This window comes from Mesorhizobium sp. P2_C4, from assembly GCF_056404575.1.
Genome location: NZ_JBFUDT010000005.1, coordinates 1 through 55,116, shown reverse-complemented (window position 1 = coordinate 55,116; position 55,116 = coordinate 1). Strand labels below are relative to the sequence as shown.

At 62.8% G+C, this 55,116-nt stretch carries 56 protein-coding genes, 1 pseudogene and 1 riboswitch (1 of these 58 only partly in view); of the genes and pseudogenes, 21 read left to right on the top strand and 36 right to left on the bottom strand.

Going from position 1 to position 55,116, the window contains the following annotated elements:
- The 6 genes and pseudogenes from AC1DX6_RS20395 to AC1DX6_RS20370 all read left to right on the top strand — a co-directional run.
- Positions 1-526, top strand: the final stretch of a protein-coding gene (locus AC1DX6_RS20395) for a branched-chain amino acid ABC transporter permease (RefSeq protein WP_477316609.1). The gene continues 563 nt to the left of window position 1, outside the view; only the last 526 of its 1,089 coding nucleotides appear in the window; its start codon lies off the left edge, out of view; it ends in the stop codon at positions 524-526.
- Complete coding sequence (locus AC1DX6_RS20390) at positions 519-2,273, top strand: FAD-dependent oxidoreductase (protein ID WP_477316607.1); 1,755 nt, start codon at positions 519-521, stop codon at positions 2,271-2,273. The genes AC1DX6_RS20395 and AC1DX6_RS20390 overlap by 8 nt, the downstream gene beginning before the upstream one ends.
- Before the next feature lie 5 nt (positions 2,274-2,278).
- Positions 2,279-3,157 (top strand): intradiol ring-cleavage dioxygenase, encoded by an 879-nt coding sequence (locus AC1DX6_RS20385; protein ID WP_477316605.1) that lies wholly within the window; start codon positions 2,279-2,281, stop codon positions 3,155-3,157.
- Positions 3,158-3,393: 236 nt separating this feature from the next.
- Positions 3,394-3,627, top strand: coding sequence for a hypothetical protein (locus AC1DX6_RS20380; RefSeq protein WP_477316603.1), 234 nt, complete (start codon positions 3,394-3,396; stop codon positions 3,625-3,627).
- A gap of 958 nt (positions 3,628-4,585) precedes the next feature.
- A pseudogene (locus AC1DX6_RS20375) lies at positions 4,586-5,123 on the top strand (IS1 family transposase); the annotation flags it as partial.
- 17 nt (positions 5,124-5,140) lie between these two features.
- Positions 5,141-5,509: a cupin domain-containing protein gene (locus tag AC1DX6_RS20370; RefSeq protein ID WP_477316601.1), complete on the top strand. Its 369-nt coding sequence runs from the start codon at positions 5,141-5,143 to the stop codon at positions 5,507-5,509.
- A gap of 169 nt (positions 5,510-5,678) precedes the next feature.
- Here AC1DX6_RS20370 and AC1DX6_RS20365 read toward each other — a convergent pair whose 3' ends face one another.
- Complete coding sequence (locus tag AC1DX6_RS20365) at positions 5,679-7,667, bottom strand: AI-2E family transporter (protein WP_477316599.1); 1,989 nt, start codon at positions 7,665-7,667, stop codon at positions 5,679-5,681.
- A 247-nt stretch (positions 7,668-7,914) separates the two neighbouring features.
- Between AC1DX6_RS20365 and AC1DX6_RS20360 the strand changes: the two genes are divergently transcribed.
- Together AC1DX6_RS20360 and AC1DX6_RS20355 are read left to right on the top strand one after the other, a co-directional pair.
- Positions 7,915-8,136 (top strand): alkylphosphonate utilization protein, encoded by a 222-nt coding sequence (locus tag AC1DX6_RS20360; RefSeq protein ID WP_477242115.1) that lies wholly within the window; start codon positions 7,915-7,917, stop codon positions 8,134-8,136.
- Positions 8,137-8,419: 283 nt separating this feature from the next.
- A complete protein-coding gene (locus AC1DX6_RS20355) occupies positions 8,420-10,360 on the top strand; it encodes an acyltransferase family protein (RefSeq protein WP_477316597.1) in 1,941 nt (646 codons plus the stop codon).
- Positions 10,361-10,659: 299 nt separating this feature from the next.
- Here AC1DX6_RS20355 and AC1DX6_RS20350 read toward each other — a convergent pair whose 3' ends face one another.
- Positions 10,660-12,030, bottom strand: a complete 1,371-nt coding sequence (locus AC1DX6_RS20350; RefSeq protein WP_477316595.1) for a glycosyl hydrolase — start codon at positions 12,028-12,030, stop codon at positions 10,660-10,662.
- A gap of 318 nt (positions 12,031-12,348) precedes the next feature.
- Between AC1DX6_RS20350 and AC1DX6_RS20345 the strand changes: the two genes are divergently transcribed.
- Positions 12,349-12,939, top strand: coding sequence for an ankyrin repeat domain-containing protein (locus tag AC1DX6_RS20345; protein ID WP_477317138.1), 591 nt, complete (start codon positions 12,349-12,351; stop codon positions 12,937-12,939).
- Between the two features lie 12 nt (positions 12,940-12,951).
- A complete protein-coding gene (locus AC1DX6_RS20340; RefSeq protein ID WP_477316593.1) occupies positions 12,952-13,455 on the top strand; it encodes a YHS domain-containing (seleno)protein in 504 nt (167 codons plus the stop codon).
- Positions 13,456-13,467: 12 nt separating this feature from the next.
- Here AC1DX6_RS20340 and AC1DX6_RS20335 read toward each other — a convergent pair whose 3' ends face one another.
- From AC1DX6_RS20335 to AC1DX6_RS20325, 3 genes are all read right to left on the bottom strand, one after another.
- Positions 13,468-15,648: an adenylate/guanylate cyclase domain-containing protein gene (locus tag AC1DX6_RS20335; protein ID WP_477316591.1), complete on the bottom strand. Its 2,181-nt coding sequence runs from the start codon at positions 15,646-15,648 to the stop codon at positions 13,468-13,470.
- A 126-nt stretch (positions 15,649-15,774) separates the two neighbouring features.
- Positions 15,775-17,952: a tetratricopeptide repeat protein gene (locus tag AC1DX6_RS20330; RefSeq protein ID WP_477316589.1), complete on the bottom strand. Its 2,178-nt coding sequence runs from the start codon at positions 17,950-17,952 to the stop codon at positions 15,775-15,777.
- Positions 17,953-18,353: 401 nt separating this feature from the next.
- Positions 18,354-19,223, bottom strand: coding sequence for an ATP-grasp domain-containing protein (locus tag AC1DX6_RS20325; protein WP_477316587.1), 870 nt, complete (start codon positions 19,221-19,223; stop codon positions 18,354-18,356).
- A 99-nt stretch (positions 19,224-19,322) separates the two neighbouring features.
- On the opposite strand from AC1DX6_RS20325, the gene AC1DX6_RS20320 reads away from it, so the two are divergent.
- The gene (locus AC1DX6_RS20320; RefSeq protein ID WP_477316585.1) at positions 19,323-19,643 is read left to right on the top strand and encodes a hypothetical protein; all 321 of its coding nucleotides are present in this window, start codon (positions 19,323-19,325) and stop codon (positions 19,641-19,643) included.
- 45 nt (positions 19,644-19,688) lie between these two features.
- Here the strand turns inward: AC1DX6_RS20320 and AC1DX6_RS20315 are convergent, their stop codons facing one another.
- From AC1DX6_RS20315 to AC1DX6_RS20305, 3 genes are all read right to left on the bottom strand, one after another.
- Complete coding sequence (locus AC1DX6_RS20315) at positions 19,689-20,294, bottom strand: DUF6456 domain-containing protein (RefSeq protein WP_477316583.1); 606 nt, start codon at positions 20,292-20,294, stop codon at positions 19,689-19,691.
- Between the two features lie 163 nt (positions 20,295-20,457).
- Positions 20,458-21,135: a GcrA cell cycle regulator gene (locus AC1DX6_RS20310; protein ID WP_477316581.1), complete on the bottom strand. Its 678-nt coding sequence runs from the start codon at positions 21,133-21,135 to the stop codon at positions 20,458-20,460.
- 100 nt (positions 21,136-21,235) lie between these two features.
- Positions 21,236-21,397, bottom strand: coding sequence for a hypothetical protein (locus AC1DX6_RS20305; protein ID WP_477316579.1), 162 nt, complete (start codon positions 21,395-21,397; stop codon positions 21,236-21,238).
- A 258-nt stretch (positions 21,398-21,655) separates the two neighbouring features.
- Between AC1DX6_RS20305 and AC1DX6_RS20300 the strand changes: the two genes are divergently transcribed.
- From AC1DX6_RS20300 to AC1DX6_RS20290, 3 genes are all read left to right on the top strand, one after another.
- Positions 21,656-22,315: a LexA family transcriptional regulator gene (locus AC1DX6_RS20300; RefSeq protein ID WP_477316577.1), complete on the top strand. Its 660-nt coding sequence runs from the start codon at positions 21,656-21,658 to the stop codon at positions 22,313-22,315.
- Between the two features lie 221 nt (positions 22,316-22,536).
- Positions 22,537-25,980, top strand: coding sequence for a tetratricopeptide repeat protein (locus AC1DX6_RS20295; RefSeq protein WP_477316575.1), 3,444 nt, complete (start codon positions 22,537-22,539; stop codon positions 25,978-25,980).
- Positions 25,981-26,005: 25 nt separating this feature from the next.
- Entirely contained in the window at positions 26,006-26,788 is a 783-nt protein-coding gene (locus tag AC1DX6_RS20290; protein WP_477316573.1) for a hypothetical protein, read from the top strand.
- 49 nt (positions 26,789-26,837) lie between these two features.
- Here the strand turns inward: AC1DX6_RS20290 and AC1DX6_RS20285 are convergent, their stop codons facing one another.
- The 4 genes from AC1DX6_RS20285 to AC1DX6_RS20270 form a co-directional block, all read right to left on the bottom strand.
- Complete coding sequence (locus tag AC1DX6_RS20285) at positions 26,838-27,836, bottom strand: ABC transporter substrate-binding protein (protein ID WP_477316571.1); 999 nt, start codon at positions 27,834-27,836, stop codon at positions 26,838-26,840.
- A gap of 2 nt (positions 27,837-27,838) precedes the next feature.
- Positions 27,839-28,573, bottom strand: coding sequence for an ABC transporter ATP-binding protein (locus AC1DX6_RS20280; protein ID WP_477316569.1), 735 nt, complete (start codon positions 28,571-28,573; stop codon positions 27,839-27,841).
- Entirely contained in the window at positions 28,570-29,394 is an 825-nt protein-coding gene (locus tag AC1DX6_RS20275) for an ABC transporter permease (protein ID WP_477316567.1), read from the bottom strand. Before AC1DX6_RS20275 ends, AC1DX6_RS20280 begins: the two co-directional genes overlap by 4 nt.
- Positions 29,395-29,428: 34 nt before the next feature.
- Complete coding sequence (locus AC1DX6_RS20270) at positions 29,429-30,037, bottom strand: YkoF family thiamine/hydroxymethylpyrimidine-binding protein (RefSeq protein ID WP_477316565.1); 609 nt, start codon at positions 30,035-30,037, stop codon at positions 29,429-29,431.
- Positions 30,028-30,141, bottom strand: a riboswitch (TPP riboswitch). Its footprint overlaps the gene before it by 10 nt.
- 159 nt (positions 30,142-30,300) lie before the next feature.
- Between AC1DX6_RS20270 and AC1DX6_RS20265 the strand changes: the two genes are divergently transcribed.
- Positions 30,301-30,651 (top strand): hypothetical protein, encoded by a 351-nt coding sequence (locus AC1DX6_RS20265; RefSeq protein ID WP_477316563.1) that lies wholly within the window; start codon positions 30,301-30,303, stop codon positions 30,649-30,651.
- A gap of 19 nt (positions 30,652-30,670) precedes the next feature.
- On the opposite strand, the gene AC1DX6_RS20260 is transcribed toward AC1DX6_RS20265, so the two are convergent.
- The 5 genes from AC1DX6_RS20260 to AC1DX6_RS20240 all read right to left on the bottom strand — a co-directional run bounded on the left by AC1DX6_RS20260 (position 30,671) and on the right by AC1DX6_RS20240 (position 32,968).
- The gene (locus AC1DX6_RS20260; RefSeq protein ID WP_477316561.1) at positions 30,671-31,159 is read right to left on the bottom strand and encodes a porin; all 489 of its coding nucleotides are present in this window, start codon (positions 31,157-31,159) and stop codon (positions 30,671-30,673) included.
- A 21-nt stretch (positions 31,160-31,180) separates the two neighbouring features.
- Positions 31,181-31,678: a porin gene (locus AC1DX6_RS20255; protein WP_477316559.1), complete on the bottom strand. Its 498-nt coding sequence runs from the start codon at positions 31,676-31,678 to the stop codon at positions 31,181-31,183.
- A 342-nt stretch (positions 31,679-32,020) separates the two neighbouring features.
- Positions 32,021-32,269: a DUF2934 domain-containing protein gene (locus AC1DX6_RS20250; protein ID WP_477316557.1), complete on the bottom strand. Its 249-nt coding sequence runs from the start codon at positions 32,267-32,269 to the stop codon at positions 32,021-32,023.
- Between the two features lie 106 nt (positions 32,270-32,375).
- On the bottom strand, positions 32,376-32,582 hold the full coding sequence (locus AC1DX6_RS20245; protein WP_477316555.1) for a hypothetical protein: 207 nt from the start codon (positions 32,580-32,582) through the stop codon (positions 32,376-32,378).
- Between the two features lie 77 nt (positions 32,583-32,659).
- The gene (locus tag AC1DX6_RS20240) at positions 32,660-32,968 is read right to left on the bottom strand and encodes a DUF1236 domain-containing protein (RefSeq protein WP_477316553.1); all 309 of its coding nucleotides are present in this window, start codon (positions 32,966-32,968) and stop codon (positions 32,660-32,662) included.
- A 210-nt stretch (positions 32,969-33,178) separates the two neighbouring features.
- Between AC1DX6_RS20240 and AC1DX6_RS20235 the strand changes: the two genes are divergently transcribed.
- Together AC1DX6_RS20235 and AC1DX6_RS20230 are read left to right on the top strand one after the other, a co-directional pair.
- Positions 33,179-33,502 (top strand): DUF982 domain-containing protein, encoded by a 324-nt coding sequence (locus tag AC1DX6_RS20235; RefSeq protein ID WP_477316551.1) that lies wholly within the window; start codon positions 33,179-33,181, stop codon positions 33,500-33,502.
- 154 nt (positions 33,503-33,656) lie between these two features.
- Positions 33,657-34,646 carry a glycosyltransferase gene (locus tag AC1DX6_RS20230; protein WP_477316549.1) on the top strand — a complete coding sequence of 330 codons (990 nt, stop codon included), beginning with the start codon at positions 33,657-33,659 and terminating at the stop codon, positions 34,644-34,646.
- Positions 34,647-34,979: 333 nt separating this feature from the next.
- Here the strand turns inward: AC1DX6_RS20230 and AC1DX6_RS20225 are convergent, their stop codons facing one another.
- The 7 genes from AC1DX6_RS20225 to AC1DX6_RS20195 all read right to left on the bottom strand — a co-directional run bounded on the left by AC1DX6_RS20225 (position 34,980) and on the right by AC1DX6_RS20195 (position 38,457).
- Positions 34,980-35,078 (bottom strand): putative RiPP precursor, encoded by a 99-nt coding sequence (locus tag AC1DX6_RS20225; protein WP_477316547.1) that lies wholly within the window; start codon positions 35,076-35,078, stop codon positions 34,980-34,982.
- A 105-nt stretch (positions 35,079-35,183) separates the two neighbouring features.
- On the bottom strand, positions 35,184-35,276 hold the full coding sequence (locus tag AC1DX6_RS20220) for a putative RiPP precursor (RefSeq protein ID WP_477316545.1): 93 nt from the start codon (positions 35,274-35,276) through the stop codon (positions 35,184-35,186).
- Positions 35,277-35,469: 193 nt separating this feature from the next.
- Complete coding sequence (locus AC1DX6_RS20215) at positions 35,470-35,691, bottom strand: hypothetical protein (RefSeq protein ID WP_477316543.1); 222 nt, start codon at positions 35,689-35,691, stop codon at positions 35,470-35,472.
- 327 nt (positions 35,692-36,018) lie between these two features.
- A complete protein-coding gene (locus AC1DX6_RS20210) occupies positions 36,019-36,237 on the bottom strand; it encodes a hypothetical protein (protein WP_477316541.1) in 219 nt (72 codons plus the stop codon).
- Positions 36,238-36,470: 233 nt separating this feature from the next.
- Entirely contained in the window at positions 36,471-36,878 is a 408-nt protein-coding gene (locus AC1DX6_RS20205; protein ID WP_477316539.1) for a hypothetical protein, read from the bottom strand.
- 258 nt (positions 36,879-37,136) lie between these two features.
- Positions 37,137-37,955 carry a hypothetical protein gene (locus AC1DX6_RS20200; RefSeq protein ID WP_477316537.1) on the bottom strand — a complete coding sequence of 273 codons (819 nt, stop codon included), beginning with the start codon at positions 37,953-37,955 and terminating at the stop codon, positions 37,137-37,139.
- Between the two features lie 250 nt (positions 37,956-38,205).
- The gene (locus AC1DX6_RS20195; protein ID WP_477316535.1) at positions 38,206-38,457 is read right to left on the bottom strand and encodes a hypothetical protein; all 252 of its coding nucleotides are present in this window, start codon (positions 38,455-38,457) and stop codon (positions 38,206-38,208) included.
- Positions 38,458-38,748: 291 nt separating this feature from the next.
- Between AC1DX6_RS20195 and dinB the strand changes: the two genes are divergently transcribed.
- Both dinB and AC1DX6_RS20185 read left to right on the top strand, forming a co-directional pair.
- Positions 38,749-39,990 carry a DNA polymerase IV gene (gene dinB / locus AC1DX6_RS20190; protein WP_477316533.1) on the top strand — a complete coding sequence of 414 codons (1,242 nt, stop codon included), beginning with the start codon at positions 38,749-38,751 and terminating at the stop codon, positions 39,988-39,990.
- A gap of 89 nt (positions 39,991-40,079) precedes the next feature.
- Positions 40,080-40,169 (top strand): putative RiPP precursor, encoded by a 90-nt coding sequence (locus AC1DX6_RS20185; protein ID WP_477316531.1) that lies wholly within the window; start codon positions 40,080-40,082, stop codon positions 40,167-40,169.
- A 199-nt stretch (positions 40,170-40,368) separates the two neighbouring features.
- Here AC1DX6_RS20185 and AC1DX6_RS20180 read toward each other — a convergent pair whose 3' ends face one another.
- Complete coding sequence (locus AC1DX6_RS20180) at positions 40,369-41,559, bottom strand: hypothetical protein (RefSeq protein ID WP_477316529.1); 1,191 nt, start codon at positions 41,557-41,559, stop codon at positions 40,369-40,371.
- 237 nt (positions 41,560-41,796) lie between these two features.
- Between AC1DX6_RS20180 and AC1DX6_RS20175 the strand changes: the two genes are divergently transcribed.
- Together AC1DX6_RS20175 and AC1DX6_RS20170 are read left to right on the top strand one after the other, a co-directional pair.
- On the top strand, positions 41,797-43,155 hold the full coding sequence (locus tag AC1DX6_RS20175; protein ID WP_477317136.1) for a sensor histidine kinase: 1,359 nt from the start codon (positions 41,797-41,799) through the stop codon (positions 43,153-43,155).
- Positions 43,152-43,799, top strand: coding sequence for a LuxR C-terminal-related transcriptional regulator (locus AC1DX6_RS20170; RefSeq protein ID WP_477316527.1), 648 nt, complete (start codon positions 43,152-43,154; stop codon positions 43,797-43,799). Before AC1DX6_RS20175 ends, AC1DX6_RS20170 begins: the two co-directional genes overlap by 4 nt.
- Positions 43,800-43,892: 93 nt before the next feature.
- On the opposite strand, the gene AC1DX6_RS20165 is transcribed toward AC1DX6_RS20170, so the two are convergent.
- The 11 genes from AC1DX6_RS20165 to dgoD all read right to left on the bottom strand — a co-directional run bounded on the left by AC1DX6_RS20165 (position 43,893) and on the right by dgoD (position 54,791).
- Positions 43,893-44,393: a hypothetical protein gene (locus tag AC1DX6_RS20165; RefSeq protein WP_477316525.1), complete on the bottom strand. Its 501-nt coding sequence runs from the start codon at positions 44,391-44,393 to the stop codon at positions 43,893-43,895.
- 392 nt (positions 44,394-44,785) lie between these two features.
- The gene (locus AC1DX6_RS20160) at positions 44,786-45,715 is read right to left on the bottom strand and encodes a sugar-transfer associated ATP-grasp domain-containing protein (protein WP_477316523.1); all 930 of its coding nucleotides are present in this window, start codon (positions 45,713-45,715) and stop codon (positions 44,786-44,788) included.
- Between the two features lie 242 nt (positions 45,716-45,957).
- A complete protein-coding gene (locus AC1DX6_RS20155) occupies positions 45,958-46,839 on the bottom strand; it encodes an EamA family transporter (RefSeq protein WP_477316521.1) in 882 nt (293 codons plus the stop codon).
- 131 nt (positions 46,840-46,970) lie between these two features.
- A complete protein-coding gene (locus AC1DX6_RS20150) occupies positions 46,971-47,252 on the bottom strand; it encodes a hypothetical protein (RefSeq protein ID WP_477316519.1) in 282 nt (93 codons plus the stop codon).
- Between the two features lie 294 nt (positions 47,253-47,546).
- The gene (locus tag AC1DX6_RS20145; protein WP_477316517.1) at positions 47,547-48,422 is read right to left on the bottom strand and encodes an aldose 1-epimerase; all 876 of its coding nucleotides are present in this window, start codon (positions 48,420-48,422) and stop codon (positions 47,547-47,549) included.
- A 5-nt stretch (positions 48,423-48,427) separates the two neighbouring features.
- Positions 48,428-49,228 carry a FadR/GntR family transcriptional regulator gene (locus AC1DX6_RS20140; RefSeq protein WP_477316515.1) on the bottom strand — a complete coding sequence of 267 codons (801 nt, stop codon included), beginning with the start codon at positions 49,226-49,228 and terminating at the stop codon, positions 48,428-48,430.
- Between the two features lie 2 nt (positions 49,229-49,230).
- A complete protein-coding gene (locus AC1DX6_RS20135) occupies positions 49,231-50,232 on the bottom strand; it encodes an ABC transporter permease (protein ID WP_477316513.1) in 1,002 nt (333 codons plus the stop codon).
- Complete coding sequence (locus AC1DX6_RS20130; RefSeq protein WP_477316511.1) at positions 50,229-51,752, bottom strand: sugar ABC transporter ATP-binding protein; 1,524 nt, start codon at positions 51,750-51,752, stop codon at positions 50,229-50,231. The genes AC1DX6_RS20135 and AC1DX6_RS20130 overlap by 4 nt, the downstream gene beginning before the upstream one ends.
- Before the next feature lie 75 nt (positions 51,753-51,827).
- Positions 51,828-52,811, bottom strand: coding sequence for a substrate-binding domain-containing protein (locus AC1DX6_RS20125; protein ID WP_477316509.1), 984 nt, complete (start codon positions 52,809-52,811; stop codon positions 51,828-51,830).
- A gap of 25 nt (positions 52,812-52,836) precedes the next feature.
- Positions 52,837-53,613, bottom strand: coding sequence for an SDR family oxidoreductase (locus AC1DX6_RS20120; protein WP_477316507.1), 777 nt, complete (start codon positions 53,611-53,613; stop codon positions 52,837-52,839).
- 5 nt (positions 53,614-53,618) lie between these two features.
- The gene (gene dgoD / locus AC1DX6_RS20115; RefSeq protein ID WP_477316505.1) at positions 53,619-54,791 is read right to left on the bottom strand and encodes a galactonate dehydratase; all 1,173 of its coding nucleotides are present in this window, start codon (positions 54,789-54,791) and stop codon (positions 53,619-53,621) included.
- Between the last annotated feature and the right edge of the window lie 325 nt (positions 54,792-55,116).

Here is a 55,116-nt window from a genome sequence, read left to right as displayed (position 1 = left end):
GGCGCTGCTCCTTGCCATTGCCACGATCGGCCTCGTCTACCGGCTGCTGCGCTCGAAACAGGGACTGGGGCTCGCCGCCGTGCGCGACAATCAGGAGGCAGCGCGCTCGGTCGGTGTCGACGCACGCCGCATGAAGACGCTGGTCTATTTGGCCGCCGCCTTCGGCACCGGGCTTGCCGGAGCGCTGATCTATGTGCAGAAGGCGCGCATCTCGCCAGACGCCGCCTTCTCCGTCGTCGACTGGACCGCTTACGTCATTTTCATCGTCGTCATCGGCGGCATCGGCACCATCGAGGGACCGATCGTCGGCGTCATCGTCTTTTACATCCTGCAAAACCTGCTTGCCGATTACGGTTCCTGGTATCTGCTGATCCTCGGACTGATCGGCATCGTCATCATGCTGTTTGCGCCGCGCGGCCTCTGGGGCCTGTTTGCCGAGCGCAGCGGCATCCAGCTTTTTCCGGTTCGCCGCCGATTGACCGGCGGGCCCCTACCATTAGCCAAAAAGGGAGAGCCGCATGGCTGACATTTCCACCGACGTGCTGACCATCGGTACCGGGCCTGCGGGCTCGGCGACAGCAGCGCTGCTTTCGACCTATGGCGTCGAGAACATGGTCATCAACCGCTATCGCTGGCTGGCCGCGACGCCGCGCGCGCACATCACCAATCAGCGCACCATGGAGGTGCTGCGCGACCTCGGCCAGGAGGTCGAGGCCGAAGCCTATATGCACGCCACCGAGCAGGATCTGATGGGCGAGAACGTGTTCTGCACCTCGCTGGCCGGCGAGGAAATCGGCCGCATGCGCAGCTGGGGCAAGCACCCGCTCAGCCGCGCCGAGCATCTCTTGTCCTCACCCTCGCATATGAACGATCTGCCGCAGACCTTCATGGAGCCGCTGCTGTTCAAGACGGCGTGTTCGCGCGGCACTCAATCGCGCATGTCGATGGAGTACGTCTCGCATGTCCAGGACGCCGATGGCGTCACCACCACCTGCCGCGACCGGCTGACCGGCAAGGACGTCACCATCCGCTCAAAATATCTGGTCGGCGCCGATGGCGGCAATTCGCTGGTTGCCGAACATGCCGGCCTGCCCTTCGAAGGCAAGATGGGTGTCGGCGGCTCGATGAACATCCTGTTCAAGGCGGACCTGTCCAAATACGTCGCCCATCGTCCGTCGGTGCTCTACTGGGTGGTGCAGCCGGGCGCCGATGTCGGCGGCATCGGCATGGGCCTGGTGCGCATGATCCGGCCGTGGAACGAATGGCTGATCGTCTGGGGTTACGACATCAACCAGCCGGCGCCCAAGGTCGACGACGCCTTCGCCAGAAAGGTGGCGCGCGATCTGGTCGGCGATCCCGAGCTCGATATCGACATCCAGTCGGTGTCGACCTGGACGGTCAACAACATGTACGCCACGCAGACCTCCAAAGGCCGCGTGTTCTGCATGGGCGATGCCATCCATCGCCATCCGCCGTCGAATGGTCTCGGCTCCAACACCTCGATCCAGGACGGCTTCAATCTCGCCTGGAAGCTTGCCTATGTGCTCAAGGGCAAGGCGGGCGAAAAACTGCTCGAAAGCTATTCGCAGGAGCGTGCACCGGTGGCTAAGCAGATCGTCACCCGCGCCAACAAGTCGATCGAAGAGTTTGGGCCGATCTTCAAGGCGCTCGGCCTGCTCGATTCCATCGACCCGGTGAAGATGCAGTCGAACATGGATGCGCGTTGCGACGACACACCTGCGGCCGAAGCACAGCGCGCCAAGATCCGCGAGACCATCGCCTCCAAGGTCTATGAATTCGATGCGCATGGCGTCGAGATGAACCAGCGCTATATCTCGAACGCCATCGTCGCCGACGGCCAGAAGGAGCCGGCCTTCGAGAAGGACGCCGAATTACACTATCAGCCGACCTCATGGCCGGGCGCGCGGCTGCCGCATGTCTGGGTGCATTCCGACAAGGGCGACAAGGTCTCCACCCTCGACCTGACCGGCCACGGCAAGTTCACCGTGCTGACCGGCATTGGCGGCCAAGGCTGGCTCGACGCGGCCAAGGCGATTGGCAAGGAGCTCGGTATCGACATCGCGGGCCATTTGATCGGCCCGCGCCAAAACTGGCAGGACTTTTCCGGCGACTGGGCGCGCGCCCGCGAGGTGCGCGACAGCGGCGTGCTGCTGGTGCGCCCGGACCAGCATGTCGGCTGGCGCAAGGACGCCATCCGCAGCGATCCTACGGCGGACCTGCGCAAAGCCCTGACGTCAATCCTGGACAGGTGAGAGATATGGAAGCGCACGAGAAAGGCTTCTTCACCGAAGCGAATTCGGTCGAGGTCGTCACCGGCCGCAACAAGAACGCCAAAGACGCGCGGCTGAAAGCGGTGATGGAGGTCATCACCCGAAAACTGCACGAGGCAGTCAAGGAGATCGAACCGACGCAGGACGAATGGTTCGAGGCGATCCAGTTCCTGACCCGGACCGGACAGCTGTGCACCGACTGGCGGCAGGAGTTCATCCTGCTTTCCGACGTTCTCGGCGTCTCGATGCTGGTCGACGCCATCAACAACCGCAAACCGTCGGGCGCCTCGGAATCGACGGTGCTCGGCCCCTTCCATCTCGCCGATGCGCCGGAGCTGCCGATGGGCGCCAATATCTGCCTCGACCAGAAGGGCGAGGACATGTTCATTCATGGCCGCATCCTCGATACCGAGGGCAGACCGATCGCCAATGCTGTGCTCGATGTCTGGCAGGCCAATGACGAGGGTTTCTACGACGTGCAGCAGAAGGGCATCCAGCCCGACTTCAACCTGCGCGGCGTGTTCCGCACCGGCGCCGACGGGCGCTACTGGTTTCGGGCGGTGAAGCCGAAATTCTACCCAATCCCCGACGATGGCACGGTCGGCAAATTGCTGCACGCGCTCGGCCGGCACCCCTACCGCCCTGCGCATCTGCACTACATCCTCAAGGCCGAAGGTTTCGAGACGCTGACCACCCACATTTTCGATCCCGACGATCCCTACATCAATTCGGACGCCGTGTTCGGGGTGAAGGAAAGCCTGTTGGCGGAATTCAAGCGCATCGACGATCTCTCACGCGCAAAAAAGCTCGAATTCGCCGGCCCGTTCTGGGAGGTCGAGCATGATTTCGTGCTGGCGAGAAGCTAGCCTGAGCGGCCGATAAGGCAAGGCATGCGGGTGGGCAAGAATCCGCCCTGCATGCATCCTCGGAACCCCAAAACATAGCGATTCTCTAGCTCGCCCGCTCCATTAGCCGGCGCTCATGTAAAGCCGTTTGTCAACATGTTTCGATGTCTACGGACCTGTACTTATAGGCAACTGAATCTTGCACGATCATTCGGTTACAGATCAGGCTGCGGATAGTCAGCGAGATGGCCAGAGCGATGAAAACCTATCGCGTCGAAGAAATCGAAAACGACATCGTTCTGGCGACGCACCTGATTGAAGCACCGATCCCCTTCGAAGCCGCCGAACGGGCGACAAGAAGAGAAGTCACCTTGAGACGAGGTGAGTCGCGTTGGATCAGAGTGACCGAAACCTCGATCAGGGCGAGCCAAACGACATCCAGGGAAAGAGTTTTCGAGTATGTCGCGATTGGCAGGGAACGGCCTTCGTAGGCTTCTCACCCAGCGCCGGCTCTAGCGGGCGAATATGCTCTTGATGCGTCACAAAGAGCCCGCCGGCGCTGACCAGCGGGCGAATGGAGGTTAGAGCCGCCAGGATCTAACCTGGCGTCAAAGCAACGAGCCGGCATGGATTTAGTTTCAACCTGAACACAAAAAGCCGCCCGACCATGGCAAACGAGGACTCTGCCCGTCACTGCGATCGCTTCGAACCGCCCGATTGTCATCGTCGGCCGGCAGCGCTTGATGGCAATCGCCCTCGCCTCTCACCGCCTCGTGAGGGTGGCGGATAGGGATGGCCCATGTGCAAAACGGCCGTTGGGAAAATACACCCAAAAAAAGTCACGTTGAAAACGCTCTGGCAAAACGCTCCGACCAGTGAAAAACCAGTCGATTCAAGCGCCTAGCCGGCAACCCATTCGCTGTCGTTCGTCCCGGGCCGAAGCTGTCAAAACCCCGGAAAACCGCCTTTTCCAAAGCTTTTCACGACCGCGAAGGCGCAGGCGCGGACCGTCGGCGCGGCATCCAAAGAGGTTCGAAACCGTCGCCTCAGCGACCCGGCAGGCAGCGTTGACAGCGCCCACCCCCAATGGATATTCGCTCAGTCGTGGGTCACGCCATAACCGTGGCTGTTGATGACGGGGCTGAGGGGTTTCGTAAACAATGGCATTGGCGGGGGCGCCGGACGGGCGGGCACTTACAAGTGTACCGCCCGCTCCTGGCAGCCAGCCTTTTCTCCCCCATGGGGAGCGGCCCCAAAATGCGATTATTTCTTCTGATTAGTCCGTGGACGCAGGTATCGCTGCTGTCACCATGGACAGCTTTTGGCGCTTGTCGAGCGTCGGCTTCTCGTAGATTTTCTTCGTCATCGTCCCCATGCCCAAAATGACCTGCCTGCCACTGTCGTCAGGACGGCAGCGTTGTCAAGTTATCGCTAAAATAGGTAATGGGTCAGTATGCGATGAGCTTCATGGATGATCTCTCCGCCGCCTCGCCAATCGCGTCCAGCTGACCAGCGACAGCCACAGGGCTTATCTGGAGGCTGTTGAAGGTGCATTCGGCGGCGACATCGACTACGCCATGCCGGTCAAGATTTACGGTACTTCGCCTGACAGCGCCAAGGGCCGCTACAGCCCCCCGAATGCACTGGCGCACGGAAAGAACGGATCGAAGGAAATCCAGACATCAAGCACGTCAGCACGTCGTTTGCGGAACGGCAGAACCTGACAATGCGGATGCATATGCGCCGGTTCACACGTCTGACAAACGGCTTTTCCAAGAAGGTGGAAATGCACGCCAATGTGGTTGCCCTGCATTTCATGTACTACAATTTTGTTCGCATCCATGCAACGTTGCGGCTGACACTGGCGATGGCTGCTGGCGTGACTGGCAAACTTTGCGAGATTGGCGACATTGTTGCGCTGGTGGAAGTGGAAGAGGCGAAGATTGACCGCAAGCGTGGGGCTTACAAGAAGCACGTTGCCGCCTAAACATTCGGGGGAAGCCAATGCAAATCACGGAAATATATGCTGACGAAGTTAGCGAGACGCACTTGCGCAATGTTCCGGTGAATCTTGCGGAACGCGACTTTGCCCCTCCATCTGCCCCCATAGGCGCTTCACCCGAAATGCCGATGACGACCGGTGTATTTCTTGAATTGCCGCCCGGATGGGACCCGCAATACCATGCGACGCCGCGCAGGCAATTGGTAGTGTTGCTCCAAGGTCACCTCAAAATCACGACCACCGACGGAACTTCAGCCGACTTTCGGCGGGGCGATGTTCTCTTGCTCAATGACAAAGGCAGCAAGGGCCACCGGTCGCTAGTCCAAGGTCAAGAGGCGGTTGGCCTGCTTCTAGTTGGCATCGCAGATTGATTCACATCGACAAAATTCAGACTGACCCACTACCCTAAAATATGAAGCGCTGCCTATGGTGTGCTGGGCGGTGGGTGCGCTGCTGCTCGGTCTGCTGGCCTTGCTGACGCGCGGCCGCAGGGTGACCCAAACGGTGCCGTAGGAGTCAGAAATCGAGCTGGCCGCCGGCTCAGCTGGCGACCGCGAGCGGCGCTTTCCTAGCGGCGGGCTGGCGGCGGCGCAGGCGGCGCTTGGCGGCGAGCTTGAGCGCTACCGGTGGTTCGTTGGACAGCGCGCCGAGCGCTGCGTCGACCATGTCATGGGCGACGAAATCGGCATTGAGGTCGCCGGCCAGTTTGGCGGCAGCCTCCTTGTCGTCATTGCCGGTCTCCGACCAGAACACGATGCCGACCCTGAGCGCTGGCCGGGCGCGCTTCAACCGGCGCACCAGAAAGCGGGCGTGCTTGACGGAATCGCGGTTGAGGAAGCCAACCACGACAGTATCGACGGCCCCGAGTTCGAGGCCGCGAATGCTTGCCGCTTCGATGTCGGCAAAGCTCGCCTTCGCGGCCGTCGCCCCTTGCACTTCGAGCACCTGCGCCAGCATGGCGGCGGCGGCATCGTCGAGTTCGCCGCGGCCGCCGGCACACAGCACCGACATGCCGGTGCCGTCAGGCAGGTCGGTGTCGTCCTCGCCATCTTCCGCCGCCTCTTTTGCCGTGTCGACTTTGGCGCCATCGGCCGGCTCGTCGTCCTCGTCCGCCTCCTCCTGTGCGCTGTCGTCGAGGTTGGCTACCAGGGTCAGCGCGCTGGCCGCGACCTGCCGCCTCTGCTGGTCGCCCATGACGCCGCGCACGCGGTCCTGCTCGCCGAGCAGCAAAGCGGGAATGGCGACCTTGTCGTAGAACTCGACCAGGTATTTTTCCTCCAGCATTTCTTCGGCGTGGTCGGTGGCTTCATCGGGATCGCCAGCCAGCAGCCGCTGGTAGAGCCTGGCATGCGGTTCGAGCACCGGCTCGTTGCCGAACAGCACGTCGAGGAATTCGAACTGCGGCACGTGCCGGCCGAGCACGACGAGACAGACGGTGAGCGGCGTCGACAGGACCAGGCCGAGCGGCCCCCACAGCCAGGTCCAGAAGATCGCCGCGACGATGATGGCGAGCGGCGACAGCCCGGTGCGCGAGCCGTAGAGCCAGGGTTCGATGACGTTGCCGGTGACCAACTCCATGACCACGAACAGCCCGGCGGTCCAAAGCAGCAGCGACCAGCCGGGCGCGACGGCCAGCGCCAGGAACAGCGGCAGCAGCGCACCGATGACCGGGCCGATATAGGGAACGAACCGCAGCGCCAGCGCCAGCAACCCCCACAGCAGCGCATTGGGAATGCCGAGAACCCACAGCCCGATGGCAATCGGTATGGCGTAGACGGTGTTCACGATCAGCTGCATGATCAGATACTGCCCAACCCGCTGGCCGGCATCCTGCAGCGCCTGGGTGGTGCGATGCAGATCGCCATAGCCGACGAGGCGGATGAAGCGATCGCGCAGATCTTCCCGTTCCAGCAGCATGAAGATGACGACGATGATGATCAGGCCGGCCGAGGCCAGAGGGCTTATCAGCGGGCCGATCAGGTTCTGCAGAACCTGCAGCGGCCGTTCCCGCGCGACGATCTCGACCGGCACCGGCTCGCGCTTGGGCTTGTCGGCGGCAGGCGGCGACGGATCCTGCTGGTCGATCTCCTGGCCGACGCGCTCGATCACCCGGCTCAACCTGGCAATGATGCCGCCCTCGACGCCGGTTTGCTTGAGCGAATGGATCTTGGTCAGGATGTTGGTCTGGTAGGCCGGGATGTTCTGCGCCAGTTCGCTGACCTGCGTGGCGACAATGAAGGAGAACAGGGCCAGTGCCGCGAAGGCGCCAAACACGCTGACGATGACGGCAGGAAGACGGGGAATGCCGACACGCTTCAGCGCCGACACCAGGGGGGCGAGCGCGAAGGTCAACAGCAGCGCGATGGCGATCGGCAGGAACACCTCACGCCCGAAATACAGTGCTGCCACCGCCGTCACGATCGTGGCGACCGTCGGCAACGAGGTGCGCGGATGAACGTTGGCGGCGGACAGAATGCCAGCTAGCCCTGAAACCGACGGCTGCGTGCCGTTTCGACGATTTGCCGCCACTCGCGATCTCCCCTGCCAGCCGCCATGATCGGGTATATTTAGCTGGCGTGCAACTTGGTGCGGCTGGCGAATTGGGAGCGCACCTCTTGCTTCGACCCCTGTGGGGGAGGTCGGCACAAAATCGCATGGCAATCCGGGTCAGGGGTGAGCTTCCGCCAGGCTGGAAGGCTGCTCAGCGTGCTTGACCGTGCCGGCATCAGGAGGATAAGCCCGGCGCTGTTGATGACCACCCAATGAAAGATCCGACATGACAGACGCGATCGTGAAAGACAGCAATGGCGCGCAGTTGCACGAGGGCGATTCCGTGACCCTGATCAAGGATTTGAAGGTCAAGGGCACATCGGAGACGATCAAGCGCGGCACGCTGGTAAAGAACATCCGCCTCACCGGCAACCCCGGCGAAATCGAGTGCAGCACCAAGCAGGTCAAGGGCCTGGTGCTGAAAACCGAGTTCCTGAAGAAGGCGTGAGTGCGCTGGCGCTGAAGCTGCCGATCTCCCCCTCGTGGGGGAGATTGGCTGTCATCACCCCGCCCAATCTCCCTCTATGTTGCACCGCGATAGATTTGTTGCATTGCGATATCGGCCCGTAGGGTCGAGTCTTTGCATCGGGCGGGCTGTCAACGGCTACGGCCCCACGCGTCCATCCCGGCGCGCAGGGACGCCGCAGCACGTGTGATCCCGGCGAGATTGTTACGGCGTCTCGCCAGCCGGACCTTCGGTTCGGGATCATGCGACAGGACAAGGTTTTACCATGTCAGCATCGTTCCGGCCCGATATCGAAGGATTGCGCGCACTGGCGGTGGCCGGTGTGATCGCCTTCCATTTCGAGCTGACCGCGCTGCCTGGCGGCTTTGTCGGCGTCGATATCTTCTTCGTCATCTCGGGCTATCTGATCACCAAACACCTGCTGGCCGAGATCGGCGAGACCGGACGGCTGAACCTGTGGCGCTTCTATGCCCGCCGCGCCCGGCGGCTGCTGCCGGCGTCGCTGTTCGTCATCCTCGCCACGCTGGTGGCCGGAGCGGTGATCCTGTCGCCGGAGGAGCAGTCGCTCTATTCCAAGGGCGCCATGTACGCCTCGGCCTATGCGATCAATTTGTGGCTGATCCGCTGGTCGTTCGACTATTTCGCCGCCGACGCCACCAGCAACCCGTTCATCCATTTCTGGTCGCTGTCGGTCGAGGAGCAGTTTTATCTCGCCTGGCCGGCACTGCTGATGCTGGCGGCGTGGCTGCGCCCGGGCAAGCGCGGCGCCATGCTGGCGATCGGCCTCACCGGCCTGGTCTCCTTCGCCGTCTGCGCCTGGCTGACATCCGTGGCGCAACCCTGGGCCTTCTATTTCTCACCGCTGCGCGCCTGGGAATTCGCCGCCGGCGGGTTGGCGACCATGGCGCCGGTGACATTCTGGCGGGAGCGCCCACGCCTCGGCGCCGCAATGGCGTGGCTCGGGCTGGCGCTGGTTGCGATTGCCTATCTCTCTTTCAGCGAGGACGCCCCCTTCCCCGGTATGCTGGCGCTGGTGCCGGTGGCCGGTACCGTCCTTGTGCTGTTGGCGGGAGCGGCCGGCGTCAGGAATGGCCTCAGTGCCATCCTGGCGCTGCCGCCCTTGCAGTGGGTCGGCAAGCTCTCCTACTCGCTCTATCTCTGGCACTGGCCGGTGATCGTCTATGCCGCGACGATGGTGCCCGAGCTTTCGCCACTGCAGCGACTCGGCTGTATGGCGCTGACACTGGCGCTATCGCTCTTCACCTACCACTTCATCGAGAACCCGATCCGCCGCAACCGCTGGCTGATGGCCAATGCGGCGCGGGCGCTGGTGCCGGCTGTGCTGCTGACCGGCACCGGCGTCGCAGCCGCCTACGCCAATGCGCACTTCGCAGTCAGTGAGCTCGACCCGCAGCAACGCAGCATCGCCGCCAGTGCGGCGCGCCCCTCCACCGCCCGCAAGGCCGGCTGCGTTCTCAGCTATGAGTCGGTGACGCCAAAGCCCTGCATGTTCGGGACCCAAACCGCCGGGCATACGATTGCGCTGTTTGGCGACTCGCATGCCGACCAGTGGTCGACGCCGCTGATCGAAGCGGCTGAGAAGAACGACGCCAGGGTCGTCACCTGGCTCAAATCCTCCTGCCGGGCCTCGCGGATGACGGTCTGGGTGAGCAAGCTGAAACGCGACTACACCGAGTGCGATCAGTGGCGCGAGCGATCGATCAGGCAGATCATTGCCGCGCGGCCGAGCCTGGTGGTGATTTCGGAGATCGCGCAGACGAGTTTGCGCAAGATGTCGGCCGGCATGCAGGCGCCCGACAGCCAGGATGCCGACTCGCGTGCCGGGCTGCGCTCGACGATTGCCGCGTTCAGCCATGCCGGACTGAAGGTCGCTTTCATCCGCGACGTGCCCTTCAACGACGAGCATGTCGACACCTGCGTGGCGCGCGCGCTATGGCGCGGGCAGAGGCCGTCACTGTGCGACCAGAAGCGGACCGACGCCGCCAACGACACCGACGCGGCGATAGAGCGCAACATCGTGCGCGCCATTCCAGGCGCCAGCTACATCGACATGACCAACCAGTTCTGCGACGCCAAAACCTGCCATGTGTTCATCGGCGGCCAGCTCGCCTATCGCGACAGGCATCATCTGGCGACACCGTTTGCGGAATCGCTGGAGCCGGCGGTGGAACGGGCGCTGTTTTAGGGGGGTGAAATGAGAACAGCGGGGGCGCTGGCGGCCTGACCTTTCTCCTTGAGGGAGAGGTCACATTGCTCTGATCCGTCCCCTCCCGGATCGGGGCAAATGCGGGTGAGAGGTGCTCTCCAGGCTGGAACACCTCTCACCCGGCTCCTGCCTGTCGGCGGCCGAACGCCAAGCCGGAGAACCCACACCGAGGAGCCTATGCGCCGGTTTCCTTCGTCACCTTCACCTCAACGGTCATCCCCAGGAAACTCGAGGTACTGCCGGAGTAGCTTCCGGCGCCTTGCCGAGAGACGGCTCCATCATTGCATGCTGGGCGAAAGCGCGATGACGATCGGATGGTCGCTGAGCGTAATTTCGAGCGAACGCAAATTGCCCAGTGTTTGGACAGGCTCAACGCCAATTGTTGGATCGTAGGTTGTTACCGACGCGCGCGTGTCGCCAAAATGGACCGTCACGCGGTCTTGGCCGCTCAACCGTTCGTCCCACACGACAAGTTGGAACGTGCCGTCGCTGTGCTGCAGGAGCAGATCATGAACGGTCTCGGGTTGGTCGGCGATCGTGAAGTCGAGCTGGCCGGGTTTGGCGAGGATAGCTTTGTCCGCCAAAATCGTCGTAAGGTTGTGAAGGTAGATCGCCGCCTTGCGGGGTGAATAATCCGCCTTGTAGAAGCCGAAAGATTGGTTGTCGCCTTCGTCGGTACGGTCCCGCAACAGATAGACCGATGTGTAGGCGTAGCCGCGCTTGAACTGCGCGAGGTACAAGCTCATCAAATTCAAGCCGTGCATTTGTTCCGTGACCGCACCTCCGATCGTGGTCCCGGTCTCGGTCGTGACACGCGGCAGCGTATCGAGTTGCTCCTGGGTGTAGCCCCGAAACCCTCTCGCCCACGTGACGCCGAAGTTGCCGAATAGCCCGTCCACTCTGGATGCGGCGGTTGGATCGGCAGCGTGCCACGTCTTGTTGTCGGCCGGATACGGCGAATGTGAGTGATAGATGTAGTTGTGCACATTGGCGTAGTCGGCATACTTCGTTCCGTCTGGCATCCGGGTTCCAGCGCCGGGCGGGATCGTAAGGAACTGAAGGCCGACATTGTCTCGCTGCGCGCCGGGTTCCGAGATCGACCAGACAGGATACTTCGCAAGCACCGGATCACTTTTGACGGTTTGGTAGAGATCGCGCTGAAGCTTTGCGACGGCCATCCACGAGCGCTCGCTGCCGCCACCTTTCTCGCCCTGATAGGTGACACCCCAGTTGTTCGGCTCGTTGTTGCCCTCAAACGCGAGCAGCGCGCCGGCTTCAGCAAGCACCTTGCCTGTTTCGACCAGCTTCTTCACATCAGTCCCACCACTGACCAATCCCCAATTCAGCCGCACGCCGGTTTCGCGATGCAGATCGAGAAAGGTTTGGATGGTTGTGGGGCCGTTGTCGCTCAGACCTTCTATTCCCGCCCTCACCCATCGAAAGCCGCAATAGCGCACCATCTCGATCGTCCTCGCCAACGGCTGGCCTCGATCGGGGAATGTGGTAACGACGCCGATGCTGTTGAGAAAGTCGTTCGTCGCAATGGCGGTTTGGGGCGCTGCAAGCGAATGGCCAGGTGCTATGGGCACCATAGCCATCGCCAACCAAGCGACGACAAGGGAGCTAAACATTTTGGAAGGCGTGATCATCGCCTGGGGCTTCAAGCCTCTCTAACCCACATCTCACCATGGCGCATAAGCCGGTGCTCGCGAAAGCTCACCTTCTGGCTATGGCGATAAACGGTGGTGTGCTTGACTGAAAAAAACGGCATCGGCTTCCGTGGGCAAATTGGCCTGCGGCGCAGTCATATAGTGTTTTTGGGCGTGCGTCCGATGGCATGTTTGGAGGGCTTGCGCGGGGTGTTTGCGATGCGGGCGACCCTAGCGATCGGATGGCGCAGGCGCCGTTCCCAAGGTCAGCTACGTCGACAGCTTGTATGACTCCAAGCTAATATGCTAGTCTGCATGATGCGCGGACTGCTGGCACTTATCATGCTGGTATTGGCGGCTACAAGACTAGCCGCAGGTGAGTTGTTGTTCGACTCTATCGCGGCCGGCAACAAGGCCGCCGTCGAGCAAGCCCTGGCAGGCGGTGCCGACGTCGACAGCCGGGCACGCGACCAGGCAACCCTCCTCATCGCTGCAGCGCTCGACAACCAGCCGGAAATCGCCGAATTCCTGCTGAGCAAGGGTGCCGACGTTATGGCGCGTAACTCGGGCGGCTTTACCCCGCTTCATGCGGCGGCCTTTTCGGGAAGCCTGCCGATCGCCAAGCTGCTGCTGGAAAAAGGCGCGGTGCTCGACGATGCCGCCAACAAGGCGGGCGCTACGCCGTTGTTGGTGGCCGGCGAGGAAAACCACGTCGAACTGGCCGAATTCCTTATTGCGAAAGGTGCGGATGTGAACCATCCCGAGGGTCATGGCTACATGCCGACAACGCGCGCATTCTGGAAGGGCAACACGGATATCTTACGACTGTTCAAACGCCATGGTGCTACCTGCCAAGCCAAAATCCTTGGCGAGGCGAACGCGGCGAAGTGCGCAGAAATCCACGATTAACGGAGGATGCAGATGAGCACGATGATCAAGTCACGGCTGGTACGGAATTTGGAGGCGGCTGCCCTGGTCGCGGTAGCTGCAATCGCCGGCGCGGGATCGGCCCGGGCCGACGATTCGGTAAACACCGGCTATTTCGGCGGTGTGGCGATCATGGGCTACGACACGGTCGCTTACTTCACTGACGGCAAGGCCGTGAAGGGCTCCGAAGAGTTCACTTATGACTGGCTGGGGACACCCTGGCATTTCGCCAGCAAGAAACACCAGGAAATGTTCATGAGCGAACCGGTCAAGTACGCTCCTCAATATGGCGGCTACTGTGCTGGCGAAGTCGTGGGCGGAGGGGTCACGGTCAATGTCGATCCTGAGGCATTCAAGATTATCGACGGCAAGCTCTACCTGATCTACGACGTCGGTAATGCGGACGATTTCGCCGCGCATGCAGCTGAAAATATCCCGAAAGCCGATGCCAACTGGCCGAAGGTCGCGGCCAATTTGGAGCTCGACAAGTATCACTGAGACCAGGTTCGCCTACTGGACGACGGTGAAGTGAAACACCTTACTTGTATTGGCATAGGAGTAGCCTTTGCCGGCCGCGTCATTGCGTCTGTAGACGGGACCACAGTCGGGTCGCCCGAACAGGTTCTCGCTCTGCTCGCACAAGAGATCGCCATCGACGTAGACGGTCTCGGTGACCAGCCGCGTCGTAGAGCGGAAAGCCGCCTTGCCGTCGTTCCCGATCTGAAGGAAGGCTGGTTGGAGACCGGGTTCGATCTGGCCTTGCAGTGTATGACCAAGGACAAGGGACGCGATCTCAGCACCCTTCAACTGGTCGTGTTCGTCCGGGGTAAAGCCGAAGCGCCATTGGGGTAGGCCTGCCTGGCGCAATGCGGCGACGAGAATCGCCAGATCCTGCGGGCTTCGTAAATGTGCATGGGTCATCTCCCACCCAGCCAAGGAGTCCACGTAGCTGGACCCTGCTACGAGGCGGAGCCCATCGGCGATTGCGGCTTTCGCGTCCGGTAGACGGCCGCCGCGGACATACGCCGCAGCGAGCGTAAACCGAAAGTTGCCAACCGTGGACGCATCGTCGCGTGTGTGCTCGAGAGTCTCGATCGCTTTCTCGACATTCCCCTGGAGCAGAAAAACCAGCCCAGCAGTTTCCCGGTTGATGGGTGAAAGGTTGGGGTCGAGCCTGAGCGCGGTCTCGACTGCGGTGGCTGCCTCGGCATAGTTGCCGGCGTATAACTGAACATATCCAAGGGCTGCTTGCGCCTCTGCATCGCCCGGACCGATTGAAACAGCCTTCTTGGCAGAGGCAATCGCATCTTCGTAGCGGCGATTTACGACTTGCATGATACCGAGAATTGCATAGGGCGATGAAAGGTCCGGGTCGAGTTCCAAAGCTCGGCTCGCCTTCTCATAGGCTCTCTTGCGCGCGGGTGCGCTCTGGATGATGTCGTTGAAGGCCTCACGCCAGATATAGACTGTCGTGCGCGCGTCGGCCGCAAAGGCTTCTGCGAAAGCGGAGTCGAGCCCCTCCGCCTTTTCATAGAGCGCAAGCGCCTCCCGCAGCCCGGCCTGCAGGACGCTGCGTGACGCCGTCTCGGCTTGTAGATAGTAATCGTAGGCTTCGAGGTTTTCGGTTGGCGGGCGCGCCATGCGCTCGCTTTCCGCTGCCGAAGGTTGCATGCCAAGCGCCTTGGCGATCTCCCGGCTCATCTCGTCCTGGACACTGAACACACCAGCCATGCCACGGTCGAACCGGTTGGCCCACAGATTATCGCCGCTTGCTGTGTCGATGAGCTGGGCATTGACGCGGATCTGCTCGCCGGTGCGGCGGACGCTGCCTTCGACGACGAAGCGGACACCAAGGTCGCGCGCGACATCGGCCAGCGCAGCAGGCCTATTCTTGTAGGCGAAGACGGAATTGCGGGCGATGATGTCCAGACCGGAAAGCTTGGTGAGGTCGGTGATCAGATCTTCGGTGATGCCGTCGGCAAAATAGTCCTGGCTCGGATCACCCCCGAGGTTTGTAAACGGCAGCACGGCAACCGATGGTCGCGATGGCGCTGAGAACTTCTGCCACGCAAAAATGCCGGCAATCGCGGCAATCGCCAGGGCTGCGGCGCCTGCCAGGATCATGACGCGCGGGCCCGGCCGGTGTGGCGCGGCTGTGACCTTTCCCGAGGCCGCGGGATCCAGCAGCAGCCGATAGGCACGAACCGGATCGGCGATGTTCTTGAGACGCTGCTCGCCAAGACTGGCAAAGCCGACATCAACCTTGTGGACGGCATGATCGAATGCGGTTCCGGAGATGCAGACTCCGCCTGGCTCGGCCATGGCCTCCAGGCGAGCGGCGATGTTCACGCCATCGCCGTAGATGTCATTTTCCTCGACGATGACATCGCCAAGATTGACGCCGATGCGAAACCGGATCTGCCGGGCATCAGCGGTGCCTTTATTGCGATCGGCCATCCGGCGTTGGATCATGGCAGCACATTGGACGGCATCGACGACGCTGGCGAACTCGACCAGCGCGCCGTCGCCCATGAGCTTGATAATGCGACCGTGGAATTCCTTGATCGCAGGGTCGACCAGTTCGCGACGGCAACCCTTCAATCGTTCGAGCGTACCGACCTCGTCCTCGCCCATGAGCGTGCTGTATCCGACCACATCGGCAGCAAGTATCGCGGTAAGCCTTCGCTCCATACCTGCCTGCGCCCTCCCCGGTCGATCAAGCGGCTTCGCTGCAGCCTATTCTAGTCCCGCGTCGGACGCGAGTGTGCGCGACCGCCATGGAGCTCGACAAAATATCACTGAGACGCGCGTGTGCGTCTATTGAACCACCGCGAAGTGGAACACCTTGCTTGAGTTGACGAAGGAATAGCCGCCGCCTTCATCGTCGTGGCGTTTGTAGACGGGTCCGCAGTCGGGGCGCCCGAACATATTCTCGCTCAGCTCGCACAACAGGTCGCCATCGACACGGACGGTCTCAGTGACCAGCCGCGTCGTGGAGCGGAAGGCCGCCTTGCCGTCGCTCCCGATCTGAAGGAAGGCTGGTTGGAGGCCGGGTTCAAGCTGGCCCTGCAGCGTATGGCCCAGCACCAGAGAGGCGATCTCCTCGCCCTTCAAGCGGTTGTGCTCGTCGCCGGTGAAGCCGAACGGCCATTCAGGCAAGCCGGCCTGCTGCAACGCGTCGATGATGAGAGCCAAATCGCGCGGGTTACGATATTGGGCACCGTTGAGCCGATATGCAGACAATGAATCGGACCCAGCTGTCGACGTGGAACGTAGTCCCTCGGCGACCGCCGCTCTTGCATCGGGCAAACGGCCGGCGCGGGCGTAGGCCGCAGCGAGGTCAATCCTGAAATCTCCAACTGACGGCGCCTCGTCGCGGGCGCGTTCGAGCGCCTCAATCGCCTTGTCGGTGTTGCCTTGAATGAGAAAGACCAGACCGGCAATTTGCCGGTTGATGGGGGAAAGGTTGGGATCGAGCCTGAGCGCCGTCTCGACGGCAACGGCTGCCTCGGCATGATTGCCGGCAAACAGCTGGACATATCCCCGCGCGATCTGTGTCTCGGCATCTCCGGGGCCGAGCGCGACGGCTCGCTCGGCCGAAGCGATGGCTTCCTCGTAGCGGCGATCCACGACCTGCATGATGCCTAGAATCGCATAAGGCGACGAAAGGTCCGGGTCGAGTTGCAGCGCACGGCTTGCCTTCTCATAGGCGCGCTTGCGCGCGGGCGCGCTCTGCATGATGTCGTTGAACGATTCGCGCCAGACATAGACTGTCATGCTTGCGTCCGCCGCGAAGGCTTCGGCAAAAGCGGGGTCGAGCTCCTCCGCCCTGTCGTAGAGCGTGAGCGCCTCCCGCAGCCCGTCGCGCCGGCCGGTCCGTGCTGTCTGCTCGGCCCGAAGGTAGAAGTCGTAGGCTTCAAGGTTTTCGGTCGGCGGGCGCGCCATGCGCTCGCTTTCCGCTGCCGAAGGTTGCATGCCAAGCGCCTTGGCGATCTCGCCGCTCATCTCTTCCTGGACAGCAAACACGCCGGCCATGCCACGGTCGAACCGGTTGGCCCACAGATTGTCGCCCGTTGCCGTATCGATGAGCTGGGCATTGAGGCGGATCTGCTCGCCGGTGCGGCGGACGCTGCCTTCGACGACGAAGCGGACGCCAAGGTCGCGCGCGACGTCCGCCAGTGCTGCAGGCTTGTTCTTGTAGGCAAATACCGAGTTGCGCGCGATGACGTCCAGACCTGAAAGCTTGGTGAGGTCGGTGATCAGATCTTCGGTGATGCCGTCAGCGAAATAGTCCTGGCCTGGATCGCCGCCGAGGTTTGCAAACGGCAGCACCGCAACCGATGGCCGCGATGGCGCCGAGACCTTCTGCCAAGCAAAAATGCCGGCAAGCACGGCAATCGTCAAGGCGGCGGCGCCTGCCAGGATCATGACGCGCGGACCCGGCCGGTGTGGCGCGGGCACGACTTTGCCCGAGGCTGCAGGATCCAGCAGCAGCCGATACGCGCGAACCGGATCGGCGATGTTCTTGAGGCGCTGCTCGCCCAAACTGGCAAAGCCGACATCCACCTTGTGGACGGCATGATCAAATGCGGTTCCAGAGATGCAGACTCCGCCTGGCTCCGCCATTGCCTCCAGGCGCGCGGCAATGTTGACGCCATCGCCATAGATGTCATTTTCCTCGACGATGACATCGCCGAGATTGACGCCGATGCGAAACCGGATCTGCCGGGCATCAGCGGTGCCTTTATTGCGATCGGCCATCCGGCGTTGGATCATGGCAGCACATTGGACGGCATCGACGACGCTGGCGAACTCGACCAGCGCGCCGTCGCCCATGAGCTTGATAATGCGACCGTGGAATTCCTTGATCGCGGGGTCGACCAGTTCGCGACGGCAACCCTTCAATCGTTCGAGCGTACCGACCTCATCTTCGCCCATGAGCGTGCTGTACCCGACCACGTCGGCAGCAAGTATCGCGGTAAGCCGTCGCTCCATGTGATGGTGTCCTGCCTCGTCCACCCAAGCTTCGCCGACGAGCGTATTCGACTGGCATTTCGAATGCGAGCGTGCTCAGCACACTGGGCAGCGATAATGCAACCACCTCGTTTTTGCGGCCATTGCCCACATGAATCAGTTTATGAGCCAAAAGCGGATGCTGCCGAATGGCTGTCCTGGGTCAAAAACGGTCAGTCGAAGGTCTGCTTTGGGCCTCTTGTCGGAAATTCGGAATTAAGACCGGCGTCGCTGTGCGCTCAGTCACGAACCCTCGCGATCCAGAATTGGCGGCGGATGACCGCTTCTGGCGCTTTGTTGAAATTGACTTGGTCCTTCGTTCTTCGCCTCATCTCGGCCGGCGCATCAGCATCACGCCGTAGTGCACCGCCAATTGACCCCGCCTATCCACTGGTGGTTCGGCCGTTCATCCTCCCCATCATCCCTTCAAACCCATCCGCCAAATTCGCCGCCGCCTCCACCAGCATCGAGCGCACGCTTTTTGGGCGGCCGGGCGTCGGGTTGGCGTCGAGCAGCACCGGCCGGCCCTGGTGGATGACGAAATCGAATTTTCCGTAGTCGAAGCCGAGTTTTTGGCGCAGGAGGCGCAATTCGTCGGGCACCGGCACCGGCTCGCGCCTTATCGTCTCGGAGGCTTTGACCACGGCGTTGGGCGAGACATAGCGCGCGCAGCGCTCTCGCTCGCCGCAGAAAACCCAGATGCGGGTGCCGAAACCATCGGCGACGATTTCCGGAATGAACTTTTCCACCACCAGATCGGGCCTTTCGAGCAGCTCCGGGGGCACGTCGCCGCGTGCGGCAAAAACCTCGTAGCGCGGCATTTCCCGCGCACCGGGAAAGGGTGTTGGGCGGCCGTGGCGCGCGGCGCGCAGATTGAAGCGCGCTTCGGGCAGGCCGTGGTGGTTGAGGTTGCTCTTGACGATCACTGGCCCGCTCCAGCCATCACTGTTGCGCAGCAGCGCCTGGCTGATGCGGCGCTTGGAAATGTCCGAGACGGCAAGGTTCAGGCAGAACGGAAAGCGGGCGGCATAGTCGACATAGGCTTGCGGCACGAAGGTGGCGTTGACATGCAGGATGGCGAGGTCGGCATCGGGTGGTTGCGACAGGCCGCTGAGCCGCCTCACCCGATGGCCACGCCGCTCGAGCTCGGCCAGGATGTCGAACAGCATATACGGGCTGTCGCGCCGGCGCAGCGGGCGCCACGGCGTCTGGAACCGGTCATATTCATGCGTGACCACAGCAATGTGCGCCACGTGTGCTCCCCCAAAGCCCGACTCATCACATCTTGCGAATTTGTGGAACGGAGCCGCGCCTCAGGGGTTTATTAGCACAACCTTGAAAAGGAGGTAGCGATGAAAAAGCTCCTGCTTGCCTCGGTTATCGCCATTGCCTCAGTGGCGGCGATGATCGCCCCCGCCAATGCCGGCGGTCGTGTTGTGATCGGCATCGGCAGTGGCTTTGCCGACGACTATTACCGCAACGACTGTTACGCGTATGGCGACTGCTACGGCGATCGCTATGTCTATCGCCCCTATTACCAGTACGACGCCTACGACAATGGCTACAGGCCGCGCTATTTTCACCGGCACCATCATCGTTGCTACATCAAGTACATCAAGCACTGGCGCCATCACCACAAGGTCGTGGAGGTGGTCCGCGTGTGCAGGTATTGACGGATTGATCCGGCCGGCTTCGGTCGGCCGGATCGCTTCGCCCGGTCATCGCGGCTTGCGCATCAGCATCATGCCGTAATGCACGGCCAAGATATCGAGGCCGATCTTGAGCAGCTTGGTCACCACGTCCCGCGGTTCGCCGGTCTGTTCGGCCAGGCTTTTTACCGATTCGCCGGCGCAGCAGATTTTTTGCACCACGCCCGCCACCTCCCAATGGCCGAGCGCGCGGGTGGCGTCGGCATGGGAGCGGCCGGCGGACAGGATGCGGTCGGCAACGCCGCCACCGAAGCGGCCACCGTCGACGCGCTCGGTCCAGCTCATCGGCTTGACGCCATTCTGCTGGCTGCTGCGAAAATCCTCGCGGTAGCGCATGCCGGCCTCGCGCTGCTGGCGCGACAGCGAGGTGATGCCGGTCAGCGGGTCGACATTGCGCACGCGCACGATGCCGCCGGTCGAGGTGTAGCCGTCATTCGACACCTCGTAGACGCGCCGCGCCTCCTCAGTGCCCGCCGCCAGCCGCTTGCGGCCGAAGGCGTCGTCCTTCAGCGCGAAATCATGGCCGATCTCCTTGCGGATGCGCACCTGCTCGGCCTCGCCCTTGGGCAGTTTCGGCAGCTTGGGTTTGGCTTTCTGCGCGGTTCTTTTGCTCATGGGTGGTCCTTGTGAGGTTACTTGAGGTGAGTGGCTGGCGAGGCCGGAGATCCTTCGCGCCCCTCTCTGCCCTGCCGGGCGGTCGTCGTTCAGAAAGCCAAGCAATTGGCTTTCCGTCCGCTGCGCGGACCACTCCTCAGGGGGGATCGACCACTGGCGCCCCTCATACCGCCGCCGCCTCCGGCACCGGCCGGCAAAAGCGCGCCTGGTGATAGGCGCAGTAGCTCTTCAGTGCCCGTGTGCGCAGGCCGCAGCACAGCATCTCCGCTCCCGGCCGGCTGCCCGGCGCGTCGTTTTCCGGGTCTTCCTCCAGCGTCAAATCGAGCGGCGCGCGGCAGCGGCCGAACAGGCAGTCGATGAAGCGCATGGCGGCGACATGCGGCTGGCGCCGGACGACGAGCGGGCGCGGCGCCGGCAGCTTGAGGGCCTCGCCCGCGCGCGCCACGCCTGCCTCGCGCAGGAGCAGGCGCTGCGGCAGCCATGTTGACCCGGGCGGTTTTGCTTGCCCCGCGAGCTTTATCGGCAGACGGGCCAGCCTTCCCGGCGCCTCCGATGAATCCCGCCTCGGCACCCGTTTCGACGACCCGATCTGCTTTCCGGATTTTCCTGCCTGGGCAAGCGTTGCGTTTTTCCTAGGCCGGCCGCCGGAGCGGCCGCCCTTGGGATTGGCAAAACCGATTGTCTTCAGCGCCGGATTGCGATGAACGATGCCGATGATGGCGTTGCGCGATACAGGGCTGCCGCGCAGCACGGAAAGCCGAGTGGCGATCTTCGAGGCCGACAGGCCGTCCTTCAGCCAGACGGCGATCTCCTGCAGTTCGGTGTCGGTGTAGCTGCTCATGGTCGATACCCGTTGCTTGCGCGCGGTCATGCCAAAGGCGCGCCCGGCCCGAGGGCCGATAGCCAATCTTCAAAACTCGAAAGGTCGGCGGCGCGGGCTTCTATCCGCCGAGGCGCAGCATGGCTGCTTCGGCGGCTTGCCTGGTGGCGCCGGAAACCGCCCTGCCCGTCGGCCGGTCGAACAGGATGACGGTGCCGTCTTCGGTGCGGATGCAGGAGGTGCCCCGTCCGCTGGAGACGACAGCGTTAGTGCTCTCGCTCAAAGGGGTGGCCGGAGCCGCGGGGGAAACGGCTCCGGCCGTTCCGGTCGCCTGGGCAGGATCGACCGGGTCCGGGACAACAGCCCCGGGTCTCGTCCAGGCCGGGGAGGAGGACAGCCCGGACGAATGGGAGGAAACAAGGTGAGCGTTCATGCCAGAATTGATTTTTGGTTCGTTCATGGTTTGTTCGTACAATACGTACGAAAATTGCACAAGCAAAATCGTACACCTTGGACGATAGAATTCAGGCAAAATGTACGAATGCAAGAACCGAAGCACAGATTGCAGCAGGCGCGGGCCGAGGCAGGCTATGCCTCGCCGAGCGATGCCGCGCGCGTGCTGCGCGACATCAACAAGAACACGCTGATCAGCCACGAGAACGGCAACCGGCCGCTGTCGCGCAAGGCGGCGGAGAAATACGGCCGTCTGTTCGGCGTCGATCCCGGCTGGCTCTTGTTCAATGGCGATCATGCGGACCGCGGCCACCCTTTCGGCTTCGACGAGGCGGGCGCGCCAATCGTCATGCCGATGGCCGCCACCGTCGACGTGCCGATCGTCTCCTGGATCAGCGCCGGCGAACTCGGCAGCCAGGACACGGTGGTCAATCTCAGCGACTATCCGACCATCCCCACCACCGACCTCGAGCAAGGCGAGTGGATCGCGCTGCGCGTCGACGGCCCGTCGATGAACAAGATCTCGCCGCCGGATTCGATCATCTTCGTCAACCTCAGGGACAAGCGGCTGGTGACCAATGGCTGCTATGTGATCGCCGACGAAAGCGGCCAGGCCACCTACAAGCGCTACCGCCCCAACGAGAACCCGCCCTTCCAGCCAGCCTCCTACATGAAGATCCCGCCACCGGAACTCGAAGGCGCCATCACCATCATCGGCCGCGTGAAGCGCTCGATGATCGATATGTAGGGGGTGAGGAGTGGTCCGCGCAGCGGCTGAAATGACCGCCTGAGCCGAGCCCAGATTTGCCATTGATCCAATGCAATTTCTGCTTGCATTTCGGAACAAAAAGAGAACTATGGAGTAAATGCGGTCGCAGCCGCAGTTACTTCGGGGGGAGAACAGCATTGTCACGCGGGACAGGCGCAGGTACGCGCCCATTTGTTGCATGGCTGCTATGCGGCCGGCGGTTGCGGCTGGCGTTGGCGGTGCTTGCCGGGCTTGGTGGTTCGGCGCTAGCCGCAGGTAAGGACTATGCCACCTGCTTTAGCGAGGGCAAGGTCGATGCTGACCAGCAGATTGCCGCCTGCACCCCGATCGCCGAGGACGTCATGGAGGCGTCGCGTCTACGCGTCACCGCCTATTTCTACCGGGGCCTCACCCGGGACGATAAAAAGGACTGGGACGGCGCCATCGCCGACTACAGCGAGGCGATCGCGCTCGACCCCACGCGCGCTTCCGCATATTTCAACCGCGGCGCCGACTGGTTCGACAAGGGAGACAACGACCGCGCGATCGCAGACTTCAACATCGCGATCAGCCTGGAGCCGTCCGCCAGCGATGCCTATTCCAGCCGCGGCTCAGCCTTCCTGCGCAAAGGCAAGGTCGACTCGGCGATTCTTGATTTCCAGCAGGCGATCGAGGCCGATCCGCAAAACGGCAAGGCCCATACGGGCCTCGGCACCGCCTTGGACAGGACGGGCGAGCGGGAAAAAGCGCTTGCCGAATATGACGAGGCGATCCGCATCGATCCGACGGACCTGATTGCCCTGGTCAATCGCGGCATCGCCCGCGCCGCCAAGGGCGAGTTCGACAGCGCCATTTCCGACTACGACGCCGCGATAGGCGTAGATTCCAGCAACGCCGATGCCTATGCCAACCGCAGCGCGGTCTGGATCGGCAAGAACGACTGGGCTCGCGCGATCACCGACGCGAACAAGGCGATCGAACTCGATGCCGCTGGTATCGACGGCTATTACTACCGGGCCGTCGCCTGGGCGAGCAAAGGCAACAACGACCGGGCCATCGCCGATTTCGACAAGGCGATCACACTTGATGCGACATATGCCCGGGCCTGGTTCGCCCGTTCGCTGACGCGGGCGCGCTCGGGCGACACTGCCGGCGCGGCCGCCGACTGCCGCAAAGCCATCGAGCTCGATCCGAAGCGGGCTGGAGCCTGCGGAGAGCAGGCTGCAAACGATGGCGGCGAGCCCAAACGGTCGCCGGATGCAAAGCATCCGAAACCTGAAGCGGCCGCGTCGGAGCTGCCGGTCACCGCTGCAGAGTTGAACGCGGTGGCTGACAGCATCATAGCCAAGCGCCACAACGCCGAGGCCGTGGATGCCATCAAGAATGGCGACCGGCTGACCGAACAGCACGAATACGACCAGGCGATTGCAGAATATGACCGGGCCATCACGCTCACCCCCGGCAATGCCCTCGCCTACTACCATCGCGGGATGGCCCGGGCGCAGTCCGGCGACATGGACGGATCCTGGCAGGACTACGACAAAGCGGTCCAGCTCGATCCAAACAATGCCGACATGATCACCACACGTGCCGCGACTCTGGCGTTGAAGGGCGAAACGGAACGCGCCATCGAGGGTTACAATCAGGCTATCGAGCTCAAGCCGGATTTCGCGTTTACTTATCTGCTGCGCGGCGATGCATTGAACGATATCGGCGAATACGATCGCGCCGTCGCTGACTACGATCAGGCGGTCAAGCTGGATCCCGGCCTCACCCATGCGGGCGACCGCCGCACAGCCGCTGTCGCGGCGAAAGCCGAACAACAGGCCATTCTGCAGCAAAATCGGGATTTCTCCAATGCAACGACTGCCAAGGCTGCCTTCCTTGCCGGCAATGACTGGTCGGCAAAAGGCGACAAGGACCGCGCCGCTGCGGCCTACAACCTGTCAATCAAGCTCAGCCCCCAGGAAGCGGCAGGCTACTACGGTCGCGGCAATCTGTTGTTTGGAATGCAGAAATACGATCGGGCTTTGGCCGACTACAACAAAGCCGTGCAGTTCGCCCCGACCATGGCCAATCCCTATGTCCGCCGCGGCCTGACGTGGTTTTCGAAGGGCAAATACGATCTTGCCGTCGCCGATTGCGAGAGGGCTTTGCGCATCGACCCGAAGTGGCGCGATGCCTATTTTTGCAGAGCTCTCAACTGGCAGGCGAAAGGGGATCTCGATCAAGCCATCGCCGATTACGGCAGGGCGATCGACCTCAAGCCTGAAGACGCCTCGATGTATGTTTCGAGGGGCACGCTATGGGCGGACAAGAAGGACTACGACCGCGCCATCGCCGATTTCGACAAGGCGCTGAGCCTCGAACCCGGCAACGCCGATGCCCGCAAGCAGCGCGAGGCGGCAGTGGCGGCGAAAGGACAAAGCGACGAGGCCGTCGCGAAGGCCGCGCCAGATCCGCAGGCTGTCATGGCGCTTTTAGATCGCGGCGACGCCTTCTACAAGAAACGCAAATACGCTCGCGCCATCGCCGAGTACAGCCGCGCTGTGGCGCTCGCTCCCAAGGAACCGTCGACCTATGCAGCACGCGCCTTGGCGCGCTTGCAGAAGGGCGACTATGACGGCGCCCTGGATGATTACAACAAGGCGATCGAACTCGATCCCTCCTATCTCGAAGCTTACAACGGTCGCGCGCTTACGCTGGTGAAGAAGCGAGAACCGGAAAGGGCCATCGCCGATTTCGATCGCGCGATCGAGCTCAAACCGGACCATGCACCGTTCTATTTCGGACGCGGCGGCGCCTGGTACTACATGGGCGACTACGACCGCGCCATCGCCGATTTCGACCGGGCGCTCGAGCTCGATCCCAAATATGAAACTGCGCGCCGGGGTCGACAATTGGCAATGGCAGAGAGAGGGAAAAACAAGCCGGCACCAGAGACCGACACCGCGTCGGTGGGCACTGAGAGCGGCATAGCCCTCTACGGCAAAGGCAAATACGACCTTGCAATCGCAAAATTCGATCATGCGATAGCGCTCGATCCCAACAATGCAACGGCTTTTGGATATCGCGGTCTCGCATGGGCGCAGAAGGGGAATTACGATCGGGCGATTGCGGACTACGGCAGCGCGATCGCAATCGAGCCCAAAACCAGTAGCTATTTTTCCGCTCGCGCATTCGCCTGGACGGCCAAGAACGACCACCGACGTGCAATCGACGACTTCAACAAAGCGATCGAGTTTGATCCCACCTACGCCGCGAACGTCTACGGTCGAGGGATCAGCCGAATGACCATAGGCGATTACGACGGCGCGATTGCAGACTATGGCAAGGCGATCGAGCTCAGTCCAAACGTCGCCAAAATGCACGTTGATCGCGGAATTCTTTGGGTCGTCAAAGGCGACTTGAAGCAGGCGCAGGACGACTTCGACATGGCGATCCAGATCGATCGCAACAGCCCCGGGGGCTACTATGGCAGAGGCCTCCTGCGAGCACGTGCGGGCGATCACGACGGCGCAATCGCCAACTTCAATCAAGCCATCAAACTCTATCCCAACTATGCCGACGCTTACACCGGCCGAAGCCAATCCTGGGCGGCCAAGGGCAACCAGAAGCGTGCCAAGGCCGACCGAAAAAAGGCGCTCAGCCTCGGGCGAAACTAGAAACAAGATTCGGGAGGGCTGCCGGATGGCGCGCTGGAAAGCTTTGGGCGTGGCAGCAATCGCCGCTTTGTCGTTCGTTGCGGTCAAGGCGCTGCCTTGGGCACTCGGCTTTGCCGGCGGCAAATATCTCTATCAGACTGTGATGGGCACGCCGAGCAATGCAACATTGACGACAGCTGAGGTCAGTGAGCAGTTGCAGAGCCAGGAGTTCCTCATCTTCAGGACGATCAAGCAGGAATTTCCCGCCGACTACGATGAAATCATTCGAAAAATTACAGATGTGGCCAGATCGGGAGGCGGCTTCGACCAGGCGCGAGACGTCAGCCGGTTGGCGGTGGTCGATCTGAGGCACAAATATGCGCCATTGGTGCCATCGACGCCTGAGAGCAACGCCTCGGAAGTGCTGCGTGCCCAACTCGATATGCTCAGACAGGTGATGGCGCGGGAATCCGCCGCGACCTGCAACAGCTACCTGGCGAAGGGACCCGGTGCCCTGAATACACAGGATCATGACTTCATGGTGGGCATGGACAAGATCGGCTCTACGTTGTTCCAGGCGTTCGGCGCGGCGAAGAGCAGCGGCCTGCCGGCCGCTCCGGCCAGTGACGAAGAATGGTCGCTGGTCGCCACCGCTTTCGTCGCCGCCGGCGGGACACAGGCCGACATGGAGGCGATCGGCAGTGCCAACCAGGCCTATGAAGGTCTGTGCCCGGCTATTGCAAAATTCTATCAGGCAGCCCTGTCTCTGGAAGGGGAAGCAGGACGGCACGTCAAGACGACTCTCATCTATGAGATCGCCAGGAATTAGCCAAGGTTTCAGGCCCCGCCACCCACGGGGCCGGCGATCTCAAGCGTCTCTACACCAGATACTCATTGCTGAAATACGCCTCGAAATCCGGGCGTTCCTTCAGCGCCTTGCCGTCGGCGTCACGCAGGATGCCGGCGGTGAAGAGATAGGCTCCCATTGCCTCGATCTTGGCGTTGTCGATGGTGCCTATGACGCCGCTTTGGCTGCGCAGGAGGTGGCCGTCTACCAGCATCTTCAGCGAGGCGTGGATCAGCGCCGGATCGGTCAGGGCGTCCTTGTTGGAAGCGATCAAGAGATCGCCGGCTTCTTGCGCGTGATCGACGGCGAACTGGTAGCCACGCCGCGTTGCCTCGACGAAGGCGGACGCCAGCTTCGGGTTTGCCTCGAGAAAAACATCGCTGGAGGCGATGAAGGTGGTGTGCTCGTCGGGTACGCCGTAGTCGGCATAGCGGAAGGTGCGCTGCCTGACGCCTTGCAACGCGGCCTGGACACCTTCCCAGGTCGAGACTTCCAGCGTGAAATCGACCGAGCCGTTGGCCAGCGCCTCATAGGCGGAGGTGCCGAGCGTCACCGTCTCGAAATTGCCCTTGCCGCCGTCATGGCGGATCATGGTCGAGATCAGCGTGTTTTCCCAGGCGCTGCCGAAGCCGCCATAGGTGAGGCCATCGAGGTTTTTCGGGCTCCTGATGTCGGTGCGCGCGGCGTTGAACACCAGCCGACCAGTCTCGGCCTGCACCACGGCATAGACCGCCTTTAGATCCGCGCCGGCGGCGCGCTGGGTGAAGAAACCAGCGCCGGCGATGCCGAAATCGGCGATGCGGTTGGTGACCAGCGTGCCGGCGCCGGTATCGCCATAGGGCAGGATTTCGGCCTCGATGCCGGCCTCTTTGTAGAACCCCTTGTCGCGGGCGACGAAGAGGCCGATGTGGTTGGTGTTGACGGTCCAGTCGAGCGCGACGGTGACTTTTTGCGGCGCCGCGAAAGCGCGGGAGGGCAGTCCGGCGGCGAGCGTCAGCAGTAGTGCCTGGCGGCGTGTCAGTGAAATCATGGTCATTCTCCTTGGGCAGGGTTGAGAAGCGTGTCGAGGATTTCGGCTTCGAGGGCTGCAGCGTCGGCGCCAGAGCTACGTGGGCGTGGCACCTTGATTTCGCGGACGATGCGGGCCGGGCGTGCCGACAGCACATAGATGCGGTCGGACAGGAACACGGCTTCGCGCACGTCATGAGTGATGAGCAGCGCCGTCCAGCGGTGGCGCCGCCACATGCCTTCCAGCCAGCGCTGCATGGCCGCACGGGTCAGCGCGTCAAGCGCGCCGAAGGGTTCGTCTAGCAGCAGCATGTCGCGCTGCTGCACCACGGTGCGCAAAAGGGCGGCGCGCTGGCGCATGCCGCCAGAAAGCTCTGCCGGATAATGCCGCTCGAAGCCGGCGAGGCCGAACTCGGCAAACAGCGGCGCGACGCGGGCGCGGGCGGACTTGCGCCCGACGCCCTGCACTTCGAGGCCGAGCGTGGTGTTATCGAGGATGCGCCGCCACGGCATCAGCGCGTCGCGCTGCGGCATGAAGGCAAAATGGCGGCCATGGTCGTCGAGCGGCGCGCCGTCGAAGACCATTTCGCCCTCGCCTTGCAGCGCGCCGGTCAGCAGTTGGAACAGCGTCGACTTGCCGGCGCCGGACGGCCCGAGGATGGAGACGAATTCGCCAGCGCCGACGCTGAGCGAGATATCAGCCAGCACATTGAGGTCGCCGAAGCGCTTTTTGACGTGGCGTAGTTCGAGCCGGGTCATTGCCCTGCCCCGGCGCGTTCCTGTCCAACCCGCTCCCACGGCATGGCCAGCCGCTGGATCAGCACCGTTGCGCCGAACAGGAGCAGTGTCAGCGCCGCGCTGACGGCGACCGCGGCCAGCACCAGATCGGGGCGAAAATTGTTCTTGGCGTTGAGCATGTAAATGCCCAGCCCTTTGGCAGCGCCCGCATATTCGGCGAAGATGGCGCCAACGACGGCATAGGTGATGGCGGTGCGCAGCCCGGCGAAGAAATAGGGCAGCGCCGAGGGCAGCCGTGCCGAGAGGAAGACGCGCCAGCGCCCTGCCCCCATGGCGCGCAGCATCTGGCCGATCTCCTTCTCGGTGGCGTCATAGCCCTCAACCAGCGCCACCAACATCGGGAAGAAGGTGACCAGCGCGACCAGCACGATCTTGGGCATCAGGCCGAAGCCGAACCACAGCACCACCAGCGGCGCGATGGCGATGAGCGGCAAGGTCTGGCTGACAATGAGCAGCGGAAACAGCGCGCGGCGCAGCGGCGGCGAGAAGTCGACCAGCACCGACAGCAGGAAAGCGGCGCTGAGCGAACAGGCAAAGCCGGCAAGCGTGGCGCGGATGGTGGGGATAGCATTTTCCACCAACGCATCGCGGTTGAGCAGTGCCTGTTCCAACACACGCGACGGTGCCGGCAATATCGTCGGCTTGATGCCGGAGAATCGGGCATACAATTCCCACGCCAGCAGCAAAAGGCCGACCGAGACGATCGCCGGTGCGACCCTGGCGATGGCGTTGGTGACACGCGCGAGCGGGCGCGAAGGGGCGGATGACAGGGTCACGGACATAACCTTTGACGGACGGCGCGAAGTGCGCAGCGGCTCAGACAGCGGACGGGCTGTTGGCCGATACCGTGACGTCGAGGGTTACGTGGCCGGCACCCGGCCCGAAGCGGCAGAAGGCCTCGTTCAGCGCCGCAAACACCGCGCCGGCATCGCCGCGCAATTTGGTGCAGAAGTTTTTGGAGCGGTCGTAGACGCCGGACTGTTTGAGAAAGTCGATGCAGCCGTAGATCTCGTCCATGTGATCGTCGGTGCCCATCACATAGAGCGAGAATTGCGCCGCTGTCGGCTGGCCGGTGGCGCCGGCTTGGCGCACCGCCGCAATGGCCGCGTCCTTGCGGGGCCCAAGCGGCCCGACAGGTCCACCGAGTGCATCGGTGCGGCAGATCGGGTCATCCGGCTCGCCCGGGCAGCCGCGCGAAATCGCCGCCGACAGCACGCAATGTTTGCCGCTGCCTGCTGCCGCCACGAACAGGTCGCGCATCGCCGGGAACAGCACTTCTGGCGACCCGACCAGCAAGGTCGAGATGTCGTCGGTCTCGATTCTCAGCCTGTCGCGCCAGGGATCGAGCGCGCCGAGTGCGCCAAGGATGACGCCGACGAAATCGTCGGTCATGGGGTGTAGGGAAATCTGTGCGCCAGAAAACATCGCCCGCCTCGCTCCGCTGGTATTACCCAGATCAGCTTCTAGGGTCTGTGGGCTTGCCGCCCCCGTCTCAGCCCCGACCGTACGGAGCACCCCTGTGGATGGGCGCGTTAAAGCACCATTCGAGCGATTGCGGAAGGGGTTTTTTGAAGCGTAGCGGGAAAGCGTTGCGCCAGACGCTGCTTCAGTCGTTCAAATTGTACGAAATCTGCTTGACGCGATTTCGTACATAAAGTACTATCTCCGATCCCACGGGAGAGACCTGGATGAGCACCGCAGACCACGCCGCCTTCACCGACCTCTCGCGTCCGCTGATCTCGGCCCTGTCGATCGAGCGCCGCGAGCGTCTCGCCGGAGCTTGGCGCATGGCCAGCCAGAACATCGCCGACGACATCCGCTTCATCCGCCAGTATCTGAAAGTCATTGCCGAGAAGGAGAAGAGGCTGTCGTCAGGCACCCTCGTGCACAGCCGCGCTTACGCCGAGGCCTGCGCCGGCTGGCTGCCGCAGACGGTGGCGCGCTATTTGCGCAATCTGCGCCGGATCACCGAATGCGAGTTGGCGATGACGGCGGCCGGCATCCGCTTTGCGCTCTCCAGCTATGCCTGGGAGGCGTGAAGCAAGGCCGGCAGTCACCTTACCAACTGAACTGCAGGCCGGCATTGCCGCCGACGGCCCCGCCGGAAAAGGCGACGCCAAGCGTTCCGGTCAGCCGACCGCCATGGGCGAAGCCCTCTCCCAGCACGGCGGCGCCGGTGAAGCCGAAGGCGTCGGCCCCGCCGGCATTGCCCCAGTTGACGCGCAGGCCGAAATGTTCGCCCTGAACGAGATCGGGCGCTGCAAGGGCGGCTGAGATCGAGGCGTTCTCGAAGGCGCGCGTGATGCGGTTGTCGACGTCGTCGACATGACTTGCCAGCGCGGTCTTGCCGGTGACGGTGCCATCCTCGGCCGCTCGCTTGGTCACGCCCGTATCGGCGTTGATGCAGGTGTCGGTGCCGGGGCTGTAGTAATATTGCGCGCCATAGAGCGAGCAGATCTTCACATATTCGAGCGGCTTCGCCAGCGCGGGCGCGGACAGGCCGCAAACCGCGCCGAGAATCGCCGGCGCAACAAGATATCTGAACATGGCTTGCCCCCAACCTAGCTCTTACCAGGTGAGTTGCAGGCCGGCATTGCCGCCGACGGTTCCGCCCGAAAACGCGACGCCCGCCGCGCCGGTCAGCCGGCCGCCGCTGGGCAAGAAGCCCTCGCCCAGAACAGCGGCGCCAGTGATTCCCATGGCATCGGCCTGGCCGGCATTGCCCCAGTTGACGCGCAGGCCGAAATGTTCGCCCTGAACAAGATCCGGGCTGGTGAGCGCCGAGGCCACCGAGGCGCTTTCAAAGGCGCGGGCGACGCGGGCATCGATCTCGTCGACGCTCTTGGCCAGCGCGGTCTTGGAAACCACGACGCCATCGGCGGTCACGCGCCGCGTCTCGCCGGTATTGGCGTTGATGCAGGTGTCGGTGCCGGGGCTGTAGTAGAATCGCGCGCCATAGAGCGAGCAGACTTTCACATACTCGACCGGCGCCGCCAGGGCCGGCGCCGAAAGGCTGCCTGCCGCGGCCAGAAACGCAAATGAAATGAAACGGTTGATGTTCCGCATTGCCCTACCCCGAACGTTAAGAAAACCCTAACGCGAAAAGGCGCATGCGGAGGCGCGCCGTGTCAACGGCGTGATCGGATGAATACCTGACTTTTACTGGGTGGATTTAATTGATATCGGGCACGTTGCGGCGATGTCACATCGAATGCCCCACCACATTCAGCAAACCCACCATTTCCCAAGTATTTTATCTACCTTTTTATATTCTAATATTCTTAAGTACGATCTTGGGACCGCTGACAAAGCAGGGCTTCAGCGCAACCGCGATAGCGGCAACGTCGTTCCGCGTCGTTTCGCGCGGGAGTGGAAAAGAGGTCCGGCCCGGCCATTTGGCCGCCGGGCTCAGCTCTTGGCTTTTGGCTTGGCGGGCTTGGCGGGCTTGGCGGCCGCAGGCTTTGCTGCCTTGGCGGCGGTGGCCTTGGCCGGCTTGGCGGCGGCCTTCTTCGGCGCTGCCTTGGGCTTGGCAGCATCGCCGTCCACCTCGGCGGTGGCCTGGTCCCAATGCTGCTGATGCGCGCCTTCCGGCCGCCCGGCCTTTTCCCAGATCGCGTGCGCCCGTTGGCGAATGCGTTCATGCCTGTCGTCCGTCACTCCTGCCTCCATCGGTTCGATTCGAATCCCGTGAGCCGGAACTGTTTTAGCTGAAATTTCGATCGCCGTCTTGGGATCAAAGCGAAGGCAGCATATTCATCGGCCGTCAGTTCTTGTCGGACAGTATTGCAACACCAAGGATAGCGGCTTTCTTCACAATCAGCCCTTCCAGATCCGCATCCGAGCGTTGGGTTCCGGTGCGCTCCCGCACCATTTCAATCACTGTCCTCATCGACAAAAGAGCACTGCTCGGTTCGGCGAGCAGCTTGTCGACGGATTTGGCCACATCGGGTGCCTCGGCATGGCGTAACATTTGGACTTCCTTCCATATCCCCAGACCCGCTGCCCAACCTGCCGCCCCCCGTTCGGGGACGACAGGAAAGGCAAGCGTCAGTCGATGACTTCGACGATCCTGTGGGTGGCGGGGTCGACCAGAACGGTATGGTCGCCGACGACGGCGTATCTGTACTGAACGTCGGGAACCTCGATCGGCTGCAGCTCGACCGTGTCAGGCAAAGTGGAGCCGACATTAAGTTCCACGCCGAGAAGGTTGATCGAAGCCAATGGGTGCTTGTGCACATATTCGCGAATGACCGTCTGCTGTTGGGGCGAAACGACGACAACTTCGTCGGCTGCGGCAACGCCGATGCCGGCCAGCAGAGCCAGGCCGGTAGCGGCAGGAATCAGAAAGTTTTTCATCGTTCTCTCCTGTTGTTTGCAAGCTTCGCCCGCCCCGCCTGTGCGAGGACTTTCATGGTTCAAGATGGCGAGCTCTGTAGGAGGCAAACGTCGGGGGAAGCCTGTTGTTCCCTCAGACATGGCTAATTGATCGGGGACTCATTCGTCCGGGAACCGCATGGCGCTGTTGCGCATTGAAGGCGCTGCAACGCTTTCCGGGAGGTTTTCGACATGGATGAAATGCTGTTTCCCGCGCCTGTGGCCATCGCAGTGGGGGCCGGCTTCAAACGCGACATCGCCTCACTGGCGCAGATGCAGAATTTCCTGAAGGAATGGCCGCCGGCGCGGCGCGGTGCGATCCATGCCACTGCGCTGAAGGCCTGCGACGCGGCGCGCGCCGGTCATCTCAGCGCCGAGCAGGCGCGCCGGGCGTTCATGAGCTTTGCCGAGGCCGCCGGCATTCTGTGGACTGGCATTGACCCGGTGACCACACTGCGTGAGGCGAGGGCCGCCAGAAATGCGCGCGCCAGAAGCAGCAACAGCCACCAGACTTGAGGGCGCCGAAGAAGTCGCCATCAAGCGGCATCCTGCCAGGCGAGGCAGTCCTTTCGACGAAGTCCAAATGGAGCGCTACAATTTTACACGCGGAGGCTGCAAAACTCTCCGCAGTCGGCTATGGCTGCGGCTTCAGGGCCGGGGCCAATAGGACATGGTGCGCGAAAGCTACTCGATCGTCGTCGAGATGGAGAATGCCAAGGCGATCGACCGGGACGAGATCGGCGTCGGTTTCGCAGCACTCGCCCGCGAGATACGAGCTGCATCCGATCTCGGATATCCAGCAAAGCCGCAAGTCATCTTCGTCCACTCCGGAGAAGCCGGCGACACACCGCTTTTGCAGGATGAGATTGCCGCCAGAGTGCCGGAGCTCGGCACGGCCGCGACGCTGGCCTTCGCCGCCTTGCCCGACGGGCGCTATTACGAGCTGAAGAACCGCGGCATTGCCGAGGCAACGGGCGAGATCATTATTCTTTGCGATTCCGACTGCGTCGCCGAGCCCGGCTGGCTGCCCGCTTTGCTGAAGCCGTTCCAGGATGCGCGGACGATGGTGGTCAACGGCTACACCTATCTTGGCCATGACGATTTCGCCTCGCGGACCTTCGCGCTGCTGTGGTTCTTTCCGCTTCGCGACCATGACCGGCATTTTGCCGCCAAGCGCGCGCTGAACGCCAACAACAGCGCGCTCAGGCGAAGCTGGCTCGCCAACCATCCGTTTCCGCAGAGCAACGGCTTCAAGGTCTCCTGCACGCTGCTGACCAGGCAATTGCAGGCGGAGGGCCATGACCTACTCAGGGTCGAGGCGCTGGCCAGCCACTATCCACCGCGCGGCCTGGCGTTCTTCCTGTGGCGCGCGCTGGTCACCGGCCGCGACGCCGACCGCAAATATGCGGCCCTGACCACCGCCTCACGTCCCCGTCGCGTGCTCAAGGCGCTGCGACGTTGGCCCTCAGCATCCTTGCGGGTGAGTGTGCGCATCGCCACCCAGGCACGCCATACCGGCATGCCGGTCTGGCAGGTGCCTTTGGCCGTTGCCGCCGGCCTGGCATTCAACAGCCTGGTGTTCGTCGGCCAGTTCGGCCTGGCGACCGGCCTGATGAGAGACGATGTCGAGCGGGTTCCGGCCTTTGTCGGACACAGCTGACTACAAACCGGGACCCCGACAAAACAATCCCCACTGACTGGGTCAGTGGGGTGAACATCGGCACGTGTTGCCGGCGAATATTGCGCTTCGACTTTTGCGACCTCCGCTCAGCAATGGGCAGCGGTCAAGGCGGGCTGACAGGCGGTGACGCTACCGCAATCACGGCCGACAATCTCTCGCGCCTGGTCGGCGTCGGCCTTTCGTAGGTTTGCAGCATCACATTGCAGCAAGCGCACCGCCGATGCGACCGCTAATATTCGCGACCGCCAGGCTACAACCATTTGGTTTTGGGCATGATCCCTGGCGCAGAGAACCAAAAAAGACGCCGTGCGCTTATTGAGGGGGAGGTGAAACCTGCTGCGCGATCACGGTCGACAGCTTTTCGCGCTTGGTCAGCACAGGCTTTTCGTAGGTTTTCTTCATCGCAATCATCGTGCCCTCGTTTTCAACAATGCAACATCACGTTGCGGCAATCACACTGTCAATACGACCGCGGATATTCGCGACCGCTGGATGAACCAAAAAGGCGCCGTGCGCTTAGCCGGGGGTGATAGGTGCTGAAACTGTCGCGATCACGGTCGACAGCTTTTCGCGCTTGGTCAGTACAGGCTTTTCATAGGTTTTCTTCATTGCAATCATCCTGCCCTCGTTTTCAACAATACAACATCACGTTGCGATAAGCGCATTGTCAACCCACGGGGCTGGGATCAGCGACACGTTGGAGCGTCCCTGTGTCCAAATGGACGCAGGGGTGCTCCAACGGTGCCTGGCTAACCAAAGCTCGCGGATCATGCGCTCGTATTTTCAGTGTGGTGACCAGCTATCAATTCGACGTGGGCTCGCCAAGCGCCTCGGTCACGAAGGATGCGGCGATCAGGTCGTCCGCATCCAGGCCTAGGGAGCCGTCGCTACCCCCCATGATGGCAGCGACCTTGTGGAAGGTTTTCATCTCGTGCTCGGTGATCCGGGCGTTTCGCATCCTGGCTTTCAGATCGGCGACACGCATCCCCAATGCAGGGGATGTCCCGATTTCTCGTTTCGACATGGTATATTGCTCCTGCCCCAACCCACTCTTGTTTTGCCGCCCCGCCCGCTTCGCCTGCCCAGATCTGTCTGTCTATAAGACATCGCGAATAGGCCCGAACGCGCGTTGCGATGGATGGTTCCAGCGTCGCGGTCACGAAATAATACAGATGAGGCCCAGCAGCAGCCGGCGCCGATACAGTAATAATTTGCGCGACAACCATCGGCTGCAATGACAGTCGCAAATTAACTCAATTATTCGAAGAAATACACTGTCCTTGGGCTCCGGCCAGGTGCTGGCGGCTGCCGAAAAAACCGCCGCGGACGGATGCCCTACCGCGCATTTGCTCTAATCTGCATCTGCCACTGAGCGGGCGCGGATCGAGGCGATCAGATCGTCGACACGCTGCACTGCCGGGGCCGATGGCCGGCGAACCGATCGCGCCTCCAGGTGACTGTCGTAGATCCGCCGCAGCACATCGCGGGCGACCTTGGCGCGCTCCCATGTGCGGCCGAGAAGGACGCAGCCTCCCAGGGTGGCTGGCGCATCGGCAACGTCATCCCACACCGTCCAGGTACCGGACGGCTCCGGGTGACAGCGAAATCTGGGTTGGCGCTCTTCCATAGGGATAAACGGCCAGCACGCCGGTTGGTTCGGTCCGGCATGGCGGCGTGGTTAACGCGCGTCATGCATCGGGATGCGGCCACCGCGGGCGACGCTACCGATTGGCCCGCGCCTCCGAGGGGGAAGCGCGGGGCAGACAGTTTCGGCCAGGCGTCGTGCCTTGGCCGGCAGCAGCCTCAGCGCGAGGCCGGCCGCATTCCCGAGGCCGAGCGCTCCGCCTCGGGCGAGAAGACCACGACGGCGAAGATCAGCACCGCAGCAGCGACGATGAGCGAACCGCCTGCGACGATCGGCTCAAGCGCCGGATTGCCCTGCAGCATCAGGTACAGGGCCGGCAACATCACCACGATGCCAAGCGTGTAGAGGCCGTAGTGGATCATGGCGAGCTTGCGCTCGGCCTTTGCCGGATTGAGCGCATAGTAGCCGCCGAAGATGGCGCTGGTTACCCATCCCAACAGGTTGATGTGCGCGTGCGCCGGAAAGGCGCCGTGGTCGCCCGAGATCGCCATCTGCAGACCGGCGGCGATGCCCAGAATGAGAAAAACGATGGCTGTTTTGAAGAAGAGTTCTGAAACCCTAGGCATGTCTTGTCCTCCCAATGCCGTTTACCCCGACATCGGGAAGCCTATATCAGCAAATGCGGATACTCCATGCCGTATCGAGGGTTAGCAGCGCCTTTCCCCTTAATGTTTGCATGCAGGAACCTGTTGTGACGCCGGAGAAACAGCGCGCCCCTCTGCCTGCCGGGGGAGATCGGCAGTTCCAACATACCGTCAGAAAAAAGCCGCCGGGCGAACCCGGCGGCTTGATCGTCGACTGGGTCGTTTCAGCCGCGATGAACCTTACGGCGTCGCCGGAGCCAGCTTGGCGGCCATCTGGTCGATCTTGTCGGCAAGCACACCGTTGGCCCAGTCGGTCACCTCGGCGTCGACGGGCTTGTTGGCCATGTCGGCAAGGGCTGTGTCGAGCGACGGGATGTCGGCAGCCGCAGCGTCGGCTGCATCCTGCGCCGTTTGCGCCGCCGCTTCGGCATCGGTGATTGCTTTCTCCTGAGCCGTGATCTGATCTGTCAGGTCCTTGACCAGTGCGTCCTTGGCCGCCTGGTCTTCGGGCGTAGCTGGCGTAAGCGCATTCGCGTCGGCGAGCTGCGTGGTCAGATCGGCTATCTTGGCATTGGCCTCAGTCGCCGCCGCAGCCGCAGCCGCAGCCGCAGCATCTGCCGCGGTCTGAGCGTTCTTGGCTACTGCCGACTGCGTTACGAAGGCCTGCACGCCAGTGAACTTCTTGCTCTTGGAATTCATATAGGCGTTGATGTTGCGCTGCAGCGAGTGCAACCGGCCGAGCTTGGCATTGATATTCTTTTCCTTGGGCACAGAGGCGGTCTGCTCGGTTTCGTCAACGCTTGCAACAGCCTCCGTTTCGGCCTTGGCGGCCTTCCCCTTGGCCGACGCCGACTTGCCGTGCGAACCGCTGTTGCCGGATTTGGCGCCGGCATTGCCGTTTCCACCGCCATTGCCGTTGCCACCGCCATTGCCGCCGCCATGACCGTTACCGCCGCCGTTGCCGTGGCCACCACCGTTGCCGCCAGCACCTGCCAGGGCCGGAGATGCCAGCAGCGCGAACGCTGCAAGCGCTGCAAAAAGGGTCTTTCGGGATGTCATGATATCTCCTCCGGGAATCGCCACCGCCCCCAACCGCTATAGAGGGGGATATGAGAAATCGCTAATGCCTTGGGTAAACTTTGAACAAATGTGGTTTCAATGCGAGAGCGAAGCGGCCACCGGTGAACGAGATGAATCGAAAACCCGTCATAACCCTTTGAAATTGCTAGGTTAGACGAATGGAAGGGAGGGGTTTGGGCCCTTTGGAACGCAAAGGTCCTATACCAATCAGACTATGGTCCTAGCGGCCTCAGTTTGGCTGCGACCAGGGCGCCCGCGTGATGTCGGCCCCGGCCTGTTCGTCGAACAGCACCGCGCAACCGCACTCCAGCGCCACTGCCGACAGCGCATTCGCCGCCGCTTCATCCGACGAGACGAAATCCCCGGTCAGCACCCGCAATTCTTCCACCGCCTTGGCCATCGAAACAAGCCGCCCGGCAGAGCGGTCGCTCGTGCAGGCTGCGATAACGCAAACAAGATCGACCATTTCAAAGTGGACCATGCCAGGCTCCCGCAAACAGCGTCCCATCACGACTATCAACGCGGCTGCGATCGGCAAGTTCCCGCAACGGGCGATCCAGCGGCGACTTTGTCGTGGGTGCACACGCGGCGTTCAGGCTTTGTGGTGGTCTTCCAAGGCATTGCGCGGAGCGACTCGGCGCTGCTGTCTTCGAAACTGGTCAAGGGCGCATCTCTGCTTGACACAGGACACGATTTGTTCTGTATTTGTTCTGTAAAACATCTCTCAAAATAGACGCGGCTAATGCAGCAGCGCCGCAAGGAAACGGTCGGGATGGAACCCACCATTCTCCATGCGGATCTCGACGCCTTCTATGCCTCGGTCGAGCAACTGCTCGACCCCTCGCTCAGAGGCAAGCCGATCGCCGTCGGCGGCGGCGTGGTGCTCGCCGCCTCCTACGAGGCCAGGGTTTTTGGCGTGCGCGGCGGCATGCCGGGACGGCGCGCCCGGGAGCTCTGCCCGCAGTTGATCTTCGTCGGCGGTCATTTTGGTGACTATCAGCGGCTCGGCGACGCCGCCATCAAAGTGCTCGACGATTTTACGCCGCTGGTCGAGCGCATCTCCATCGACGAGGCCTTTGCCGATGTCGCCGGCTGCACGCATCTGTTCGGGTCGCCGGCCGAGATCGCCGCCACGATACGCCACCGGGTGCGGCAAGAACTCGGCCTGCCGATCTCGATCGGCGTGGCGCGCACCAAGCATCTGGCGAAGATCGCTTCGCAAGTGGCAAAACCCGACGGGCTGGTGGTGGTCGATCCCGCCGGTGAACTTGCCTTCCTGCATGATTTGCCGGTCGGGCTGATGTGGGGCGTCGGCCCGGCGACCAAGGCGCGGCTGGCCGAAATCGGCGTCGAGACCATTGGCAAGCTGGCCAAGACACACAGCGGGGCGCTGGAGCGCCTGCTCGGACCCGCCGCCGGCGAAAAGCTTGCTGCATTGGCGTGGAACCGCGACCCGCGAAAACTGCTGACGCATCGGCGGGCGCATTCGGCCGGCGCGCAATCGGCGCTCGGCAGCAAGCCGGCCGAGGCAAAAATCTTCGTGCCGGTGCTGCTGCATCTGGCCGACCGTGTCGCCAGCCGGCTCAGAGCCAAAGCGCGGCCCGGCCGCACGGTGACGGTGCGCGTCCGCTTTGCCGACCTCAGCGCCGTGACCCGCTCGGTCACCCTCGACCAGCCGATTTCGGCAACGCTGATGCTGGCCGAGATCGCCGAGGAGCTGGTACGCGGCGTGCTTGCCGCCTACCCCCAGGAAAAGACCATTTCACTGCTGGCGATCTCGGTATCGCATCTGGAGGAAAGTACCGAGCTGCAGCTCGAACTGCCGCTCGGCCTTGCCGACGAGAAGCAGAGACCTGGCACCAAAAAAGGCCTGGCGCGCTTCGGCGCCGACCGCGCCGTCGACAAGATCCGCCAGCGCTTCGGCAAACAGGCGGTCGGTTACGGCACGGTAGCGCTGGAAGCGGCGCGTTCCGTGCCCGACGCCTTCAGGGAACTGGCGGAGAAGGAGCTGTGATAAAGACATGTCGGACTTGGTCGCCGGCGGGGTGAGGTTGACTGCACCGGGCCATCTGGCATTATTGCGTTACGTTGAAGGGTGGGACCATGAAGAAGACCTATTCAAAACCCGTGCTTGTCAAAAAAGGCAAGCTTTCGCAGGTTACAGCGGAAAACGGGGCGCTTTCGGGGCCCTGAAGACGCCAGGTGAAAAACCGTTTTGAGTCGGCGTGCCAGTGGTGTCTCGCGAAACGTTCTAAGCAGGAGCGGTCTGACTGCGCCGCGCGCCATTGGAGAATGGGAAAATGAAGAAGACCTATTCAAAGCCGGTGCTGGTCAAAAAGGGCAAGCTCTCGCAGGTCACGGCGAACGCCCCGAATTCCATCAGTCTGTAAGCTCAGCGGGCGACCACGAGATCGTCGAGCACAAGTTGCCAATAGTGCTTGGTGGAAAGACGCACGCGTGTCACCTGCCCGAGCATCGGGGCGTAGTGAACCGGCGTCAGCGCCGACAGAGTAACGGCATCGCTGGCAATCAGCCGATCGCCTAGCCAACTCTCCACCAGGGCAACCTCCCCTTCGGACTTTAACCACGCCGCCGTCAGAAGCACGGAGTGAAAGCCGAAAGGCTTTTCGCTGCCGAATTCGGCCGGGTGGCCGCTGCTGGTATAGCAAGTGTGGTCTCCGGAGACATTGCCGTTCACATAACCCTCGGCCTCCTTGAGATAATCGCGCGAAATCGCATTCAGGTTGAACCAGCTTAACCCGGCATAGCCGGACGGCACCTTGCGGAACTCGCGCGGGGTGACATCGTCGAAGCCGATCGTCTGCAGGGGCGCGGTGTTGTCGATGGCGGGATTTCCGGGCGAGAGCAGACCGAGATCGGTCGGATAGGGTGACAGGGCCAGCCTGCGCGCAAAACCGCGCCCGGCGACCTCTATGGTGTCGGCGTCATCGGGGAGATCGAAGCGGAAGCCGGCTGCATCGGCGAGCGGATGCACGGCCAGCACCTGCCCCTTCCTCTCTACCGACAAGGTCGCCGCTGCCGCCACACGCCCGCTGAGGCGCCGTATCGGGAAAAGACCGACCGGCCGCAGCATCGCTTCACTGACCATTCCCGTGGGCGAGCCCGATAGCGGCTGAAAGTGCTGCGACTGGACCTCGTTGGCGCTGCTGGCGCGCCAGCCGGGCGGCACCGAAACCGTGAACCGGTAAATGCCGGGCAAATGAATGGGCGCCTTGCGGTGTTTCCTCGACACCGGAAAATTGGCGAAGCCGCTGCGGTTGGTCCGAGCCTGCGACGCGAAGCGGCCACTGCCGTCGTGCAGCCTGACCATGACACCGGCCATGGGCCGGTCACCGAGCCCGTAGCTGCCATCGCGATCGACATCGAAATAGACGAAGGACGAGTGGTTGAGGTTGCTGCGACTGCTCGACCAATCCTGGCGCACGGCGTAGTCATTCGCCGGATTTTCACGATGCCGGGCCTTGCGACGGCTACGCACCTGCCGCCAGAACCAGGCGAGAAACGCCAGAATGGCGGCGAGCCCGACGACGACCGCTGTTTCGACCAGATAGGGGTCACGCACCGTTGTCGGCCCTCTCTTCGCAAATCTCGCGCAACGAAACTTGTGCATATCTCGATTCAAACTGTTTGTAGAGCCGGCGCCTGCTTCGGCAGCCGAGGGGCGGCGACGGCGCCGGACTAAAGTCCAGCCCGGTCAAGATAAAGGCTGATGTCACAAACGCCGTTCTGCCTCTATAACAGGCACAGGTGAGGATGGGTCGCACGATTGCTTGAGGATTTCTTACGGCGTTGGGGCAAGCTGTCGCTTGCGTTGCAGTTCCTCATTGCCGGCGGCGTCGGCCTGCTGGCGGTGATGCTGGTGGTCGGCCTGTGGGTGACTTCGCAGATCCGGCAAGGCGTCACCCGCAACTCCGCCGCCACCACGGCGCTCTATGTCGACAGCGTGATCGCACCGCTGCTGCCGGACATGCGCAAGAGCCGCGAGCTCAGCGACAGCGTCAAGCGGGCGCTGGACGAGACGCTCGACCAGGGCGCGCTCGGCAAGCGGCTGGCATCGTTCAAGCTGTGGCGGCGCGACGGCACCATACTTTACGCCAAGGATACGACACTGATCGGCAAGGTGTACGAGCCGAATGCCAACCTGGTCGCCGCCTTTGGCGGCAATGTCGTGGCTCAGTACAACAATCTCGACGACGATGCCGAAAGCCGGGACGAGCAAAGAACGGCGGCTGGGCCGCTGCTCGAAATCTACAATCCGATGCGCGAACCCTGGTCGGGCGAAGTCGTCGCCGTCTCGGAGATCTACGAGGTCGCCGACGACTTCGAAACGACGCTGAATGTTGCTCTGTGGCAAAGCTGGCTGGTGGTGGCCGGCGCCACGGCGGCGGCGCTTGCGCTGTTGTCCGGCATCGTCTTTCGCGGCAGCCGCACCATCGAGACGCAGCGCACGGCGCTCGAGGCGAAGGTCGCAGAACTGCAGGCACTGCTGTCGCAGAACTCGACGCTGCGCCAGCGCGTGCAGCACGCCTCGCGCCGTGCCACGGCCATCAACGAGCGTTATCTGAGGCGGATCGGCGCCGATCTCCATGACGGGCCGGCCCAGCTCGTAGCGCTGGCGGCGCTGCGCATGGGCAGCCCGCTGCTGCTCGACCCCGCCGCCTCGGCCGAACAGCGCCAGGCTGAGGTTGCCGGCATCCACAACACGCTTGGCGAGGCGATGAGCGAGATACGCGGCATCTGCAACGGCCTGGTGCTGCCGCAGATCGAGTCCGCGGCCGTGCCGGACATATTGCGGCTGGCCGTCGCCGAGCACGAACGGCGGACCGGGACCTCAGTTTCGCTGACGCTTCCTTCCCGCTTGCCTGAACTCGGCCCGTCGGAGAAGATCAGCATCTATCGTTTTGTCCAGGAGGGGTTGAACAACGCCTTCCGCCATGGAAAAGGCAGGAACCAGGCGGTGAAAGCCGGGATCAAAGCCGGCAAGCTTTTCGTTGAAGTGCTGGATGGCGGGCCGGGCTTCGATCCGGCAAGGACCGAAGGTCTTGGGCTCGCCGGCCTGAGGGAGCGGATCGAAAGCATTGGCGGGCATTTCGAAACACTGTCAGGGCCGCAAGGCACGCGATTGGTAATCACACTGTCTGTCGAGGAGCAACCGTGACCGGTGTCATCCGCATAGCCATCGTCGACGATCATCCGATGTTTCGCGAGGGCGTCGCGCGCAGCCTTGGCGAAATCGGCGGCTTCGAACTGGTTGGCGAAGGCGCCAGCGCCGAGGATGCCGAAAGGCTGGTCCAGGCCGTGGCACCCGATATCCTGCTGCTCGACATCAGCATGCCGGGCGGCGGCCTTGTCGCCGCAGCAAACATCCTGGCGCGGTACTCCGGCCAGAAGATCGTCATGCTGACGGTGTCGGAGGCCAATGCCGACATTGCCCAGGCGCTCAATGCCGGCGTGCGCGGCTATGTGCTGAAAGGCGTCGGCTCGAAAATGCTGGCCGAAATCCTGCATAATGTCGCCGCAGGCGAGAGCTACGTTTCGCCGACACTGTCGGCCCGGCTGCTGTCCGGCCTGCTGCAGCCGGCCAGCAGCAAACCTGATCCGATCCGCCAGCTCACCGGCCGCGAGGCGGAGATCCTGCGCCTGGTGGCGGAAGGCTTGAGCAACAAGGAAGTCGCGACGCGGCTGGCGCTGCAGGAAAAGACGATCAAGCACCACATGACGCGGGTGTTGGCCAAGCTCAATGTCCGCAACCGGACCGAAGCGGCACTTCTGATGCATGAGGCGCGGGACCGCGCCGGCTGAGGGCCGGGTTTCGAGCCGGGGACCATGACAAGGCAGCCGCGCGGCTGAGACGAGACGCGAGCGCCTTGTTGAATTGCCGCGCTCTGCGTGGCCTCACAATCCTTTCAGGCGGGCCAGGTCCGCGGCGGTCGCAGCGCGCTCGACGATCCTGCGACCGAGCGCATCCTTCATTTCAAAACGCCCGTTGGCGACCTCTTCCCGGAAGCCGTTGGGATGGACGACCTTGATGGCATTGCCAATGACGCTGACGGTGTCGCCTGTCACCGCATTCACGTGGCTGGTGCCGCCGCTGTCGCTACTGCTGTTACCCTTGCCCTTGCCGTTGCCACCGCTGTTGCCGTTGCCGCCGCTGTTGCCGTTACCGCCACCGCCGTTACCGCCGCCGTTGCCGCCACCATTACCACCGCCGTTACCGCCACCATTGCCACCGCCGTTACCGCCACCATTGCCATTGTTGGCGTGGGCGACAGCGGGCACGATCTTGGCAACGCCGGCATCGTCAAACGTCACGTGGTAGGGTGCGACCGCGAGCGCCAGCACCGTCGAGGCCCGCAGGACGAACCGGCAAAGTCGAGGCAATGACGGCGCGTTCATTCCTTATCTTCCCGCCAGACCAGGACGTAACCGCCGGTGGGGTATCGTCACCATTGTCGTCACCGACATCGTGGTCCTCATCATCGTCGATGCCATCATGGCCTTCACCGGAGTGGCCACCATCGCCATTGAACCACCTTTGCCACGCCACCTTCGCTCTTGGCGTGGGTGCAGGCGGAGACTACCTTTGCGAGGCCATCGCCGTCAAAGGCGAAATAGTAGGGTGCGACGGCGAGAGCCGGCGCCGCTGGACCGGCCAGCCGAGTCGGGCAAAAAGGCAGTTGCGCATCTTGATCCTCCTGTGCCGGTCCGTGTGGAAGGCCTGAGAACGAGCCTGAACCGGCGTTGTTGACAGGAGGAGCATTCACCGGATCGCGGCAGCCGCCCTGGCCTCACATTCGCATCTCCGCCCAGAAGGTCCGTTGCTCGGCCGTCTGCTTCAGGCTGCCATGGCATTGATGGATGTCCAGGCCGGGGCTGGTGTTGGCCTCGACGATGACAATGCCGGCGGCCGTCAGGGCGACGTCCCAACCGACGAGGCCGGGAAACGGCAACAGGCCGGCAAGCCGCAGCATCGCCGATTTCACGAAACCCCAATTGGGTATGGTGGCGCCGCGAATCTGAATGCCGCTTTCGGGATGCGTTTCCACATAATCGCGCCGCCCGGCCTGCGCATTGTAAAACAGGCCGGCGGCCAGAACGCCATTGTCGACGTCGACCAGGGCAGCGATCCCGCCCCAGCCCGATTTCCAGTTGTCGGTGGGATAGGTTGCCGGCCGGCCCATTTTCATCGTTGCCGCGAGAACGACCGGGCGATGGTCCGAAAAATGCGTGCCGGTCAGCACGCGAAGCGTGTTCAGTGTGCTGGGAAAGAAAGCTTCGCTCCACGGTCCCTGCGCGATGATGTCCGAGACCAGATAGCCAGTGCGGTTCTGCCCGAAAAATCCGGCCAACCATTGCCGTGGCTCGACGCTTTTGCCATTGGCGAGAATGCCGTCCGGCGCCTGGACCAGCCTCATGGCACCAAATCCCTGGCCCTGGCCGGACGGTTTCAGGAACAATTCGCCCTTGCGCGCCAGCAGCGCAAGCAGCGCATCCAGCTCCAACACCTCGCCATCGCCGTCGAGGCTTATGAGCTTTGGTCCCGCGAGATAGTGAGTGACCGGCGGCGCGACCGACGGCATGACGCGGTCGAGCCAGACCTTCTGATCCAGCTTGCTGAAAAGCACCTGGGCTAGACGGGCATTGTAGGTTTCCCGGCGTCGCCGCTGCAAGGTGAAGTTGATGTAGTCGTGCTCGCGATAGGCCCTGTCTTCCAGCATCACCAATGACCTGGATGGATGACCTCTCAACAGGCCGCGAAGCCGCCAGCCAGACGTCGGAGCAGTTTCGGAAAATTCCTTCTGAAGATAGGCTTTGTAAGCCCCCCATCGACGCGCAATCGACATTGTCCCCCCTTTAGCCCTTTGGGAGCCGATCCGGCAGGTATAGCGATTTTCGCAGGCAATTCACGCGCCATAGGCCAAGAAATGCAGCCTCTCGCGCGCAGCGCGCCGGCCAGCGCCTATTCGGGTGACGGCACCGGTGGCCTCGTCGTTATCGCCGCTCCGAAGGCCGCGACGACAACGGCGGCAATGCCCAGGCATTGCAGCCCGGTCAGCACCTCGTGCAGGAACACGAACCCGGCCAGCGCACCCAACGCCGGCTCCAGGCAAGTCAGCGTGCCGTAGAGCCTGGCAGGCATGCGGGTCAGCGCCACCATCTCCAGCCAGAACGGCAGCGCGCTGGAGAACAGCCCGACGACGAGCGCGCCGACCAGGATCGACGGCGCGACCAGCGCCGGCCCCGCCTCGACCACGCCGAACGGCAGCGCCAGTGCTGCGGCGATGGCGATGCCGTAGGCCGTGGTCTGGCCGCCGAGTTCGGCGCCTGCCTTTTGCGCAAAGACGATGTAGAGCGCCCAGCTGCCGCCGGCGGCGAGCGCCAGCATCACGCCGGTCGGGTCGAGCGCCTGGCGCGAATGGATGAAGGGTGACAACAGCACGATGCCGGCGACAGCAAGCGCCACCCAGGCAAAGTCGCTGCCGCGCCGCGACGACAGTGTTGCCACCAGCAGCGGACCGGTGAATTCGAGCGCCACGGCGATGCCGAGCGGGATGGTGCGCAGCGCGGCGTAGAACAGAAGGTTCAGCACCGCGAGGTTGACGCCATAGGCGATGAGCCAGGGCAGCACGGCGCGCGACGGCCTGACACGCCAGGGCCGCAGCACGGTCGCCAGCATCAATGCGCCGACGACCAGCCGGAGCGCCGTGGTGCCATTGGCGCCAACCAGCGGGAACAGGCCCTTGGCGAAGGTGGCGCCGATCTGGATCGACACCATGGCGCCAAGCAGTGCGCCGATGGGCAAAGCGCCCGCTTCGGGTCTGGCAATGGGCGTCGACGTCACTTTGGTCTTGTCTCCCCGGCCGTCCTGATTGAGACGGCATCGGTGGAGCTATGGTCTTGTCCGGCGTGGCTGTCGTGAGGCACGGGCGGGTGGTTGGATGGGGCAAGCGTGCGAGGCCGGTTTGGTCGATATCAGTGCGGCGCGCCGTCGGACGAGTGCAGGAGTCTCCAGGTCAAGCCGACACGGCCGTTGAACAGAGACGCAAAATGCTCGGCGGCGACGTCCTCCAGGCCATCATCGACCAGAGCCTCGATGCTTCGCCGCATCAACGCGATTTGCATCTCGCGGGCGTGGTCTACGTCAGCCTCTCTCATTATTTCCATGACGTGGTAGGCCACGACAGGCTGGCCGAGGCAAGACAGCAGCGTGCTCGCTTCGGCTGTCGCCGCTGCAACTGCTTCTTCGATCTTCATTCTGGCGCTCCTCATCGAACATGATGCTGGCGCCTCCCCGGTGAGACGACGGTATTCCGCCGCTTCCTTTTTTCAATTTCGGCTGTCGCGCACGAGCGAAAGTGGCGGGTGCGCCAGCGGGGCGATTGCTCCCTTGTCCTATGCTCCTGAAGCAACTCACCGCTTCGCCAATCAGTATCCTCCAAGATAGGATTAAAGGCGATCACATAGTTAACTGATGGTTAACGGTCACGCTCGAATCTTATGCGTTTGCGCGGAGACTTGGGTAAAAGCGCGGGTCGGCGCAGTGGCCTGCTAGGTGACAGCAAAGCTGCAGCGCGCTGCCAGACCCTCCCCCGGATCAAGCGCCACCAATCCGTTACAGCTGTCGATCGAACCGCGATTGTGGGCATCCACGGTATGGCTCACCGGCTCGAAACAGAAGAAGTCGCTGGCCTGTGATGGTGAATAAACGAGGTAGAAATTCAAGGGCGGGGAGGCTTCGATCCTGAGGCCGCACTTTTGCTCCGGCCAGGATATGGCAGCAACGCCATCCCAGCCGGCAAAGGCGTTGTTGATCCATCCGCCGGGCATGGCGGCCGGCGTGCTGAAATCCCAATCGGGGCGGGTTTCGACATCCACGAACCTGTCGGGGAGATGGTCGGGCCGTTCAAGGCAAACCTGCAACGCCGGGGCGTGAAGCGTTGTCCGTGCCGTTCTTGGCAACCACGGATGGAGGCCAAGCCCAAACGGCAGCATGACCGGCGCTCTGTTGACGATCTGAAGTTTTAGTTCGAGCGCCTGTCCGGTCAGCGCGTAGCTTACCTCGGCGCGATAACGGTACGGGCCAGGCCCGTCGCTGACAAGCGACAGTCTCGCTTGGTCCGGCGCCAGGCTGTCGACGTCCCACGCGCTTGAAAATCCATTGCCGTGGATGGGAAACGGCTCGCCGGCAAGGTTGGGGAGCAATTCATGGAATTTGTTCTCGAAAGTGAAGCCGCCGCCCGAGACGCGATTTGACCATGGCAGCAGCAGGTTGCAGGCGAGATCGAACGGGTTCGAACTTTCGCCATCAGGCCACGGCCTGAACAGCGGCACGCGGCCATGGTCGAACCGCGCCAGACCGGCGCCAAGCGACGGGACGATTTCGGCGGATAGATCGCCGCTTCGAATTTCAAGCGTCTCGATCATCAAGCTCAGACGGTGTCGGCCTTGCCAGCGGGAGCCGGCTGTTGATGGCGGCCCTTGCGGGCGACAGCGAGAAGGTCATTCGAGGCGATGCCGATCAGCGCTTTCATCTGGTCGTGGGCCTCGTCGACCCGGCGCATGCGGATGGCCTCCAGCACGTCGCCATGGGCGCTCAGCGTCTGCTGATAGTTGGCGGTGGCCGACGTGGTCAATCGAAAGGAGAAGCTGAGTGCGGCCGCAAGCATGTTGCCGAGATTGGCGAAAACCGGGTTGCGGCTGGCACGCAGGATGGCGGTGTGAAAGCGGACGTCGGCATCGAGACAGGCGGCGAGGTCATCCTCCGGCGCAATGCGCATGGCCTCGTAAGCGGCTTCGATGACCGCGAGATCGCCCGATGTCGCCATCTTCGCCGCAAGCTGGGCGGCAGCCGGCTCGATGACCAGCCGCGCCTCGATCAGGCCGCGGACGAAATCGAGATCGGGCTCGATATCGCGCATCCATTCGAGAACCTGCGCATCCAGCCGGTTCCATTCGCTCGACACGCGCACGCGGGTGCCGGCGCGCTTGCGCGCCTCGATCAGTCCCTTGGCCGAAAGTGTCAGCAGCGCATCGCGCAGTGCGGTGCGACTGGCCCCATAGATGACGCAGAGTTCAGCCTCTGTCGGCAGAACCGCGTGCTGTGCATAGGTGCCGGCGAGGATGCGCTGTCCGAGATCGCGCGCGATGCGATCCTTGAGCGACGACGTCGCGCCCTCCCCGGCAGACGGGTCCGGTTTGCCTTGACCAGTCGAAGCGGTCGCCGCGTCCATCGTCATGTCCTGTTCAAGTGGTACTCGGCAATCACCACAGCAAGGATCAGCAGCGAGCCTTTTGCAAGCAATTGATAGAAGGTTGGCACCGACGTCAGTATCATTCCGTTGTTGAGCACGCCAATGATGGCGACGCCGAGCAGCGCACCGACAATCGTGCCCTTGCCACCCTGCAAGGCGCAGCCGCCCAGCACGGCCGCGGTAATGGCCTCAAGCTCCAGGCCCTGCGATCCGGATACTGGCTGGCCCGAACCGGTGCGGGCAGCTAGCAGAATCCCGGCCAATCCGGCGGCAACGCCGCTCATGATGTAGATGCCGACTCGGTAGCGGTTGATGTTGATGCCGGAGAAGCGGGCGACGACGGGGTTGCCGCCGAGCGCATAGATGTTGCGGCCGACGATCGAGCGCGCCAGGAACAGGTGGAACACGATCGCGGTCAGCACGAGAATCCAGATCAGCAGCGGCAGGCCGAGGATGCGTCCGATGCCGATGAAGCGGAACGTGTCGCTGAAGATGGCGATCGACTGGCCGTCTGACATGATGAAGGCGATGCCACGAAAGATCGCCATGGTGCCGAGCGTGGCAATGACCGCGTTGACGCGCCCGTAGGTGATGATGATGCCGTTGACGAGGCCGGCAAGACCGCCAAGCACCAGGCCGGCAACGATGCCGGCCGCCGGCGACCCGGTCGCCTCAATGGCCATTGCCGTCGAGACGGTGGTCAGGCCGACAGTGGCGCCGACGGCGATGTCGAGACCGCCGGCGACAATGACCACGGTCTGGCTCATCGCCAGCACGCCGAGAATGGTGATGCCGAGACCGATGTTGAGCAGGTTTCGGCTGGAGAAGAACACATCGCCGCGCAGCGAACCGAAGATGACGACGAGAATGGCGAGCGCGACCAGCAGGCTGATGTTGTGAACGCCGAGGCGCTCCACAAGGCGCGCGGAAGCGCCCCTGGCGTCGGTCTGCGCTTTCGCGGCGCGAAGCTCGAGGCTGTTCATTGGATGTGGTCTCCGGGCGCAGATGTGGTTTGCGGCATGGCGTGTTTGAGGATCGTCGCCTCGTCTATGTCGGGGCGGGACAATTCGGCGGTGATGCGGCCTCCCGCCATGACCAGAACCCGGTCGGCGAGGCCGATCAATTCCGGCATTTCCGAGGAAATCAGGATGATGCCGATGCCGCTTGCCGCGAGCTCATCGATCAGCCGATAGATTTCCGCCTTGGCGCCGATGTCGATGCCGCGCGTCGGTTCGTCGAGGATAAGCAGCATCGGCTGCCGGGCAAGCCAGCGCGCCAGAACGACTTTTTGCTGGTTGCCGCCCGATAGTTTCGAAACCTGCTCGTCGAGGTTGGGAGCCTTGATCGACATTTTCGCTGCCAGCGGCGAGACGATCTCAAGCGCCTTGCGCCGGTTGAAGAAGCCGAAGCTCGACGTCTTGTCGGGCACGCAAAGTGCTGCGTTGTCGAGAATGCTGCGAAACAAAAGCAAAGCCTCGTGCTTGCGGTCTTCCGGGGCAAAACCGATGCCGGCGACGATCGCGGCGTGCGGACTGTTGGGGAGAACGGGCACGCCATTCATGGCTATGGTCCCAGCGAGGCGCCGGTCATAGCCGACAATCGCCTTTGCCAGTTCGGAGCGGCCGGCGCCCATGAGGCCGGCAATGCCGAGCACTTCGCCGCGGCGAACCCTGAGGCTGACATCGCTGACGCGCTCGGTGGTCAGGCCCGTCACCTCCAGCAAGGGTTCGCCCGACCGCCACGTCTCGCGCGTGAACAGGTCGGCAATGTCGCGGCCGACCATGAGCTTGGCTATGCCCTGTTCGCTGGCACCCGCCGCCGGGGAATTATCGACCAGCCTGCCGTCGCGCAAAACGACGATGCGGTCGGCCAGTTCGATGATCTCGTTCAGCCGGTGCGAGATGTAGACGATCGACGTGCCCTCCTCGCGCAATCGGCGGATGACGGAAAACAGACGGCGCGCTTCGTCATCGGTCAGTGACGAGGTCGGCTCGTCGAAGGCGATCAGCCGGCCGCCGGCACGGATAGCGCGCATGATCTCGATCATCTGGCGTTGCGCCGGACCGAGCGTGCTGCACAGTTGCCGCGGCCGCATGTCCTGCTGCATGCCAAAGGTCGCAAGCACGCGGTCGGTCCGCTCCTCGAGCTTGCGCCAGTCGAGCAGGACGCCCGCCACCCGCGGCAATTCACCGACGAAAATATTCTCGGCCACCGTCAGGTTCGGCACGATTTCCGGCTCCTGATGGATGACGCGTATGCCGGCCCGGTGGCTGTCGCGCGGTTCGCCGAAGACGATCGGCGTTGATCCGTGCAGCACAGTGCCGCTGTCCGGTCCGAATACGCCTTCGAGAATGCGCATCATCGTCGACTTGCCGGCACCGTTCTCGCCGACCAGCGCGAGCACTTCGCCTGGCCTGAAAGCGATCGAGACGTCGTCGAGCGCCTGCACGACGCCGAAGCGCTTCGATACCCGGTCGAGCGAGAAGAAATCCGATTGCGTCAAAGCTCACTCCCTGGGATCAATAAATGCAACCGGGGGAGCGTCATGCGCCTTGGGGGCGCATGACGCATGTCCGGTTCACTTGCAGAGCTTGGCCTTGTAGTCCGAGGCAAAATTGTCGGCGGTGATGTATTCCGGGTCGGTGAAGGACTGAACCGGCAACTGCGTTCCATCCTTGATCGAGGCCAGCAGGATCTTCACCGCCAGCGCGCCGTGATTGGCAGAATTCAGCCACATCGTACCACGGAATGCCGAAGGTTTGCCGGATCCGAAGGCGTCGCAGGCGCGGCTGCCGTCAATGCCGATGCCCATGCCCTGGTCCGGGCTGTAGCCGGCGTTTTCCAATGCCCGCGCCCCACCCAGCACACCATCGTCATTGCAGGAATAGAAGATCCAGTTGGTGACGCTGGGGTTGGCGGTCAAAGTGGTGGTCATGACGTCGATGGAATTGACCATCGTGTTGTCGTAGGGGACGCGAACGATGTTTTCCGGCTTGAAATCGGGCACCGCCTTCAGGAAAGCTTCCTCGGCGCCCTTGTTGCGCTGCATGCAGGTGTCGGCCTTGCGGTCCTCGATCGAGGCGATGCGCACTTCCTTGCCGGCCCAGCCATCGGCCTTGTAGAGCTTGGCCAGTTCTTCGCCGACCCGCGCGCCGATGTTGTAGGCATTCATGCCGACATAGGGGACCTGGGTGCCGTCCTGGTAGTAGATGTCGTCGTCGACCGCCACCAAGGGGATTTTCGCCGCCTTGGCCTTCTCGGCGATGACCGGTCCCAGGGCCTTGTCGGGAACGACTATGGCGATGCCCTTGACGCCGTCGCCAACCATCGTGTCGAAGGTGGTGATGGTCAGATTGGCGTCGAACTGGACGTCCTGCGACACGAAGCTAGCGCCGGCCGCCTCGGCCGCTTTCTTGGCGCCGCCGACTTCGGCGACGAACCATGGATGGTCGCCCATCTTGTTGATGTAGCCGATCTTGATGTCGTCGGCGCTTGCCGCGCCGGCCATCAGTCCGGCCGCCAGTATCGCCAATGTCGCCAATGCCTTGGTTGTGGTTTTCATGTGGATCCTCCCTGCTTGGTGGTTGTCAGTCGTGGTAGAGAACCGAGCGTCCACCATCGACGGTGATCGTCTCGGCATTGATGAACGGCGCTTCGTCGGAAGCGAGGAAAACCGCCGTCATGGCAACTTCGTCCGGCCGGCCAATACGCTTGGGCGGATGAAGGTCGTAGGCCCGCCGCTTCTCCTCGGCGGGGTCTGGAAATGTGTTCCAGTAGGCTTCGGCGATCGGCGTCTCGACATAGCCGGGGGCGATCGCGTTGACGCGAATGCCGCGCGCCGCATATTCGATGGCGAGCGAGCGGGTCAGGCCGACAAGCGCATGCTTGGCGACCGGATAAGGGAATGTGTGGGGAATGATCTTGAAAGCGTGACAGCTCGCTATGTTGACGATCGACCCCGACCCCTTCGCCAGCATGGTCGGCAGAACAGCCCTGGCGCAGAACCACGCGGCCTGCAGGTCGAGCTTGAGACAGCGGTCCCATTCCTCATCCGGCATCGACAAGGGTTCGTAAAAGACGTTGGCGCCGGCATTGTTGACGAGAACATCGACGCCGCCATAGGCCGCGATCGTCTTCGCCACCATGTCGGCGACCGCCGATGCGTCGGTGACATCGGTCTCGATAAAAAGCGCGGCAGCGCCCTCAGCGCGCAGTTCGTCGGCGATCGCCTTGCCGCTTGCCGCATTCAGCTCGGCGATGACGGTCTTTGCCCCTTGCATGGCAAAGGCCCGCGCGGTGGCGGCGCCGATGCCCTGCCCGGCGCCGGTGACGATTGCGATCTTTCCCTGAAGCCTGCCTGTCATGGCGCTCACCAGTCGACCACGGTGCCGTCGGGCATGACGGCGTTGCGGGCATGCAGCACTTCCTGCTTGAAGGGATGGCGCGCGATGACGTCCTCGTTGACGGTGACGCCGAGGCCCGGCAGGTCGGGCACGTCCCAGCGGCCGGGTTTGCGCTGGATCGGCCAGGTGACGACATCGTCGTACCAGGCGACCGCGCCGGACATTTCCTCCTGGATGATGACGTTGGGCGTCGATATGCCGAAGTGAAGAGCGGCGACGCCGGCGATCGGGCCGAGCGGGTTGTGCGGCGCAAGGCCGATGCCTGCGGTTTCGGCCAGGGCGGCGATCTTCTTGGTCTCGAGCAGGCCGCCGGTGTGGCAGATATCGGGCTGGGCGATGTTGAAGGCGCGCGCCGCGATCGAATGGGTGAATTCGCGCCGGCCGATCAGCCGCTCGCCCGACGCGATCGGTATCGCCGAGCGCGCGGTGATATGGGCCAGGCCGGCGACATCTTCGGGCGGCACCGGCTCTTCGGCGAACATGATGCGGGCCGGTTCAATGGCCCTCAAATAGTCCATCGCCGCGTTGACCGAGGCCGGGCGGCCGTGAAAATCGACCATGATGTCGATATCGGGACCGACGGCCTCGCGCAGTGCGCCAACCATGTTGGCGACGGAGTCCACCGCCTTCGCCGGCGAGACATAGTGGGTGTAGGGAATGCAGACGACCTTGACCGCGTCGTAGCCGGCCTGCGTGACGATGCGCCCGCGTTCGACGATGGTGTCCGCCGACCCGCTTTCATAGACCGCCTTCATGTCGCCGAGGCCGAGATGCGTGTAGGTGCGCAGATAGTCGCGGACCTGGCCGCCCAGAAGCCGCCAGACCGGGACGCCCAATGACTTGCCCAAGATATCCCAGAGCGCGATCTCGATGCCGCTGACGGCCGACATGCCCTCGACGCCGAGACGCCAGAAGCCGTGGCGTGTCAGGATCTGGTAGCACTGTTCGACATTGCGCGGATCCTGGCCGATGAGCAGCGCCTCGAGATCCTGCAGCGCGCCGACGACGGCACGCGTCTTCCATTCCAGCGTCGCCTCACCCCAGCCAAACAGACCAGGCTCGTCGGTTTCGACCCGAACGAAAACCCAGTTGCGCATCTCCGCATTGCAGACCAGCGCCTTGATGGCCGTAATTTTCATCGGTCCTCCCAGACATGCCGTCTTTTTTCACGACATTATGTATGATTTATTCCTGTTAATATGGACAAGTCAAGGGTGTGGTTGGATTTCCGGCGTGGATGTGCGGATGCCGGTGGCACGATGAAAGGCAGCGAAGGGGTGAAGGGCTGGAGGACGCTGCGCTGCAGCGGGGACCTAGAGGGGACGAAAGGTCCGGGCCGGTGTACGGCGACCTCGCAAGACTTGGGTTCCTCGCCCCCATGAAATGGGGGAGAGGTGGCGCGGCGTAGTCGCGACGGAGAGGGGGAATGGCTCGGCTTAAGTGAAATTCAGAGGTACCGCCGGC

Excerpts from the sequence above, each read along its gene's own strand:
- AC1DX6_RS20390 (WP_477316607.1), top strand. The coding sequence starts at position 519 with ATGGCTGACATTTCCACCGACGTGCTGACCATCGGTACCGGGCCTGCG.
- AC1DX6_RS20385 (WP_477316605.1), top strand. The coding sequence starts at position 2,279 with ATGGAAGCGCACGAGAAAGGCTTCTTCACCGAAGCGAATTCGGTCGAG.
- AC1DX6_RS20380 (WP_477316603.1), top strand. The coding sequence starts at position 3,394 with ATGAAAACCTATCGCGTCGAAGAAATCGAAAACGACATCGTTCTGGCG.
- AC1DX6_RS20280 (WP_477316569.1), bottom strand. The coding sequence starts at position 28,573 with ATGACCCGGCTCGAACTACGCCACGTCAAAAAGCGCTTCGGCGACCTC.
- AC1DX6_RS20135 (WP_477316513.1), bottom strand. The coding sequence starts at position 50,232 with ATGAACAGCCTCGAGCTTCGCGCCGCGAAAGCGCAGACCGACGCCAGG.
- AC1DX6_RS20345 (WP_477317138.1), top strand. The coding sequence starts at position 12,349 with ATGCGCGGACTGCTGGCACTTATCATGCTGGTATTGGCGGCTACAAGA.
- AC1DX6_RS20120 (WP_477316507.1), bottom strand. The coding sequence starts at position 53,613 with ATGACAGGCAGGCTTCAGGGAAAGATCGCAATCGTCACCGGCGCCGGG.
- AC1DX6_RS20240 (WP_477316553.1), bottom strand. The coding sequence starts at position 32,968 with ATGAAAAACTTTCTGATTCCTGCCGCTACCGGCCTGGCTCTGCTGGCC.
- AC1DX6_RS20330 (WP_477316589.1), bottom strand. The coding sequence starts at position 17,952 with ATGGAGCGACGGCTTACCGCGATACTTGCTGCCGACGTGGTCGGGTAC.
- AC1DX6_RS20205 (WP_477316539.1), bottom strand. The coding sequence starts at position 36,878 with ATGCCTAGGGTTTCAGAACTCTTCTTCAAAACAGCCATCGTTTTTCTC.
- AC1DX6_RS20275 (WP_477316567.1), bottom strand. The coding sequence starts at position 29,394 with ATGTCCGTGACCCTGTCATCCGCCCCTTCGCGCCCGCTCGCGCGTGTC.
- AC1DX6_RS20300 (WP_477316577.1), top strand. The coding sequence starts at position 21,656 with ATGCAAGAACCGAAGCACAGATTGCAGCAGGCGCGGGCCGAGGCAGGC.
- AC1DX6_RS20195 (WP_477316535.1), bottom strand. The coding sequence starts at position 38,457 with ATGGTCCACTTTGAAATGGTCGATCTTGTTTGCGTTATCGCAGCCTGC.
- AC1DX6_RS20235 (WP_477316551.1), top strand. The coding sequence starts at position 33,179 with ATGGATGAAATGCTGTTTCCCGCGCCTGTGGCCATCGCAGTGGGGGCC.
- dgoD (WP_477316505.1), bottom strand. The coding sequence starts at position 54,791 with ATGAAAATTACGGCCATCAAGGCGCTGGTCTGCAATGCGGAGATGCGC.
- AC1DX6_RS20245 (WP_477316555.1), bottom strand. The coding sequence starts at position 32,582 with ATGTTACGCCATGCCGAGGCACCCGATGTGGCCAAATCCGTCGACAAG.
- AC1DX6_RS20360 (WP_477242115.1), top strand. The coding sequence starts at position 7,915 with ATGACAGACGCGATCGTGAAAGACAGCAATGGCGCGCAGTTGCACGAG.
- AC1DX6_RS20200 (WP_477316537.1), bottom strand. The coding sequence starts at position 37,955 with ATGACATCCCGAAAGACCCTTTTTGCAGCGCTTGCAGCGTTCGCGCTG.
- dinB (WP_477316533.1), top strand. The coding sequence starts at position 38,749 with ATGGAACCCACCATTCTCCATGCGGATCTCGACGCCTTCTATGCCTCG.
- AC1DX6_RS20145 (WP_477316517.1), bottom strand. The coding sequence starts at position 48,422 with ATGATCGAGACGCTTGAAATTCGAAGCGGCGATCTATCCGCCGAAATC.
- AC1DX6_RS20290 (WP_477316573.1), top strand. The coding sequence starts at position 26,006 with ATGGCGCGCTGGAAAGCTTTGGGCGTGGCAGCAATCGCCGCTTTGTCG.
- AC1DX6_RS20165 (WP_477316525.1), bottom strand. The coding sequence starts at position 44,393 with ATGAACGCGCCGTCATTGCCTCGACTTTGCCGGTTCGTCCTGCGGGCC.
- AC1DX6_RS20315 (WP_477316583.1), bottom strand. The coding sequence starts at position 20,294 with ATGAGCAAAAGAACCGCGCAGAAAGCCAAACCCAAGCTGCCGAAACTG.
- AC1DX6_RS20220 (WP_477316545.1), bottom strand. The coding sequence starts at position 35,276 with ATGAAGAAAACCTATGAAAAGCCTGTACTGACCAAGCGCGAAAAGCTG.
- AC1DX6_RS20335 (WP_477316591.1), bottom strand. The coding sequence starts at position 15,648 with ATGGAGCGAAGGCTTACCGCGATACTTGCTGCCGATGTGGTCGGATAC.
- AC1DX6_RS20230 (WP_477316549.1), top strand. The coding sequence starts at position 33,657 with ATGGTGCGCGAAAGCTACTCGATCGTCGTCGAGATGGAGAATGCCAAG.
- AC1DX6_RS20185 (WP_477316531.1), top strand. The coding sequence starts at position 40,080 with ATGAAGAAGACCTATTCAAAACCCGTGCTTGTCAAAAAAGGCAAGCTT.
- AC1DX6_RS20355 (WP_477316597.1), top strand. The coding sequence starts at position 8,420 with ATGTCAGCATCGTTCCGGCCCGATATCGAAGGATTGCGCGCACTGGCG.
- AC1DX6_RS20340 (WP_477316593.1), top strand. The coding sequence starts at position 12,952 with ATGAGCACGATGATCAAGTCACGGCTGGTACGGAATTTGGAGGCGGCT.
- AC1DX6_RS20260 (WP_477316561.1), bottom strand. The coding sequence starts at position 31,159 with ATGTTCAGATATCTTGTTGCGCCGGCGATTCTCGGCGCGGTTTGCGGC.
- AC1DX6_RS20370 (WP_477316601.1), top strand. The coding sequence starts at position 5,141 with ATGCAAATCACGGAAATATATGCTGACGAAGTTAGCGAGACGCACTTG.
- AC1DX6_RS20320 (WP_477316585.1), top strand. The coding sequence starts at position 19,323 with ATGAAAAAGCTCCTGCTTGCCTCGGTTATCGCCATTGCCTCAGTGGCG.
- AC1DX6_RS20350 (WP_477316595.1), bottom strand. The coding sequence starts at position 12,030 with ATGATCACGCCTTCCAAAATGTTTAGCTCCCTTGTCGTCGCTTGGTTG.
- AC1DX6_RS20160 (WP_477316523.1), bottom strand. The coding sequence starts at position 45,715 with ATGCTGGAAGACAGGGCCTATCGCGAGCACGACTACATCAACTTCACC.
- AC1DX6_RS20265 (WP_477316563.1), top strand. The coding sequence starts at position 30,301 with ATGAGCACCGCAGACCACGCCGCCTTCACCGACCTCTCGCGTCCGCTG.
- AC1DX6_RS20310 (WP_477316581.1), bottom strand. The coding sequence starts at position 21,135 with ATGAGCAGCTACACCGACACCGAACTGCAGGAGATCGCCGTCTGGCTG.
- AC1DX6_RS20140 (WP_477316515.1), bottom strand. The coding sequence starts at position 49,228 with ATGGACGCGGCGACCGCTTCGACTGGTCAAGGCAAACCGGACCCGTCT.
- AC1DX6_RS20285 (WP_477316571.1), bottom strand. The coding sequence starts at position 27,836 with ATGATTTCACTGACACGCCGCCAGGCACTACTGCTGACGCTCGCCGCC.
- AC1DX6_RS20150 (WP_477316519.1), bottom strand. The coding sequence starts at position 47,252 with ATGAAGATCGAAGAAGCAGTTGCAGCGGCGACAGCCGAAGCGAGCACG.
- AC1DX6_RS20270 (WP_477316565.1), bottom strand. The coding sequence starts at position 30,037 with ATGTTTTCTGGCGCACAGATTTCCCTACACCCCATGACCGACGATTTC.
- AC1DX6_RS20225 (WP_477316547.1), bottom strand. The coding sequence starts at position 35,078 with ATGATTGCGATGAAGAAAACCTACGAAAAGCCTGTGCTGACCAAGCGC.
- AC1DX6_RS20215 (WP_477316543.1), bottom strand. The coding sequence starts at position 35,691 with ATGTCGAAACGAGAAATCGGGACATCCCCTGCATTGGGGATGCGTGTC.
- AC1DX6_RS20255 (WP_477316559.1), bottom strand. The coding sequence starts at position 31,678 with ATGCGGAACATCAACCGTTTCATTTCATTTGCGTTTCTGGCCGCGGCA.
- AC1DX6_RS20125 (WP_477316509.1), bottom strand. The coding sequence starts at position 52,811 with ATGAAAACCACAACCAAGGCATTGGCGACATTGGCGATACTGGCGGCC.